Annotated in this window: 56 protein-coding genes (1 of these 56 only partly in view); 27 read left to right on the plus strand and 29 right to left on the minus strand. The window is 59.0% G+C overall.

Annotation, left to right across the window (positions count from 1 at the left end; genetic code table 11):
• The first annotated feature begins 194 nt into the window (after positions 1-194).
• From ACIP66_RS16275 to ACIP66_RS16285, 3 genes are all read left to right on the plus strand, one after another.
• On the plus strand, positions 195-1,706 hold the full coding sequence (locus tag ACIP66_RS16275; RefSeq protein WP_159814646.1) for a cytosine permease: 1,512 nt from the start codon (positions 195-197) through the stop codon (positions 1,704-1,706).
• Positions 1,707-1,858: 152 nt separating this feature from the next.
• Positions 1,859-3,238, plus strand: a complete 1,380-nt coding sequence (locus ACIP66_RS16280) for a sodium:solute symporter (protein WP_053118194.1) — start codon at positions 1,859-1,861, stop codon at positions 3,236-3,238.
• Between the two features lie 130 nt (positions 3,239-3,368).
• A complete protein-coding gene (locus ACIP66_RS16285) occupies positions 3,369-3,617 on the plus strand; it encodes an acyl carrier protein (protein WP_400649150.1) in 249 nt (82 codons plus the stop codon).
• A gap of 89 nt (positions 3,618-3,706) precedes the next feature.
• Here ACIP66_RS16285 and ACIP66_RS16290 read toward each other — a convergent pair whose 3' ends face one another.
• From ACIP66_RS16290 to ACIP66_RS16305, 4 genes are all read right to left on the minus strand, one after another.
• Positions 3,707-3,835 (minus strand): PA1414 family protein, encoded by a 129-nt coding sequence (locus tag ACIP66_RS16290; protein WP_003184145.1) that lies wholly within the window; start codon positions 3,833-3,835, stop codon positions 3,707-3,709.
• Positions 3,836-4,117: 282 nt separating this feature from the next.
• Entirely contained in the window at positions 4,118-5,047 is a 930-nt protein-coding gene (locus tag ACIP66_RS16295) for a DMT family transporter (RefSeq protein ID WP_400649152.1), read from the minus strand.
• A gap of 250 nt (positions 5,048-5,297) precedes the next feature.
• Positions 5,298-5,696, minus strand: a complete 399-nt coding sequence (locus ACIP66_RS16300) for a DUF2177 family protein (protein ID WP_159814648.1) — start codon at positions 5,694-5,696, stop codon at positions 5,298-5,300.
• A gap of 103 nt (positions 5,697-5,799) precedes the next feature.
• Positions 5,800-6,636 carry a S1 RNA-binding domain-containing protein gene (locus tag ACIP66_RS16305; RefSeq protein WP_053118186.1) on the minus strand — a complete coding sequence of 279 codons (837 nt, stop codon included), beginning with the start codon at positions 6,634-6,636 and terminating at the stop codon, positions 5,800-5,802.
• A gap of 340 nt (positions 6,637-6,976) precedes the next feature.
• On the opposite strand from ACIP66_RS16305, the gene ACIP66_RS16310 reads away from it, so the two are divergent.
• The 3 genes from ACIP66_RS16310 to ACIP66_RS16320 all read left to right on the plus strand — a co-directional run bounded on the left by ACIP66_RS16310 (position 6,977) and on the right by ACIP66_RS16320 (position 9,048).
• Positions 6,977-7,165, plus strand: coding sequence for a hypothetical protein (locus tag ACIP66_RS16310; RefSeq protein ID WP_016702300.1), 189 nt, complete (start codon positions 6,977-6,979; stop codon positions 7,163-7,165).
• 217 nt (positions 7,166-7,382) lie between these two features.
• Positions 7,383-8,099 (plus strand): TorF family putative porin, encoded by a 717-nt coding sequence (locus ACIP66_RS16315; protein WP_053118184.1) that lies wholly within the window; start codon positions 7,383-7,385, stop codon positions 8,097-8,099.
• Between the two features lie 76 nt (positions 8,100-8,175).
• The gene (locus tag ACIP66_RS16320) at positions 8,176-9,048 is read left to right on the plus strand and encodes a DUF6279 family lipoprotein (protein ID WP_400649155.1); all 873 of its coding nucleotides are present in this window, start codon (positions 8,176-8,178) and stop codon (positions 9,046-9,048) included.
• A gap of 103 nt (positions 9,049-9,151) precedes the next feature.
• On the opposite strand, the gene ACIP66_RS16325 is transcribed toward ACIP66_RS16320, so the two are convergent.
• The gene (locus tag ACIP66_RS16325) at positions 9,152-9,544 is read right to left on the minus strand and encodes a transcriptional regulator (RefSeq protein WP_400649156.1); all 393 of its coding nucleotides are present in this window, start codon (positions 9,542-9,544) and stop codon (positions 9,152-9,154) included.
• Between the two features lie 175 nt (positions 9,545-9,719).
• Between ACIP66_RS16325 and ACIP66_RS16330 the strand changes: the two genes are divergently transcribed.
• Positions 9,720-10,454: a DUF899 domain-containing protein gene (locus tag ACIP66_RS16330; protein ID WP_400649158.1), complete on the plus strand. Its 735-nt coding sequence runs from the start codon at positions 9,720-9,722 to the stop codon at positions 10,452-10,454.
• A 182-nt stretch (positions 10,455-10,636) separates the two neighbouring features.
• Positions 10,637-10,912: a hypothetical protein gene (locus ACIP66_RS16335; protein WP_053118177.1), complete on the plus strand. Its 276-nt coding sequence runs from the start codon at positions 10,637-10,639 to the stop codon at positions 10,910-10,912.
• Between the two features lie 90 nt (positions 10,913-11,002).
• Here ACIP66_RS16335 and ACIP66_RS16340 read toward each other — a convergent pair whose 3' ends face one another.
• Entirely contained in the window at positions 11,003-12,343 is a 1,341-nt protein-coding gene (locus tag ACIP66_RS16340) for a DEAD/DEAH box helicase (RefSeq protein ID WP_053118174.1), read from the minus strand.
• 191 nt (positions 12,344-12,534) lie between these two features.
• Between ACIP66_RS16340 and ACIP66_RS16345 the strand changes: the two genes are divergently transcribed.
• Entirely contained in the window at positions 12,535-13,833 is a 1,299-nt protein-coding gene (locus ACIP66_RS16345; RefSeq protein ID WP_053118172.1) for a mechanosensitive ion channel family protein, read from the plus strand.
• Between the two features lie 90 nt (positions 13,834-13,923).
• On the opposite strand, the gene ACIP66_RS16350 is transcribed toward ACIP66_RS16345, so the two are convergent.
• From ACIP66_RS16350 to ACIP66_RS16360, 3 genes are all read right to left on the minus strand, one after another.
• A complete protein-coding gene (locus ACIP66_RS16350) occupies positions 13,924-14,781 on the minus strand; it encodes a carboxylate/amino acid/amine transporter (protein WP_212550537.1) in 858 nt (285 codons plus the stop codon).
• Between the two features lie 322 nt (positions 14,782-15,103).
• The gene (locus ACIP66_RS16355) at positions 15,104-15,703 is read right to left on the minus strand and encodes an FMN-dependent NADH-azoreductase (protein ID WP_053118168.1); all 600 of its coding nucleotides are present in this window, start codon (positions 15,701-15,703) and stop codon (positions 15,104-15,106) included.
• A 229-nt stretch (positions 15,704-15,932) separates the two neighbouring features.
• Positions 15,933-16,247: a hypothetical protein gene (locus ACIP66_RS16360; protein WP_053118166.1), complete on the minus strand. Its 315-nt coding sequence runs from the start codon at positions 16,245-16,247 to the stop codon at positions 15,933-15,935.
• A gap of 49 nt (positions 16,248-16,296) precedes the next feature.
• Between ACIP66_RS16360 and ACIP66_RS16365 the strand changes: the two genes are divergently transcribed.
• From ACIP66_RS16365 to aqpZ, 5 genes are all read left to right on the plus strand, one after another.
• Positions 16,297-17,220, plus strand: coding sequence for a LysR family transcriptional regulator (locus ACIP66_RS16365; protein ID WP_008086429.1), 924 nt, complete (start codon positions 16,297-16,299; stop codon positions 17,218-17,220).
• 14 nt (positions 17,221-17,234) lie between these two features.
• A complete protein-coding gene (locus ACIP66_RS16370) occupies positions 17,235-18,038 on the plus strand; it encodes an alpha/beta fold hydrolase (RefSeq protein ID WP_400649161.1) in 804 nt (267 codons plus the stop codon).
• A gap of 3 nt (positions 18,039-18,041) precedes the next feature.
• Positions 18,042-18,605, plus strand: a complete 564-nt coding sequence (locus ACIP66_RS16375; protein ID WP_053118162.1) for a peptidylprolyl isomerase — start codon at positions 18,042-18,044, stop codon at positions 18,603-18,605.
• An 88-nt stretch (positions 18,606-18,693) separates the two neighbouring features.
• Positions 18,694-20,526 carry an ABC transporter ATP-binding protein gene (locus ACIP66_RS16380; protein WP_053118159.1) on the plus strand — a complete coding sequence of 611 codons (1,833 nt, stop codon included), beginning with the start codon at positions 18,694-18,696 and terminating at the stop codon, positions 20,524-20,526.
• A gap of 277 nt (positions 20,527-20,803) precedes the next feature.
• Complete coding sequence (gene aqpZ / locus ACIP66_RS16385) at positions 20,804-21,499, plus strand: aquaporin Z (RefSeq protein ID WP_400649164.1); 696 nt, start codon at positions 20,804-20,806, stop codon at positions 21,497-21,499.
• Positions 21,500-21,608: 109 nt separating this feature from the next.
• Here aqpZ and ACIP66_RS16390 read toward each other — a convergent pair whose 3' ends face one another.
• A complete protein-coding gene (locus tag ACIP66_RS16390; RefSeq protein ID WP_400649166.1) occupies positions 21,609-22,733 on the minus strand; it encodes a GNAT family N-acetyltransferase in 1,125 nt (374 codons plus the stop codon).
• 283 nt (positions 22,734-23,016) lie between these two features.
• Here ACIP66_RS16390 and ACIP66_RS16395 point away from each other — a divergent pair, with 283 nt between their 5' ends.
• Positions 23,017-24,339: a putative porin gene (locus tag ACIP66_RS16395; RefSeq protein ID WP_053118153.1), complete on the plus strand. Its 1,323-nt coding sequence runs from the start codon at positions 23,017-23,019 to the stop codon at positions 24,337-24,339.
• A gap of 149 nt (positions 24,340-24,488) precedes the next feature.
• Here the strand turns inward: ACIP66_RS16395 and ACIP66_RS16400 are convergent, their stop codons facing one another.
• The 5 genes from ACIP66_RS16400 to aceK all read right to left on the minus strand — a co-directional run bounded on the left by ACIP66_RS16400 (position 24,489) and on the right by aceK (position 32,676).
• On the minus strand, positions 24,489-24,722 hold the full coding sequence (locus ACIP66_RS16400) for an anti-sigma factor family protein (protein WP_400649168.1): 234 nt from the start codon (positions 24,720-24,722) through the stop codon (positions 24,489-24,491).
• A complete protein-coding gene (locus tag ACIP66_RS16405) occupies positions 24,716-25,330 on the minus strand; it encodes an RNA polymerase sigma factor (protein WP_053118150.1) in 615 nt (204 codons plus the stop codon). The genes ACIP66_RS16400 and ACIP66_RS16405 overlap by 7 nt, the downstream gene beginning before the upstream one ends.
• A 95-nt stretch (positions 25,331-25,425) precedes the next feature.
• Positions 25,426-26,547: a beta-ketoacyl-ACP synthase III gene (locus ACIP66_RS16410; protein ID WP_053118148.1), complete on the minus strand. Its 1,122-nt coding sequence runs from the start codon at positions 26,545-26,547 to the stop codon at positions 25,426-25,428.
• Between the two features lie 327 nt (positions 26,548-26,874).
• On the minus strand, positions 26,875-30,786 hold the full coding sequence (gene hrpA, locus ACIP66_RS16415; RefSeq protein WP_400649171.1) for an ATP-dependent RNA helicase HrpA: 3,912 nt from the start codon (positions 30,784-30,786) through the stop codon (positions 26,875-26,877).
• A 168-nt stretch (positions 30,787-30,954) separates the two neighbouring features.
• On the minus strand, positions 30,955-32,676 hold the full coding sequence (aceK, locus tag ACIP66_RS16420; protein ID WP_400649173.1) for a bifunctional isocitrate dehydrogenase kinase/phosphatase: 1,722 nt from the start codon (positions 32,674-32,676) through the stop codon (positions 30,955-30,957).
• 220 nt (positions 32,677-32,896) lie between these two features.
• Here aceK and ACIP66_RS16425 point away from each other — a divergent pair, with 220 nt between their 5' ends.
• Complete coding sequence (locus ACIP66_RS16425) at positions 32,897-33,805, plus strand: DMT family transporter (RefSeq protein WP_053118142.1); 909 nt, start codon at positions 32,897-32,899, stop codon at positions 33,803-33,805.
• Positions 33,806-33,926: 121 nt separating this feature from the next.
• On the opposite strand, the gene ACIP66_RS16430 is transcribed toward ACIP66_RS16425, so the two are convergent.
• Entirely contained in the window at positions 33,927-34,790 is an 864-nt protein-coding gene (locus ACIP66_RS16430; protein ID WP_400649174.1) for a DMT family transporter, read from the minus strand.
• Positions 34,791-35,236: 446 nt separating this feature from the next.
• On the opposite strand from ACIP66_RS16430, the gene ACIP66_RS16435 reads away from it, so the two are divergent.
• Positions 35,237-35,782 (plus strand): hypothetical protein, encoded by a 546-nt coding sequence (locus ACIP66_RS16435; protein ID WP_053118138.1) that lies wholly within the window; start codon positions 35,237-35,239, stop codon positions 35,780-35,782.
• Positions 35,783-36,038: 256 nt separating this feature from the next.
• Here the strand turns inward: ACIP66_RS16435 and ACIP66_RS16440 are convergent, their stop codons facing one another.
• On the minus strand, positions 36,039-36,977 hold the full coding sequence (locus tag ACIP66_RS16440) for an aspartyl/asparaginyl beta-hydroxylase domain-containing protein (RefSeq protein WP_053118136.1): 939 nt from the start codon (positions 36,975-36,977) through the stop codon (positions 36,039-36,041).
• Positions 36,978-37,160: 183 nt separating this feature from the next.
• On the minus strand, positions 37,161-38,135 hold the full coding sequence (cysK, locus tag ACIP66_RS16445) for a cysteine synthase A (protein ID WP_159814663.1): 975 nt from the start codon (positions 38,133-38,135) through the stop codon (positions 37,161-37,163).
• 128 nt (positions 38,136-38,263) lie between these two features.
• Between cysK and ACIP66_RS16450 the strand changes: the two genes are divergently transcribed.
• Positions 38,264-39,340 carry a DUF748 domain-containing protein gene (locus ACIP66_RS16450; protein ID WP_053118132.1) on the plus strand — a complete coding sequence of 359 codons (1,077 nt, stop codon included), beginning with the start codon at positions 38,264-38,266 and terminating at the stop codon, positions 39,338-39,340.
• A gap of 3 nt (positions 39,341-39,343) precedes the next feature.
• Here the strand turns inward: ACIP66_RS16450 and ACIP66_RS16455 are convergent, their stop codons facing one another.
• Positions 39,344-39,604: a DUF2442 domain-containing protein gene (locus ACIP66_RS16455; protein ID WP_400649177.1), complete on the minus strand. Its 261-nt coding sequence runs from the start codon at positions 39,602-39,604 to the stop codon at positions 39,344-39,346.
• A 302-nt stretch (positions 39,605-39,906) separates the two neighbouring features.
• On the opposite strand from ACIP66_RS16455, the gene ACIP66_RS16460 reads away from it, so the two are divergent.
• Together ACIP66_RS16460 and ACIP66_RS16465 are read left to right on the plus strand one after the other, a co-directional pair.
• Positions 39,907-40,752, plus strand: coding sequence for a MoxR family ATPase (locus ACIP66_RS16460; RefSeq protein WP_038358424.1), 846 nt, complete (start codon positions 39,907-39,909; stop codon positions 40,750-40,752).
• 12 nt (positions 40,753-40,764) lie between these two features.
• Positions 40,765-41,943: a VWA domain-containing protein gene (locus ACIP66_RS16465; protein ID WP_400649180.1), complete on the plus strand. Its 1,179-nt coding sequence runs from the start codon at positions 40,765-40,767 to the stop codon at positions 41,941-41,943.
• A gap of 159 nt (positions 41,944-42,102) precedes the next feature.
• Here ACIP66_RS16465 and ACIP66_RS16470 read toward each other — a convergent pair whose 3' ends face one another.
• The 4 genes from ACIP66_RS16470 to ACIP66_RS16485 all read right to left on the minus strand — a co-directional run bounded on the left by ACIP66_RS16470 (position 42,103) and on the right by ACIP66_RS16485 (position 45,819).
• Entirely contained in the window at positions 42,103-43,020 is a 918-nt protein-coding gene (locus ACIP66_RS16470) for a biotin-dependent carboxyltransferase family protein (RefSeq protein ID WP_400649182.1), read from the minus strand.
• Positions 43,017-43,721, minus strand: a complete 705-nt coding sequence (gene pxpB, locus ACIP66_RS16475; protein ID WP_400649184.1) for a 5-oxoprolinase subunit PxpB — start codon at positions 43,719-43,721, stop codon at positions 43,017-43,019. The genes ACIP66_RS16470 and pxpB overlap by 4 nt, the downstream gene beginning before the upstream one ends.
• The gene (locus tag ACIP66_RS16480; RefSeq protein WP_400649186.1) at positions 43,718-44,470 is read right to left on the minus strand and encodes a 5-oxoprolinase subunit PxpA; all 753 of its coding nucleotides are present in this window, start codon (positions 44,468-44,470) and stop codon (positions 43,718-43,720) included. Before ACIP66_RS16480 ends, pxpB begins: the two co-directional genes overlap by 4 nt.
• Positions 44,471-44,532: 62 nt before the next feature.
• Positions 44,533-45,819 (minus strand): MFS transporter, encoded by a 1,287-nt coding sequence (locus ACIP66_RS16485; protein WP_053118122.1) that lies wholly within the window; start codon positions 45,817-45,819, stop codon positions 44,533-44,535.
• 159 nt (positions 45,820-45,978) lie between these two features.
• On the opposite strand from ACIP66_RS16485, the gene ACIP66_RS16490 reads away from it, so the two are divergent.
• On the plus strand, positions 45,979-46,893 hold the full coding sequence (locus tag ACIP66_RS16490; protein WP_212550551.1) for a LysR family transcriptional regulator: 915 nt from the start codon (positions 45,979-45,981) through the stop codon (positions 46,891-46,893).
• Between the two features lie 142 nt (positions 46,894-47,035).
• On the opposite strand, the gene ACIP66_RS16495 is transcribed toward ACIP66_RS16490, so the two are convergent.
• From ACIP66_RS16495 to ACIP66_RS16505, 3 genes are read right to left on the minus strand one after another with little or no spacing between them, the layout of a single operon-like run.
• Complete coding sequence (locus tag ACIP66_RS16495) at positions 47,036-47,578, minus strand: DUF2937 family protein (protein WP_053118118.1); 543 nt, start codon at positions 47,576-47,578, stop codon at positions 47,036-47,038.
• A gap of 12 nt (positions 47,579-47,590) precedes the next feature.
• On the minus strand, positions 47,591-48,367 hold the full coding sequence (locus ACIP66_RS16500; RefSeq protein WP_053118116.1) for a class II glutamine amidotransferase: 777 nt from the start codon (positions 48,365-48,367) through the stop codon (positions 47,591-47,593).
• Between the two features lie 16 nt (positions 48,368-48,383).
• A complete protein-coding gene (locus tag ACIP66_RS16505) occupies positions 48,384-48,881 on the minus strand; it encodes a hypothetical protein (protein WP_053118114.1) in 498 nt (165 codons plus the stop codon).
• Between the two features lie 226 nt (positions 48,882-49,107).
• On the opposite strand from ACIP66_RS16505, the gene ACIP66_RS16510 reads away from it, so the two are divergent.
• Both ACIP66_RS16510 and ACIP66_RS16515 read left to right on the plus strand, forming a co-directional pair.
• A complete protein-coding gene (locus ACIP66_RS16510) occupies positions 49,108-51,162 on the plus strand; it encodes a S9 family peptidase (RefSeq protein ID WP_400649190.1) in 2,055 nt (684 codons plus the stop codon).
• A 201-nt stretch (positions 51,163-51,363) separates the two neighbouring features.
• Positions 51,364-51,837: a Crp/Fnr family transcriptional regulator gene (locus ACIP66_RS16515; protein WP_008085900.1), complete on the plus strand. Its 474-nt coding sequence runs from the start codon at positions 51,364-51,366 to the stop codon at positions 51,835-51,837.
• Here ACIP66_RS16515 and ACIP66_RS16520 read toward each other — a convergent pair.
• Positions 51,834-52,118, minus strand: a complete 285-nt coding sequence (locus ACIP66_RS16520; RefSeq protein WP_053118110.1) for a hypothetical protein — start codon at positions 52,116-52,118, stop codon at positions 51,834-51,836. The genes ACIP66_RS16515 and ACIP66_RS16520 overlap by 4 nt on opposite strands.
• A gap of 80 nt (positions 52,119-52,198) precedes the next feature.
• On the opposite strand from ACIP66_RS16520, the gene ACIP66_RS16525 reads away from it, so the two are divergent.
• From ACIP66_RS16525 to ACIP66_RS16540, 4 genes are all read left to right on the plus strand, one after another.
• On the plus strand, positions 52,199-52,885 hold the full coding sequence (locus ACIP66_RS16525; protein ID WP_007911335.1) for a spermidine synthase: 687 nt from the start codon (positions 52,199-52,201) through the stop codon (positions 52,883-52,885).
• A gap of 48 nt (positions 52,886-52,933) precedes the next feature.
• The gene (locus ACIP66_RS16530; protein WP_007911336.1) at positions 52,934-53,305 is read left to right on the plus strand and encodes a YajD family HNH nuclease; all 372 of its coding nucleotides are present in this window, start codon (positions 52,934-52,936) and stop codon (positions 53,303-53,305) included.
• A 133-nt stretch (positions 53,306-53,438) separates the two neighbouring features.
• Complete coding sequence (locus ACIP66_RS16535) at positions 53,439-53,909, plus strand: RNA methyltransferase (RefSeq protein WP_007911337.1); 471 nt, start codon at positions 53,439-53,441, stop codon at positions 53,907-53,909.
• Between the two features lie 81 nt (positions 53,910-53,990).
• Entirely contained in the window at positions 53,991-54,368 is a 378-nt protein-coding gene (locus tag ACIP66_RS16540) for a DUF2892 domain-containing protein (protein WP_008087099.1), read from the plus strand.
• An 86-nt stretch (positions 54,369-54,454) separates the two neighbouring features.
• On the opposite strand, the gene ACIP66_RS16545 is transcribed toward ACIP66_RS16540, so the two are convergent.
• A complete protein-coding gene (locus ACIP66_RS16545; protein WP_400649194.1) occupies positions 54,455-55,684 on the minus strand; it encodes a hypothetical protein in 1,230 nt (409 codons plus the stop codon).
• A gap of 86 nt (positions 55,685-55,770) precedes the next feature.
• Positions 55,771-55,950, minus strand: partial view of a YcgN family cysteine cluster protein gene (locus tag ACIP66_RS16550; RefSeq protein ID WP_400649197.1) — the final stretch only. 270 nt of this gene lie beyond the right edge of the window; only the last 180 of its 450 coding nucleotides appear in the window; its start codon lies beyond the right edge, outside the window; the stop codon is at positions 55,771-55,773.

Raw genomic sequence — 55,950 nt, forward strand, 5'->3', positions numbered from 1 at the left:
TTTGAGTCGTCGGGTCTGCGCCTCGACCACGCATTTTGCCGCGCTGAAGAAACAAGCGTCGAGCCTAGAACAACAAGGCCATTGGCTGGCCTGCCACGAACATTTGTCCGCGATGCCGGAAGGGCTGCCATCCCCTTAGCCAAAACAGGTGACGCTCACGAACGATGAGCGCGCCTTTGTGATCGGAGCAGATCATGAATAACAACAACAACGAAAAAAGCCTTAGCAGCATTGAAACAAACGGGGTCGAACAGATCCCGGATCATGAGCGCGACGCCCGACCCAGCGACCTGTTTCGCTTGATCTTCGGCGGCGCCAATACCTTCGCCACCGCCGTACTCGGCAGTTTCCCGGTGCTGTTCGGTCTGTCTTTTCAGGCCGGCGTCTGGGCGATCGTGCTGGGCGTGGTGGTCGGTGCGCTGATCCTTGCGCCGATGGGCCTGTTCGGCCCGCTCAACGGCACCAACAATGCCGTGTCATCGGGTGCGCATTTCGGTGTGCACGGGCGGATCGTCGGCTCGTTCCTGTCGTTGTTGACGGCGATCGCGTTCTTCTCACTGTCGGTGTGGAGTTCGGGTGACGCGCTGGTCGGTGGTGCCAAACGTCTGATCGGCCTGCCGGAAACCGACCTGACCCTGGGTCTGGCCTACGGCTTGTTCGCGTTGCTGGTGCTCACCGTGTGCATTTACGGCTTCCGCATCATGCTGTGGGTCAACCGCATTGCGGTGTGGGCCGCGAGTCTGTTGTTCCTGCTCGGCATTTTCGCCTTTGCCCCCGCCTTCGACAGCCAGTACGCCGGCAGCGTGGCCCTCGGTCAGGCAGGTTTCTGGGCGGCGTTTATCGGCGCCGCGCTGGTAGCGATGAGCAACCCGATTTCCTTCGGCGCCTTCCTCGGCGACTGGTCACGCTACATCCCGCGCACAACCCCGAAAGCCCGGATCATGCTGGCGGTGATCGCGGCACAGTTGGCAACCCTGATTCCGTTTTTGTTCGGCCTGACCACCGCGACCATCGTCGCGATCAAGGCGCCGGACTACATCGCGGCGAACAACTATGTCGGTGGTTTGCTGGCGGTGTCGCCGAGCTGGTTCTTCCTGCCGGTGTGCCTGATTGCCGTGATCGGCGGCATGTCCACCGGCACCACCTCGCTGTATGGCACCGGGCTGGACATGTCCAGCGTGTTCCCGCGCGTGCTGTCGCGGGTGAAAGCGACGCTGTTGATCGGCGTGCTGTCGATTGCCTTCATCTTCATCGGTCGCTTTGCGGCGAACCTGGTGCAGAGCGTGTCGACCTTCGCCGTGCTGATCATCACCTGCACCACGCCATGGATGGTGATCATGATCATCGGCCTGTTGGTACGTCGCGGTTTCTACTGCCCGGATGACCTGCAAGTGTTCACGCGCGGCGAACAGGGCGGACGCTACTGGTTCAACCACGGCTGGAACTGGCGCGGTCTGGGCGCATGGATCCCGAGCGCGGCGGTCGGCCTGTGCTTCGTCAACCTGCCGGGGCAGTTCGTTGGCCCGCTGGGCGAAATGGCCGGCGGCATCGACATCAGCTTGCCGGTGACCCTGGGCCTGGCTTCGGTGGTGTACCTGACGCTGCTGAGCCTGTTCCCGGAACCGCGGGAAGTGTTCGGCCCGAAGGATGCACGGAGCCAAGGCGCGGAGTCGCCGGTTAAAGCGGCAATGCGACAAGCCGCCTGATTTACGCATGAACCGTAGGAGCAAGGCTTGCCCGCGAAGAACGATAACGCGGTCAGCCTGCTTGACCCTGGCGCGCCCATCGCGGGCAAGCCTTGCTCCTACAGGTTTGGTTTTTGTTTCACCATAAAAAAGACAATCGGAGACACGCCATCATGGCTTTGGATTTATTCGTCGTCCTCATCTACGCAGCCGGCATGCTTTTGCTCGGCTATTTCGGCATGCGCAAGGCCAAAACCAACGAGGACTTTCTGGTCGCCGGTCGTAACCTCGGCCCAAGCCTGTACATGGGCACCATGGCCGCTACCGTGCTCGGTGGTGCGTCCACCGTCGGCACCGTTCGCCTTGGCTACGTGCATGGCATCTCCGGTTTCTGGCTGTGCGCCGCGCTGGGTTGCGGGATTCTCGCGCTGAACCTGTTTCTGGCCAAACCGCTGCTGAAGCTGAAGATCTACACCGTTACCCAAGTGCTGGAAAAGCGCTACAACCCGATGGCTCGCTCGGCCTCCGCGCTGATCATGCTGGCCTACGCATTGATGATCGGCGTGACCTCGATCCTCGCGATCGGCACCGTCCTGCAAGTGCTGTTTGACCTGCCATTCTGGGTTTCGGTACTCGTCGGTGGTGGCGTGGTGGTGATCTACTCGGCGATCGGCGGCATGTGGTCGCTGACCCTGACCGACATCGTCCAGTTCATCATCAAGACCGTCGGCCTGATGTTCATCCTGTTGCCGATCTGCCTGTACCGCGTTGGCGGTTGGGACGAGCTGGTACTGAAGTTGCCGGCTACCGCGTTCAACTTCACCACGATCGGTTGGGACACGATCATCACCTACTTCATGATCTACTTCTTCGGCATCCTGATCGGTCAGGACATCTGGCAACGGGTTTTCACCGTCAAAAACGAAAAAGTCGCCAAGTACGCCGGCAGCGCCGCCGGCATCTACTGCATCATCTACGGCCTGGCCTGCGCCCTGATCGGCATGGCGGCACACGTGCTGATTCCTGATCTGTCCAACGTCAACAACGCCTTCGCCGCCATCGTCAAACTGTCGCTGCCGGACGGCATCCGGGGTCTGGTGATCGCTGCCGCACTGGCCGCCATGATGTCTACCGCCAGCGCCGGCCTGCTCGCCGCTGCCACCACCATCACCGAAGACCTGCTGCCGAAACTGCGCGGCGGTAAACAGTCGAGCCTGGGCATCAACCGCCTGTTCACCCTGCTGACCGGTGTTGTGGTGCTGGGTATCGCTCTGGTGGTGAACGATGTGATCAGCGCGCTGACCCTCGCTTACAACCTGTTGGTCGGCGGCATGTTGATCCCGCTGATCGGGGCGATCTTCTGGAAACGCGCAACCACTGCCGGCGCGATTGCCAGTATGGGTCTGGGTTTCGCCACCGCCCTGTTGTTCATGATCAAGGACGGCCTCGATGCCAACACGCCGATCTACTACAGCCTGGCTGTGGGCCTGATCAGTTTCGTGGTGGTCAGCCTGGTCTCCCCTCGCCCGGCTACCGTGGCGAGCGCGATCTAAGCTTGATGTAACGACTTGATGCTTTCTTCGACGGGTGTGGCGTCGGTTGCCACACCCGTTTTTTTCGTCTGTAGAAAAGTGCTGATGAAGATGCTTCACTCAAGCAGAACAACGACTAGAAAATTCTGCCATGAGAAGAGCTGCCGTGCGTGCCGCCGTGCACCGGTTCATCCGCCGTTTGCTGGAGAACCGTGATTTCAACGACCACACCAGCCTTGTGCAATTGGGGTTGGAAAAAGCCGATATCGAGGATCTGATTTTTCATCTGGAAGATGAATTCGGACTGACGGCCTTCACCGCCGAAGAAGACCGCATGCTCAAGACCGCGAAGACTGCGAATGACTTGAGCCGGTTCTTGCTTGAAATTGGCCGGCATTGAAAGCAAAAGATCGCAGCCTGCGGCAGCTCCTACACTGATCCATGTAGGAGCTGCCGAAGGCTGCGATCTCTTGATCCTTAAAGAGGCACTTACCGCCGGCGCGGCTGGCGGCGACGCTGCTCGTCATCGGTGCGGATCGGGACAGGTTGCAGAGGCGGTTCGATCAAGCCGAGGGCAACACCCAAGTCGTGCAGCCAGTTTTGAATTTTCTCTTTCATCGTCATGCCCCCTTCAGGGTGGTGCTGAGCGGCCGGAATTCTGAGGCCGCTTCGCACTGATAATAGTCCGAAGTCCTACGCAATGCTCGGCGAAATCCGCAATGATCTGTTACTGAATGGAACAGAATCTGCAGCCATTGGTTCAAGCCGTTTCTCGCACATCCGCCGAAGCCGCGGGATAGACAGCCTGCAGCACTTCTATCCACGCATTCGGATCGGCCCCGACCCTGCCTTTGGCCCCATGAGCCATGTTGTCGCACCCCCTGAATGCTCGGCCAGCGGCTACTGACCCAGCGCTTTGCGCAAACGCCGACGCACCCACTGTTCGGCGCTGACGAAGGTGATGCCGAGTAACACCAGCACGGCGCCGATGATGAAGTTCAGGCTCAGCTCTTCGCCGAGCAGAATCACGCCGAAGGTCACGCCGAACAGCGGCGTCATAAACGAAAACACCGCCAGATTGGCCGCCAGATATCGACGCAACAGCCAGAACCACACCAGATAACTGAAGAACGACACCACCAGCCCTTGGAACAGCACACTGGCCACCGCCACCGTGGTCAGGTTGACGTGAGTGATCTGGCCGCTGAACAGCGCAATCAACAGCAGGCCGACGAAACCGACCATCAATTGATAGAACAGGGTCAACGTCACAGGCGCGTCAGACAGACGCGAGGCACGCACGACCACGGTGGTCGCGCCCCAGCAGGCACCGGCCAGAATCCCGAAGAAGTCACCGAGCAGCATGTTCCGGTCGAGGTTGTCCCACGACACGCCGCCGGCGAAGGCAATCGCGATGCCGAGAAACGCCAACAGAATCCCCAGCCACTGCAGCGGCCGCAAACGCTCGCTCGCCAGCAGAAAATGCACGCCCAACGCGGTGAAGATCGGCGCGGTGTAGAGGAATACCGACATGTGCGCGGCGGTGGTCAGTTGCAGGCCTTCGGAGATAAAAAAGAATTCCAGACCGAACAACGCACCGGCGAGCAAACCGCCGCGCCAGGTGTTGCCGACCTGATCCCAACCGCCCTTCCAGCAGATCAACAATCCTACAAGCAACGCAGAAATGCCTGACCGCCCCGCCGCCTGCATCACCGGCGCGATGTCGGGCGCGGCCCATTTGATCATGACTTGCTGCACGCCCCAGATCAGGCACAGGCCGATCATCACTTGCAGGGCAAACCGGTCGGCATTGCGCCGCTCGACACTCACCGCAACACCTCGAACACACACAACATGGCAGGCCATCCAATGGTCAGAAAACAGTGCTTGGGATTATCAATGAGTCGGGCGCAAAAAGCCGTCTGGAAAAGACATTTGTTTCTTCTGCAGCGTCAGCGGTGAATGGCCGTCGGCTGCGCCGCCCTTCGCGAGCAAGCCCGCTCCCACAATGGCAACGCATTCCAAATGTGGGAGCGAGCCCGCTCGCGAAGAGGCCGGCACTAACAACGCCCATTCAGGATCAGACCTGCCCAAACCGCCTCACCACCAAAAACCCAACCGCACAAGCCACAGCCGTCGCCACCATCCCCCATACCCAATCCATCAACGTCACCTGCACCGACCACCCACGCAACGTCGCCCAATTCGTCAGGTCATACGTCCCATACGCCACCAGCCCCAACAACGCCCCCCTCTTCACCGCCCACTGCCAACTCAGCGCGGGCAACACCACAAACACCACGCAGCCAAAAACATACAGGCAATAAAAAACCGCGGCCGGTAACAGCAGCGGTTTTTCCAGCATCAGCGAACCGAGCAGTTCGCGGTAGGTCGGCGCCATGAGCAGCCCGAGCCAGATGCCGTCGAGCAGAAGAAACGTCAGCAGCGTGGCGACGTAGGCAATCAGCGATCTTTTCATCACACCACCCTCAATGTAGGAGCTGCCGCAGGCTGCGATCTTTTGACCTTGAAGATCAACAGATCGCAGCCTGCGGCAGCTCCTACATGGGGCTAGCGTGGGCTCAGGTTAGTTCAATGCGATCGGCATGAATAACGATCTTGCCTTCCTTGTACAGCGAACCGATGGCCTTCTTGAAGTTGCCTTTGCTGACGCCGAACAGGCTGCTGATCAACGCCGGATCGCTCTTGTCGCTGACCGGCAGCGTGCCGTCGTTGTCGCGCAACTTGGCGAGGATCTTCGAGTTTAGGCTGCTCGCCGCTTCCTGACCCACCGGTTGCAGGCTCAGGGCGATCTTGCCATCGGCGCGCACTTCCTTGATGTAGCCCTTCTCGCTCATGCCGGCACGCATGAACTTGAAGATTTCGTTCTTGTGGATCAAACCCCAGTGCTTGTTGTTGATGATCGCCTTGAAGCCCATGTCGGTGGCTTCGGCAACCAGCAGATCAACTTCCTGGCCCTGGCTGTAATTGGCCGGGGTTTTGTCGAGGTAGCGATCCAGCCGCGCGGTGGCGGTAATGCGGCGGGTGTGCTTGTCGAGGTAGACGTGCACCACGCAGTACTCGCCGGCAGTCATCTGGCGCTTTTCTTCGGAATACGGCAGCAACAGATCCTTCGGCAGCCCCCAATCGAGGAACACACCGATGCTGTTGACTTCAACAACTTTCAGACTGGCAAATTCGCCGACCTGAACTTTTGGTTTCTCTGTGGTAGCGAGAAGTTTGTCTTCGCTGTCCAGATAAACAAAAACGTTGAGCCAATCTTCATCTTCGCTGGGAATATCTTTAGGGATATAACGGTTGGGCAAAAGAATCTCGCCGTCCGCACCGCCGTCCAGATATAAACCGAAGTTAGTGTGTTTAACCACTTGCAAACTGTTGTAACGCCCGACTAAAGCCATTTCCAGAACCCTCATTACGTGGGCGGCATTCTACCCGTTTTTGCCGTGAACGTTCGCCGGCAGATCCTCGGTTTCGGCTAAATCTGCGCCACGCCTTGATTTTCCTTGATCGCCGACGAGCGAGGTGCCGCTCGTCAGTCTGCCAGCGAGGGTTTCAGCCGCGACATAATGTCCCGTCAAACAGCAATGATCTTATTTAAAACAGCAGGTTAGCTGGATATTTCAATTAATTAGCCGCAAATAATGCAGCACCGCACTGGGTTATTGCCGGGGATATTTACCAAGCAATTGTCAAGTAATTACTGTACGATGCCTGGCCGAGTTACTTTTCTACAGGTTAATGGCCGCCATGCGTGTAAAAGCATCCAACAGCAAAGCAAAGCCAGCTCCAGCCGTTGAAACCAGCGAATCGATCAACGATCAAATCGCAGCGTTCCTCAAGTCCGGCGGCGAGATCCAGCAAATTGCCAAAGGCGTCAGTGGCCAGACGTTCGGCCCGTCCAAGCAGATCAGCCTGGGCAAGAAGTAACACCCGGTTTTACACCCGTCCAGAGGCGCTTTGAGCTTCGAAGCGCCTGGACTGGCACCGCGCAACACCCTCCCCGTTTTAAACATCCCAGATATCAAATATTCAGAAATCGACGAACGGCCTTCAATGCCGAGCATTCGCCGGTATCCTTGCACGCGTCTAGATCAAGCGTTTCAGCAGGCCCGCCGTCCTGCGCTCGCTGTTCATGGAGTGACGCATGCGCACATCTTCCTGTTTATTGCTTGTAGGCCTGCTCGCGGCTACGACTGCGCACGCGCAGATTTTCCAGCGTGAACTCGGTGATTTCGACCTCAAGCTCGGCACCACACCCAGCCGCAGCATGGCGCAGGGTCTGGTCAAACCGGCGGCGGTCGGTTCGTTCCACGGCGGTCTCGATCTGAGCCACGACAGTGGCCTCTACGTCGGTCAGTACGCGCCGAGCATGGGCATCTCGCCGGGCAAGAACCTCGAAATCGATTCCTACGTCGGCTTTAAACAACCATTCGATCAGTTGCTCGGCTACGAAGTCGGGATGATTCATTACAGCTATCCGAAGGTCGACACCCTCGACAGCCAGGAAGTGTTCGGTGGCCTGACCCTGCTCGGCAGCCGCTTCGGCATCGCGCTGAGCAACGACCCGGATAAACAGAACAACACCCTTTTCGCCGACCTTGGCGGCAATCAGCCGTTCGGCATCGGCGTCAGCATGAAATACACCACCCACCAGTTGAACTCGCCCGTGGCGGTGGACGGCGGCTACGTCAGTAGTTTTACCGATTGGTCGGTGAAGTTCTCCCGCCCGGTGATGGGCGTCGATCTCGATCTCATCTACAGCAACTCCAGCCTCAGCGGCAGCGATTGCTCGGCCTATTCCGGCCACAACAGCCAGTGCGACGGCCTCGTCACGCTCAAGGCCGAACGCGCCTTCTATTGATCGGCTGAACTGCCGGGCTCATTCTGCGTTCACATAAACATCAGACCCTCAGGCTGGCCATCGCAAGGATTCGCCCATGTCTCGCTGGTTCAAGCACATTGCCGCGCTATTGATGTTCACCCTCGCCCTCGGCGCCTGCAGCCGCGTCGGCCTGGCCTATCGCAACCTCGACGTGATCATTCCGTGGACGCTCGGCGACTACGTCGACATGAACGGCGAGCAGAAAGACTGGTTCAACGAGCGCCTCAAGGAACACCTCAACTGGCACTGCACCACGCAGTTGCCGGGTTACCTCGACTGGCTGGATCGCTTGCAAACCATGGTCGAGACCAATCAGGTCACCGACGCCGCCCTGCAGGCGCGCACCGCCGAAGCCAAGCAAGCCATCGCCGAAACAGCGAAAGAGATCACCCCGTCGGCCATCGAATTGCTGCAAGGTCTGGACGACAAGCAAGTGACGGAGATGAATGAAGCGTTCGCCAAGGACTTGCGCAAACGCCAGCAGGATTACGTCAATCCGCCGCTGGCCCAGCAGATCAAGGAACGTGGCGAGCGCATGACCAAACGCCTAAACGACTGGCTCGGCCCGCTCAGCCCTACGCAAGAACAGCGCGTAGTGGCCTGGACTAACGCTCTCGGCGATCAGAACACCCAGTGGATCGCCAACCGCGCGCATTGGCAAAAGCAGTTCAGTGCTGCCGTGGCGCAACGCAAGAGTGCAGAATTCCCACAGCGTATCGAGACGCTTCTGGTGAATCGCGAGAGCTTATGGACAGCGGATTACCGCAAGGCCTATGCCGACACCGAAGCGCAGGCGCGCTCGTTGTTCGTTGATTTGATGGCGGAGAGCACGCCGCAGCAGCGTCAGCGCTTATTGAAAAAAATCGAAGGCGTACGCAAAGACTTCAACGACCTCAAATGCTTGAAGGCCGCACAAAAGTCCTTGTAGGAGCAGAGCTTGCTCGCGAAAGCGGTCTGTCATTCAACAATAACGTTGGGGCTGACGACGCCTTCGCGAGCAAGCTCGGCTCCTACAGGATCGCGGTCAACTTTTAGGCGATCTGGGCTTTGGAGGCGACTTCATCAAACGTCGCTTCATCCAGCGCATCGGGCTGTTCATCCAGCACCTGACGCGGGTGGTCATTGCCGGGAATGCTGCTGTCGATCAGGCTCAGCAAGCTCGAACCGCGCGGGGTCAGAGAAAAATTGTTGCCGGTGCTGCCCTCCTCATCCGGACGCGGCTGGATAAAACCGCGCAAAAGCAACAGCCGTTCATAGTCGCAGGCCACCGTTTTCAGGTGATCCAGATTCTCGATCGGCTCGCCGGCGCTGGCTTTCTCCGCCGCGTAATCCTCAGCGTAGGCGCGAGGGGCGAAGCTGTGGCCGGCGCTGTTTTGCACTTCGTGCAGCAAGCGTTCAATCAAATCCCAGTTATAAGTCGTCATCCTGATTCAACCTCCGGTGCGCATGATTTGGGGCGCGTACCTAGGTTGTGACCGGAGGCTGGCGCAGCCGTTCAGCTGTATTTCCGTTGCCGACCGACCGGCGGTCTGTCGATTTCCCGGCGGGCTGAACGACTAGTCTGAAACAGACGGTTTCAACCCCGCAGGAGAAATCATCATGAACGTTGAGAACCATCCGGTGGTGTCGCGTGACGCATGGCTCGCCGCCCGCAAACAACATTTAGAACACGAAAAAGCCTTCACCAAAGAGCGCGATCGCCTCAGCGCTGAACGCCGCGCCTTGCCTTGGGTGAAAGTCGACAAGGACTACCACTTCCAGGGCTCGAACGGCGAATTGAAGCTGGCTGACCTGTTTGGCGACCACAGCCAATTGGTGATCTACCACTTCATGTTCGCCAAGGATTGGGAGGAAGGCTGCCAGGGTTGCTCGTTCCTCAGCGACCACATCGACGGCGCCAACCAGCATTTGGCCCACCACGATATCGCCGTGGTTGCGGTGTCCCACGCACCGTTTAACCAGTTTCAAGACTTCAAACAACGCATGGGCTGGAAGTTTGACTGGGTATCGTCAGAGGGCTGCGACTTCAACTATGACTTGGGCGTATGCGCCCGTGCCGAGGATGTTGCCGCCGGAAAGGCTACGTACAACTACGAAAAAACTGACAGCGCAGAGGAAGAAATGCCCGGGCTGAGCGTGTTTTACAAGGACATCGCCGGAAACATCTTCCACACCTATTCCACCTACGCCCGGGGTCTGGACATGCTGGTTGGCGCCTACAACTACCTCGACCTGACGCCGAAGGGCCGCAACGAAGACGAGATCATGGAATGGGTGCGGCATCATGATCGTTATGAAGGCGCGACAAAATCCAGCTGCTGCCACGGCAACTGATCGCCATTTGTTGGAGCGGGCTTGCTCGCGAAAGCGGTATGTCAGCCAATATTCATGGTGATTGACACGACGCTTTCGCGAGCAGGCTCGCTCCCACAGGTTCTGCCACAGTTTCTGAACTTTTCGCAGGCTTTGCCCCTCAACCGGTTAACCCGCCTTAACCGGAACTGAGGCCTGCCCCCATGAAAACCCTGATCAAGCTCACCCTCGCCGCCACGCTTGCCTGCGCCCTGCCCGTATGGGCCTGCACGCCTGAGGAGGCGACCGCCAAACGTGAACAACTGGCCAAAGAGGTCACCAAGCTCACTGAACAGAATCCGGCCAAGGCCAAAGAGATCAACGCCGAGTTGCAGAAAATGGATCTGGGCACGGCCAGCGCGGATCTGCCGGACAAATGCCAGTTGATTGATCAGCGCTTGAAAGAGTTGGGTACGGCGGAGAAGAAGGCGGAAGGCTAAAGCGAAGATCGCAGCCTTCGGCAGCTCCTACAGAGGGGCGAAAAAAAAACCCGGACATTGTCCGGGTTTTTTTATCCAGCCTGAAACGACTTACTCAGCCGCTGGCTCTGCCGGCTTGCGGCGCTTGAGCGGGGCCATGCCGTCGCTGCTCACCAACGAGTCTGGCTTCGGACGGTTGGCGCTCTTGCGCTTGGTCGGCGTCTTGGCGGCGGTTTTCTTCTTGTCGCCCTTGGCATCGGTCTTTTTCTTCTTCACGCCAACGGCTTTGCCCGAGGCCTTGACCTTTTTCGGCCCGCCGTAGGTGCCTTTGACTTCCTTGACGGTGCGGCGCTCGAAGCTTTGCTTCAGGTAGCGCTCGATGCTCGACATCAGGTTCCAGTCGCCATGGCAGATCAGCGAGATCGCCAGGCCGTCGTTACCGGCACGACCAGTGCGACCGATACGGTGCACGTACTCGTCGCCGCTGCGGGGCATGTCGAAGTTGATCACCATGTCCAGACCATCAACGTCCAGACCACGGGCCGCGACGTCGGTGGCCACGAGGATCTTCACGCCGCCCTGCTTCAGACGGTCGATCGCCAGTTTGCGATCCTTCTGGTCTTTCTCGCCGTGCAGCACGAACGCTTTGTATTCCTGAGCCACGAGGCGGCCGTAGATGCGGTCGGCCATGGCGCGGGTGTTGGTGAAGATGATCGCCTTCTGATAGGTCTCGTTGGCCAGCAGCCAGTTCACAATCTGCTCTTTGTGCTGATTGTGGTCGGCGGTGATGATTTGCTGACGAGTGGTCGAGTTCAGCTGGCTGACCGCGTTGAGCTGCAAGTGCTCAGGGTTATTCAGCACTTTGGCGATCATCTCGCGCAGGCCGGAACCACCGGTGGTGGCCGAGAACAGCATGGTTTGCTGACGGTTCGTGCATTCGTCGACCAGACGCTGAACGTCTTCGGAGAAGCCCATGTCGAGCATGCGGTCGGCTTCGTCGAGCACCAGCACTTCGACTTCTTTCAAATCGAGGTTGCCGGCGTTGAGTTGCTCGATCATGCGGCCCGGGGTGCCGATGAGGATGTCCGGCACTTTGCGCAGCATCGCCGCTTGTACCTTGAAGTCTTCACCGCCAGTGATCAGGCCGGATTTGATGAAGGTGAACTGCGAGAAACGCTCAACTTCCTTCAGGGTTTGCTGGGCCAGCTCGCGGGTCGGCAGCAGGATCAGCGTCTTGATGCTGACGCGAACCTTGGCCGGGCCGATCAGGCGATTGAGGATTGGCAGAACGAAAGCGGCGGTTTTGCCGCTACCGGTTTGCGCAGTCACCCGCAGATCACGCCCTTGGAGCGCCAGCGGGATGGCCGCGGCTTGCACAGGCGTTGGCTCGACAAATTTCAGCTCGGCCACAGCTTTAAGCAGGCGTTCGTGCAGGGCGAATTGGGAAAACACGGGTGCTACCTCGAAGATATGCAAAAAAACAGCTGCATAGGTTACCGGTTTCGAGCGCTCAGGCCGAGTTTCTTTATGCAAACGGCAGCAATCAGTGGTTTTTTTGTTGCCTGATTTGTCTCCAAACGTAATACCTGGCGTCTTAAATGCTCTAATCGGCCATCGCGTCTTACAGAAGAATCGTTTCACTTATGGATATCAAACAGCTCTGGCTCAACGCCCAAGACCTCTGGGGCACCCTCGAACAGCATCCGATCCTGCAAGCCAGCCTGGCGCTGATGCTGCTGTTGGTGATCGCGCTGGTACTCGGACGAGTGGCGCGCTACCTGATCCTGCACGCCAGCCGCATGCTCGGTCGTCAGCCGGCGTTTCACTGGATCAACGATTTACGCCACAACAAAGTGTTTCAGCGCCTGGCGCAGATCACCCCGTCGCTGGTGATCCAGTTCGGCCTGCACCTGGTGCCGGAACTGAGCAAAACCGCGATGAATTTCCTCGGCAACGTCGCGCTGGCGTTCACCATCCTGTTTTTGCTGCTGACCATCAGCGCGCTGCTCAATGCCCTGCTCGACATCTATGCGCGCACCGAACACGCCCGTACGCGCTCGATCAAAGGCTACGTGCAACTGGCGAAAATGGTTTTGTACGTGTTTGGCGGGATCATCATCGTCGCCACTCTGATCGACCGTTCGCCACTGTTGCTGCTCTCCGGTCTCGGTGCGATGTCGGCGGTGATTCTGTTGGTCTACAAAGACACGCTGCTGTCGTTCGTCGCCAGCGTGCAGTTGACCAGCAACGACATGCTGCGGGTTGGCGACTGGATCGAAATGCCGCAAGTCGGCGCCGATGGCGATGTGGTCGACATCACCCTGCACACGGTCAAGGTGCAGAATTTCGATAAGACCATTGTGTCGATCCCGACGTGGCGCTTGATGTCCGAGTCGTTCAAGAACTGGCGTGGCATGCAGCAATCCGGCGGACGGCGGATCAAACGCAGCCTGTTCATCGACGCCAGCGGCGTGCGTTTCATCCGCGATGACGAGGAAGAAAAACTCTCACAGGTGCACTTGCTGACCGACTACATGAGCCGCAAGAAAGCCGAGCTCAAGGCGTGGAATGAGGCGCAGGGCAATGTCGCGGCGATGTCGGCAAACCGCCGCCGGATGACCAATATCGGCACGTTCCGCGCGTATGCGCTGGCGTATCTGAAGAGTCATCCGGAGATTCAACCGAACATGACCTGCATGGTGCGGCAGATGCAGACCACGGCGCAGGGCATTCCGCTGGAGATCTACTGCTTCACCCGCACCACGGCGTGGGCGGATTACGAGCGGATTCAGGGGGATATTTTTGATTATCTGCTGGCGGTGTTGCCGGAGTTTGGGTTGAGTCTGTATCAGCAGCCGAGTGGCGGGGATTTGCGCTCTGGCCTGCTGCCAGCGGTGCTCGGCTCGGCAAGCATTCCCGAGCCACAAAAACACCTTATGTAACCCAAAATCTCCCTGTAGGAGCTGCCGCAGGCTGCGATCTTTTGACCTTGAAGATCAAAAGATCGCAGCCTGCGGCAGCTCCTACGGGAGTTATGCGGTACGTCGGATGCCGAGGCGGCTAATCCACACAGCAGCAAGGATGACGCTACCCCCCAGGAACAACCGCCCCAATTCCTCATGCTGATTCCAGATCAGCAAATTCAGCAGCAACCCCACCGGCACATGCAGGTTGTTCATCACTGCCAACGTGCCGCCGTTGACCATGCACGCGCCCTTGTTCCACCAGTACATGCCCAGCGCGGTCGAGACCAGTCCGAGAAACAGCAGCACGCCCCACTGCAGCGGCGCTTCCGGCAGAAAATTCGCTTTGCCGAACAGCAAGAACGCCGGCAGCACCACCGCCAGCGCGCCGACGTAGAAGAAGCCGAAACGTCGGTAATGCGGCAAATCACTCGGGTGCTTGGCCACTAGATGTTTGTACATCACCTGCCCGGCGGCGTAGGTGAAGTTGGCCAATTGCAGCAGCAGGAAGCCCATGAAGAAGTCCGGGCTGATGCTGTCGAAACGAATCACCGCCGCCCCACTCACCGCCACCAGTGCGGCGATCAGCGCCCACGGGTTGAAGCGGCGGTTCAGCGCGTCTTCGATCAACGTCACGTGCAACGGCGTGAGGATGGTGAACAGCAACACTTCCGGCACCGTCAGCACGCGGAAGCTCAGGTACAGACAGACGTAGGTCACACCGAACTGCAACGCACCGATCATCAGCATGCCGCGCATGAACGACGGTTCGACCGAGCGCCAGCGGGTCAGCGGGATGAACACCAGCCCGGCCAGCACCACGCGCACCAGCACCGCGAAGTAACTGTCGACATGACCGGCCAGATACTCGCCAATCAGACTGAAGGAAAACGCCTGGATCAGCGTGACAAAAAGTAGATAGCCCATGCTCGCCTCGGTTTTGAATGGCGGCGACGATAGCGGTTTTCGATTCTGCAACCAACACAAATCCCCCGTAGGAGCTGCCGCAGGCTGCGATCTTTTGATCCTGTTTTTTTAGAATCAAGATCAAAAGATCGCAGCCTTCGGCAGCTCCTACACGGGGGATAGGTGAATTCCGGGCAAAAAAAAGCCCGATCTCGCCTATGCGTTCAATCGGGCTACAGCACTCAGGAGCAACAAGTGCAAAGGGAGGTTCGATGCGCGTGGAACCTTGAAGGGGTTGCGCCAGGTCACTAGACCATCCGGAGATTATCTGGCGATTAACCTGTCAAGCGACCTGGGACAGTTTGGCGTTGGCCTGATTCAAGCCCTTCTCCTGGAAGTCGCCGCCAAGGTTCATGCCTTCGGCGTGGATAAAGGTCACGTCGTTGATACCGATGAAACCCATGACCTGACGCAGGTACGGTTCCTGATGATCCGCCGGGCCGCCGGCGTAGATGCCGCCGCGAGCGGTCAGCACGTAAGCACGCTTGCCGCTGAGCAGGCCTTGCGGGCCGGTTTCGGTGTACTTAAAAGTCACGCCGGCACGCAGCACGTGGTCGAGCCAAGCTTTGAGGGTGCTCGGGATGGCGAAGTTGTACATCGGCGCGGCCATGACCAGCACGTCGGCGGCGAGCAGTTCATCAGTCAATTCATTGGAGCGATCCAGCGATGATTGTTCGCTGGCGTTGCGCTGTTCGGCAGGCTTCATCCAGCCACCCAACAGGTTGGCGTCCAGATGCGGTACCGGGTTCACGGCGAGGTCACGCACGGTGATCTGATCGGCAGGGTGTGCAGCTTTCCACTGACTGATGAAGGTCTGGGTCAGTTGACGGGACACCGAGTCTTGCTGGCGGGCGCTGCTTTCAATGATCAGAACGCGGGACATGTTGTGTAGCCTCCATCCGAGAATGTTGTAAGTCGATGGAGTAAAAGTTAAACAGAGTTGAATCGATGAAAAAGCGCAAATAATTGCTGCAAAGTATCGAATAATTCGTTTAGATGCTGACACCTACCCTGTAGGAGTGAGCCTGCTCGCGATGGCGTAGTGTCAGGCACCATTAATTTATCTGACACACCGCTATCGCGAGCAGGCTCACTCCTACAAGGGATTCGGGTTATTTCGGGACGCAGGTCAGTTTGATGCGCAACTTGATGATCGAGCGGGTGAACTTGGCCGTGGCGTTTTTATGTTTGCCGGCCGGAACATCGATGCTGCGGGTGCGCGGCGCCTCGGGGCCGTTGCTGAAGACGGCCTTGCACGTCGCATCGACATCGCCGTAGTTGGCGACCCGGATGGAGCCGATGTCGTTGTCGGTGTCATAGGTTTCGTAGTCGATCTTCAAACCGTTGAGATCCTTTTCCACGTCAATCGGGTACGCGAACGCCGTCAGCGGCAGCAGCGCCAGCAACACACAACAGAATTTTTTCATTCGGCAGTCTCCATGAGGGACCGCCAGCTTAGGACAAGAGGAGCTATTGATGAAAGCGCCCCGCGTGACCCTGGATCAATGGCGAACATTGCAGGCCGTGGTCGACCATGGCGGATTTGCCCAGGCCGCCGAGGCCCTGCACCGCTCGCAATCGTCGGTGAGCTACACCGTCGCGCGCATGCAGGATCAGCTCGGCGTGCCGCTGTTGCGCATCGATGGGCGTAAAGCCGTGCTCACCGAAGCCGGAGGCGTGTTGCTGCGTCGTTCGCGGCAACTGGTGAAACAGGCCAGTCAGCTCGAAGACCTTGCCCATCACATGGAACAAGGCTGGGAAGCGGAAGTGCGGCTGGTGGTCGACGCCGCTTACCCGAGTGCGCGCATCGTCCGCGCGCTCACCGCGTTCATGCCGCAAAGCCGTGGCTGCCGCGTGCGTCTGCGTGAAGAAGTGTTGTCGGGTGTGGAAGAAGTCCTGCTCGAAGGCGTGGCCGATCTGGCCATCACCGGCCTGAGCATTCCCGGCCACCTCGGGGCGGAATTGAGCGACGTCGAGTTCATCGCCGTCGCCCACCCCGATCACCCGCTGCACCGGCTCAATCGCGAACTGAGTTTTCAGGATCTCGAAACGCAAATGCAAGTGGTGATCCGCGACTCCGGCCGCCAGCAACCCCGCGATGTCGGCTGGCTCGGCGCCGAACAGCGTTGGACGGTCGGCAGCCTCGCCACCGCCGCGACATTTGTCAGCAGCGGTCTGGGTTTTGCCTGGTTGCCTCGACACATGATTGAACGAGAACTCAAGGATGGCTCGCTCAAGCTGCTACCGTTGGACAGGGGCGGCACCCGCAACTCCAGCTTCTATCTGTATTCGAACAAAGACAAACCCCTGGGCCCGGCGACGCAAATCCTCATCGAACTGCTGCGCACCTTCGATACGTTGCCTTTGGATGCGCCGTACGCCGCCCCTGAACAAGCCTGACACGGAGTCCACCGATGGCGTATTTCGAGCACGAAGGCTGCAACCTGCACTACGAGGAATATGGCCACGGTACGCCGTTGCTGCTGGTTCACGGGCTCGGTTCGAGCACGCTGGACTGGGAAATGCAGATCCCGACACTCGCCGCGCACTACCGGGTGATCGTTCCGGATGTTCGCGGCCACGGCCGCTCGGACAAACCCCGTGAGCGCTACAGCATCGCTGGTTTCAGCGCCGACCTCCTCGCGCTGATCGAACATTTGAACCTCGGCCCGGTGCATTACGCCGGGCTGTCCATGGGCGGCATGATCGGTTTTCAGTTCGCCGTCGATCAACCGCAGCTGCTCAAGAGTCTGACCATCGTCAACAGCGCGCCCGAGGTCAAACTGCGCAGCCGTGATGACTACTGGCAGTGGTTCAAACGCTGGAGCCTGATGCGCGTGCTCAGCCTCGAAACCATCGGCAAAGCCCTCGGCGGCAAACTTTTTCCCAAGCCGGAACAGGCCGATCTGCGGCAGAAAATGGCCGAACGCTGGGCAAAAAACGACAAACGTGCTTATCTCGCCAGCTTCGATGCGATTGTCGGTTGGGGCGTTCAGGAACGACTTTCCCGCGTGACCTGTCCAACCCTCATCGTCAGCGCCGACCGCGACTACACACCCGTCGCGCTGAAAGAAACCTATGTAAAACTGCTGCCTGATGCACGGCTGGTGGTGATCGACGATTCGCGCCACGCCACCCCGCTAGACCAACCGCAACGCTTCAATCAAACGCTGCTGGAGTTTCTCGCCACAGCCGACCTTCAATCTCAGGATCACTGACCCATGCTGAAAAAACTCGCCCTCGCCGCCGGTACCGTTCTGTTTGCCGCCAACCTGATGGCAGCGACGCCAGCCAAGGCGCCACACGTGCTGCTGGACACCACCAACGGCCAGATCGAAATCGAGCTGGATCCGGTCAAGGCGCCGATCAGTACCAAGAACTTCCTTGAGTACGTCGACAGCGGCTTCTATACCAACACCATTTTCCACCGCGTGATTCCGGGCTTCATGGCTCAGGGCGGCGGTTTCACCCAACAAATGCAACAGAAAGACACCAAGGCGCCGATCAAGAACGAAGCCAGCAATGGCCTGCACAACGTTCGCGGCACGCTGTCGATGGCGCGCACTTCCAACCCGGATTCGGCCACCAGCCAGTTCTTCATCAACGTGGCCGACAACGCCTTCCTCGATCCGGGCCGTGACGCCGGTTACGCGGTATTCGCCAAAGTGGTCAAGGGCATGGACGTGGTCGACATCATCGTCAACTCGCAGACCACCACTAAAAGCGGCATGCAAAACGTGCCTGTCGACCCTGTGATCATCAAGTCGGCCAAGCGCATCGACTAAGTTCTGCAGGGCATATCGAGCGGCGCCGGGCTGATCCCGCGCCGCTCACACTGATAAAAGGAGAGCCCGCATTCCGGGCGTTTATCTGATGCTCTATCGCCGTTTCGAACAACTGATCGACATATTCCGCGACGCCCCCACGGCGTCCCCTCCAGACCGTGTCTGGCCCTTCTATGTTTACTACCTCAAACAGGTCTGGCCGAGTTTCGCCGCCCTGCTCGTCGTTGGCCTGTTTGCCGCGCTGATCGAAGTGGCGCTGTTCAGTTACCTGAGCCGCATCATCGACCTGGCCCAAGGCACGCCGAACCCGAATTTCTTCAGCGACCACGCCCTCGAACTGACGTGGATGGTGGTGGTTGCCCTTGTGTTGCGGCCGATCTTTTTCGGCCTGCACGACCTGCTGGTGCATCAGACGCTGAGCCCCGGCATGACCAGCATGATCCGCTGGCAGAACCACAGCTATGTGCTCAAGCAGAGCCTGAATTTCTTCCAGAATGACTTCGCCGGGCGCATCGCCCAACGCATCATGCAGACCGGCAACTCGCTGCGTGATTCTGCGGTACAAGCGGTGGATGCGCTGTGGCACGTGGTGATTTACGCGATCAGCTCGCTGGTGCTGTTTGCCGAAGCTGACTGGCGCCTGATGATCCCGCTGCTGCTGTGGATCGCCGCCTACATCGGCGCGCTCTACTACTTTGTGCCACGGGTCAAACAACGCTCGGTGGAAGCCTCCGACGCGCGCTCGAAACTGATGGGGCGCATCGTCGACGGCTACACCAACATCGCCACGCTGAAGCTGTTCGCCCACACCAATTTCGAACAGCACTACGCCAAGGAAGCCATCGAAGAACAGACCGTCAAAGCGCAACTGGCCGGTCGCGTGGTCACCAGCATGGACGTGGCGATCACCACCATGAACGGCTTGCTGATCGTCGGCACTACCGCGTTGGCCCTGTGGTTGTGGACGCAATCGTTGATCACTGTCGGCGCGATTGCTTTGGCGACCGGCCTGGTGATTCGCATCGTCAACATGTCCGGTTGGATCATGTGGGTGGTCACCGGCATTTTCGAAAACATCGGCATGGTGCAGGACGGTTTGCAAACCATCGCACAACCGGTCAGCGTCACCGATCGCGAAGACGCCAAACCGCTGCAAGTGGCCCGTGGCGAAGTGCGTTTCGAGCACGTCGATTTTCACTACGGCAAGAAGCGCGGGATCATCGGCGACCTCAACCTGAACATCAAACCGGGTGAGAAAATCGGTTTGATCGGGCCGTCCGGCGCCGGTAAATCGACCTTGGTCAACCTGCTGCTGCGCCTGTACGACGTCGAGGGCGGGCGCATTCTGATCGACGGGCAGAACATCGCCGACGTCGGTCAGGAAAGCCTGCGTGCGCGCATCGGCATGATCACCCAGGACACTTCGTTGCTGCACCGTTCGATCCGCGACAACTTGTTGTACGGCAAACCGGACGCGACCGATGCCGAGTTGTGGGACGCGGTGCACAAGGCGCGCGCCGATGAGTTTATTCCGCTGCTGTCGGACGCCGAGGGCCGTACCGGTTTCGATGCGCATGTCGGTGAGCGTGGGGTGAAATTGTCCGGTGGTCAGCGTCAGCGCATTGCGATAGCGCGAGTGCTGCTCAAGGACGCGCCGATCCTGATCATGGACGAAGCCACCTCGGCGCTGGACTCGGAAGTCGAAGCGGCGATTCAGGAAAGTCTGGAAACGCTGATGCAAGGCAAAACCGTGATCGCGATTGCGCACCGGCTCTCGACCATTGCGCGGATGGATCGGCTGGTGGTGTTGGAGAACGGCAAGATTGCCGAGAGCGGTACTCACGCAGAATTGCTCGCCCACCGTGGCCTGTATTCGCGGCTGTGGGCGCACCAGACCGGGGGGTTCGTCGGTATCGACTGATGCACTGAATGATCGTTCCCACGCTCCGCGTGGGAACGCAGCCCGTGACGCTCCGCGTCACTGGACGCGGAGCGTCCCTTGAGGCATTCCCACGCAGAGCGTGGGAACAATCACTGTAGGAGCTGCCGCAGGCTGCGATCTTTGCTTTTTGCCCTGCTGGAAATCCGTAAAAACCCTGCTGTACTCAGCCAAGGCTTCGGAACGGAGCCTGTCGTAAGTCTGCAAGGACGCACAACTCGATGCAGTCTCGATAGCAGCGCTATCAAGGACTCTTCTCATGTCTCTGTTGAAACGTTCAGCTACGGAGTTGTTGGGTACGTTCTGGTTGGTGTTGGGTGGTTGCGGCAGTGCGGTGATCGCCGCGTCTTCGCCGCTGGGTATCGGCGTGCTGGGGGTGGCCCTGGCGTTTGGTCTGACGGTGCTGACCATGGCGTTCGCCATCGGCCACATCAGCGGATGTCACCTCAACCCGGCCGTGTCGGTCGGTCTGGTCGTCGGCGGTCGATTCCCCGCCAAAGAGTTGCCTGCTTACATCATTGCCCAAGTGCTCGGCGCGATCCTCGCGGCGGCGTTGATCGCTCATATCGCCAGCGGCAAGGAAGGTTTCGATATTGCCTCCGGCCTCGCGTCCAACGGTTATGGCGAGCATTCTCCCGGCAAGTATTCGATGGCGGCAGGGTTTGTCACTGAGCTGGTGATGACCGCGATGTTCGTGATCATCATCCTCGGCGCGACCGACAGACGCGCGCCACCGGGACTGGCACCGATTGCGATTGGTCTGGCCCTGACGCTGATCCACTTGATCTCGATTCCGGTCACCAACACCTCGGTCAACCCGGCGCGCAGTACCGGGCCGGCGCTGATGGTGGGCGGCTGGGCGATTGCGCAGTTGTGGATGTTCTGGGTCGCGCCGCTGATAGGCGCAGTGGTCGGCGGCGGGATCTACCGCTGGCTGGGCAAAGAAGAAACCTGAGCCCAACACAATTCCCGTGTAGGAGCTGCCGAAGGCTGCGATCTTTTGATCTTGGTTTTTAAAAGGCCAGATCAAAAAATCGCAGCCTTCGGCAGCTCCTGCATGGGTTCTAGGTTTGGCGGTAGGGCAAGGCTGTTCGGGCTTCTTCGGCGTAGGCGAGAACGCCGGCGCGCTCTTGCTCGAGGAAGTCTTTGACCGCCGCTTTCAGCCCCGGATGACGCAAGTAATGCCAAGAATGCGTGATCACCGGCTCAAACCCGCGAATCAATTTGTGCTCCCCCTGAGCACCCGCATCAAACCGCTGAAAGCCATTGGCAATCGCGTAATCCATGCCCTGATAAAAACACGTTTCGAAATGCAGCCGATCATACTCCGCCAAGCAGCCCCAATAACGGCCGTAGAAACTGTCGCCGCCGACCAGACTGAAGGCCATCGCCACCGGCCGTGAACCCTGTTTTGCCAACACCACACGAATGGCTTCGGGCATGCGCTCAGCGAGCAAACTGAAAAACTCCCGCGTCAGATAAGGCGCTTGTCGGCGCACCGCGTAGGTATTGGCATAGCAGGCATAGACGAAATCCCACTGCGCCTCATCCAGCTCACGCCCCTCCAGCCATTCAAACTCAAAGCCCTGCCCCGCCACTTGCTCGCGCTCTTTGCGCATCTGCTTGCGCTTGCGCGAAGCGAGCACGTCGAGGAAGTCTTGAAAGTCGCGATAACCCCGATTTTGCCAGTGATACTGACAGCCGATGCGCTGCAGCCAACCAGGTTGCTCGGCCAGCGCTGCATCGGTAAACGGGTCAGTGAAATTGATGTGCGCGCTGGAAAGCTCTTCGATTTCCAGATACCCCGGCAGACTTTTCAGCAGTTCGAAACCGTCCTCGACATTCGCCGCCAATAAGCGCGGGCCGCTGACCGGGCTGAACGGCACAGCGATCAACAGTTTGGGGTAATAGTCGATACCGGCGCGGGCACAGGCGTCGGCCCAGCCATGATCGAACACGTACTCACCGTAGGAATGCCACTTGCGGTAAGTGGGCAACGCGGCGATCAGTCGATCATCTTCGATGTGCAGCAAATGCTCCGGCAGCCAACCGGTGTGCGGGCCAACGCTGCCGCTGTCTTCCAGCGCACTGAGAAAGGCATGCCGCAGAAACGGCTGATTCTCGGGCACCAATGCGTCCCAGCTTGCGGGGGCGACTTCTGACAGGTTTTGCAGGCGTTGCAACGGCATCAACGGGCTCTCCACATCGGGGCTTCAAAGCCCGGCGAGTATCGCTTATCGACGTGCTTTGCACACGCTCCTTCGGCCGACACCGCTCTAAATCAATCGTTCCGGCCAAACACCCATCGTCATCATCCTGCCATCACTGTGCCACTGCACTGTCATAAACCATCGCGATACTGGCGCCTGTTTTTAGAGCGTCGGGTTATAGCCCGGCCACTGTTTTCCGACCTTCAACCGTCGGTTGTGTCCAGGATGGTTCAGCCATCCCCTTTCATCTTCGGAGATTGCTATGCGTCTTGCTTCCACGAAAACTGCGGCGGCCCTGTGTGGCGGCCTGTTGCTGGCCATGAGTGTTCCGGCCAGCGCCGCAGTCGACGCCAAACTGCTCGACATGCTTAAAGCCAACGGCTCGATTTCCCAGGCGCAGTACATCGAACTGCAAACCGAACTGGCCAAGGATCAAAAGGCTCAGCAAATCGCGCAGCAGGCGCAGCAAGAGACCAATGAACAAGTCGCGGCTGTCGCGAAGAAGACCAACGAACAAAGCGCTTTCGATCAGAAACTGGCGTGGGCAGCGAAGACTCAATTCAAGGGTGATGTACGCATCCGTCAGGAGACCGTCAAGATCGACGGCGAATCCAACAACGGCGGTCGCGACAAGGATCGCCAGCGTATCCGTGCCCGCCTCGGCGCCTACACCGAGATCAACCCGCAAGTCGACACCGGCATCCGCATCGCCACTGGCGGCGGCGACGACGCTCGTTCGACCAACCAGGATCTGGACAACTATTTCGACAAGAAGCAGATCTGGCTCGACCTGGGCTACATCGATTACCACCCCGATCAGATCAAGAACCTGCACGTGATCGGCGGCAAGATGCTGCAACCGTGGGTGAGCATGGGCGATGTGATCTGGGATGGCGACATCAACCCGGAAGGTCTGGCCGTTACTTACAAATACCCACTGGGCAGCACCGCCGAACTGTTCGGCAGCCTGGGCAACTACACCCTCAAGGACAACGTCGATGGCGAAGGCGTGCAGTTCCGTCACGACCTGCGTCTGACCGCCGGCCAGTTGGGTAGCCGTCTGGCGATCACCGACAACCTGAAATTGACCGTCGGCGGCAGCGTTTACGCCTACCAGAACGACGAAGACAGCCGCTGCACCGGCACCTCGACACCGTGCGCGCTGTCGGTCAACGGCAACTCGGCGAACAACGAATTCCGTTTGTATGAAGGGTTCAGCCAACTCGACATCGGCGGTCTGGCAATGCCTCTGTCGTTCTACGGTCAGTACGTGAAAAACAACGACGCCGTGACCGACGCAGACACCGCCTGGCTGATCGGCGCCAAGTCGAAAGTCTTCGGTTTCAACCTCGATTACAACTACCGTGATGTGCAGCGCGACGCCGTGGTGGGGGCCTTCACCGACTCCGACTTTGCCAACGGCACCACCGGCTCGCGTGGCCACAAGTTCAAGGTCGGTTACGACATCGACAAGAACTTCGCCATCGGTGCCACGTACTTCCTGACCAAGGCCGACTTCGCCAGCCGTACTCAGCGTGACGCGGACACCAACACCCTGCAACTGGATGCCGAAGCGAAGTTCTAACAGCGTCAATTTAGCCCGGTGCGGGCGGGACGATCCCCATCATCCGTTCGTTTCACCCGCACTGTGCTACTCCCTTGTAGGAGCTGCAGAAGGCTGCGATCTTTTGATCTTGTTTATCAAGGTCAAAAGATCGCAGCCTTCGGCAGCTCCTACAGGTCTTTGCGGCGTTGTTCGGCGAGTCGTTCGGCCAAGGCGTCCACGCCCTCTTCAGGTTTTTCCGGCATCGCCTTCAACGTCGCCTGCATCAAGCGCATCTGGCGCATGAAACGGCGGCAATTGGGGCAGAACATCAGGTGATGACGCACCATCAGTTTCTCGCGGAAGCTCAACTGGCCATCGAGATAATCGCTGGAGCGCGCCACTTGTTCTTTACAGGTCAGCATTCCCCGGTCTCCTCAAAATGCTCCACCGTGGCGAAGACTTTCAGCCGCGCCCGATGCAGCAGCACACGGACATTGGAGAGCGAGATCTCCAGAAGATTACAGATCTCTTCCAGCTCCAGACCCTGCCGTTCGCGCAGCAGCAAAACACTGCTTTGCAGCTCCGACAGACTGAGCAACGTGTGCTCGAGACAGTCGCGCAATTCACCTTCGGTAAGCAGTGCTTCGGGGGTGTCCTGGTGCCAGGCGAACGGGGCGATCAACCAATGGCCGTCGCCGGGGGAGAAGCGGTCGTCGTCGATGCTGCCGTGGGGTGACGGCAAGTCATCCATCAGCACTTCGCGGCGATTTTGCTTGTAGCGGCTTTTGGCGGAGTTGGCGGTGATGGTCAGTAGCCAGGTTTTCAGGCTGGAACGACCTTCGAAGGTGCCGATGTGGCGAACCACGGAGAGCCAGGCATCCTGCACCACTTCTTCGACGTGACGCTGACCGACGATGGCATAGGCCACGGCGCGCATCGCGCTTTGATAGGTGCTGACCAGTTCCTTGAAAGCCTTCTGCTCACCGGCCAGCAGGCGTTCGAGCAGTTGAGTGTCGTCCGTTGCGGCCATGCATTACCTCTCTGAAAGCAAAAGATCGCAGCCTGCGGCAGCTCCTACGGGGATCAGTGCAGGAGCTGCCGCAGGCGGCGATCTTTAAGGCGCGATCAACGTTTACGCAGGATCACACTGCCGATTGAGTAACCGGCACCGAACGAGCTCAGCACGGCCAGCGAACCGGCGGCGAGATCGTCCTGATATTTGTGGAACGCGATGACCGAACCCGCCGAGCTGGTGTTGGCGTAGGTGTCGAGAATCACCGGTGCTTCTTCTTCGGTGGCTTCGCGACCGAGCAACTTGCGCACGATCAGGTGGTTCATGCTCAGGTTGGCCTGGTGCAGCCAGAAGCGCTTCACGTCGCCAACGTTGAGTTGGTTCTCCTGCAGATGCTCACCGATCAACTCGGCAACCATCGGGCAGACATCCTTGAACACCTTGCGGCCTTCCTGCACGAACAGCTTGTCGCGGGCACCGACGCCCTCTTCTGCTGCGCGGTTAAGGAAGCCGAAATTGTTGCGGATGTTGTTGGAGAACTTGGTCAGCAGTTTGGTGCTGACCACGTCGAACTGGTGCTTTGAGGTGGCGGTGTCCGCACGTTCGATGATCACCGCAGTCGCGGCGTCGCCGAAGATGAAGTGGCTGTCGCGGTCACGGAAGTTCAGGTGACCGGTGCAGACTTCCGGGTTGACCATCAGGATCGCCCGGGCCTGGCCCAGTTGCACGCTGTTGGCGGCGGCCTGAATGCCGAAGGTCGCCGAGGAGCAAGCGACGTTCATGTCGAAACCGAAGCCTTGAATGCCCAGCGCTTCCTGGACTTCGATGGCGATGGCCGGGTAGGCGCGTTGCAGGTTGGAGCAGGCGACGATCACGCCGTCGATGTCAGCGGCGGTTTTGCCGGCGCGTTGCAGGGCCTGTTCGGCTGCGCCGATGGCCATCTGGCAGAGCACCGACCATTCGTCGTTGGAACGCTCGGGCAGGCGCGGGGCCATGCGCTGCGGGTCAAGGATGCCGTCCTTGTCCATGACAAAGCGGCTCTTGATGCCCGAAGCTTTTTCGATGAAGGCTGCGCTGGATTCGGTCAGGGCCTGGACTTCGCCGTTGGCAATGGCCTCGGCGTTGTCGGCGTTGAACTGCGCGACGTAAGTATTGAAAGACTGCACCAGCTCTTCGTTGGAGATGCTGTTGGCCGGGGTGTACAGGCCGGTGCCGCTGATGACGACGTTATGCATGGTCGTTTCTCTAATCTGTTCAGGCAGAAAGTGCTGGAACCGTCGTACCAACACACAAAGGGTCTATTCCCATCCGGGGGACGCAAACCTGGCATCGTTTTATTCCGCCACGCGACACGGCCGAAGGCTCTGGGTCGCGAAACCGGCGTTTATGGTCGCGAAGTTTGCCATAAACGCAGGGATTTGGCGCCTTTCTCAAGATCAACACGAATGATCGTTCCCACGCTCCTGCGTGGGAATGCAGCCCGTGATGCTCCGCGTTACTGGACGCGGAGCGTCCCCAGAGGCGTTCCCACGCAGAGCGTGGGAACGATCAGCGGTGGGGGCTCAGGGTTCGACCTGGCTCCACTGTTTGCTCAGGCGTTTGTCGGAGATTGGGGTTTTCGTGCCCAACTGCTGGGCGAACAGGGAAACCCGGTATTCCTCCAGCCACCAGCGGTACAGCTCAAGTTGCGGATCGCGTTTGCCTTCCTGTGCATGCTTGGCGGCGCGAGCCTGATATTGCGCCCAGAGACCGGCCAGTTCGCCGCTCCAGACGCGATCCTTCTGCACTTGCGCGCCAAGTTTCTCGAAACGCTGCTCTACCGCTTTCAGGTAACGCGGGATTTCTTTCAGCCACTGCATCGGCGTCTCGCGCACGAACCCCGGATACACCAGGTTACTAATCTGCTGCTTGATGTCGTTCAGCGCCACGGCCTGGGCCAGATCAATCTTGCCCTTGAAGCGTTTCTGCAAACCGTGCCACAGCTTGAGAATCTCCAGGGTCAACCGCGCCACACGTTCAGCGTGCTCCGTCCAACCGCCGCGCTTGCGCTCAGCCAGTGCCGCCAGACCGGCGCCGTCACGCGGCAATGGGTCTTCGCCTTCGAGAATGCAGCTGTCGAGGCTGGCCAGCAGAATGTCTTCGACCAGCGCATCGACCCGGCCTAAATCGCGATAGAGCAAGCCCAACTCAGTCTGCCCCGGCAACTTGCTGCGCAGAAACTTCGCCGGCTCGGCCAGTTGCTGCATCAACAAACGCTGCAACGCACGACGATGCTGGAATTCGGCTTCGGCCGGGGTCGAGAAACGCCCCTCCTTGACCGTGCCGCCCTCTTCGACCAGCGCCGGATACACCGTCATCGACAGCCCGGCAATCTTTTGCTGAGTCTTTTCCGCAACCGGTGCGAAGACTTTCGCCTCTACCGGTTGCTGACTTTTCGCACTCTGCGGCACCGCTAACGCGGCCTGACTGGCCTCGGCAAAACGCGCGGTCAGCTCGGCCAGATCACGTCCTTCACCGAGGAATTTGCCTTGGCCGTCGACGATTTCCAGGTTCATCCGCAGATGCCCTTCGACGCTTTGCTCAGCCTCCGCCCACGCTTCATCGCTGACCCGCGCGCCGGTCATGCGCAACAGCTCACGGCCCAGCGCTTGCGGCAACGAACCCTCGGCGAAAGTCATGCGTTGCAACGCAGCCTTGATGAAGTCCGGCACCGGCACGAAATTCTTGCGCAAGGCTTTCGGCAAGTTACGCACGAGGGCGATGCACTTGGCCTCGATCAGCCCCGGCACCAGCCACTCCAGACGCTCCGGCGGCAGCATCGGCAACAGCGGCGCCGGCACACGCAAGGTCACGCCGTCGCGCGGGTGATTCGGTTCGAAGTGATAAGTCAGCGCCAGTTCCAGATCGCCGATGTGCAGCGTGTCCGGGTAATGCATCGCGGTGACTTCACTGGCCTCGCGGGCCAGCACGTCTTCTTCGCGCATGATCAACAGCTGCGGATCTTTCTGGCTATTGATGCGATACCAACTGTCGAAGGTCGCGGTCTGGTGAATCTCCGCTGGCAAGCGTGCGTCGTAGAAGGCGTAGAGGGTTTCTTCGTCGGCAAGAATGTCGCGGCGACGTGCCTTCGCTTCGAGTTCGTCGAGTTGTTCCAGCAGTTGTTTGTTCGCGGTCAGGCACTTGGCTTTCGACTGAATCTCGCCGCGCACCAAACCTTCGCGGATAAACAGCTCACGCGAAACCACTGGATCCACCGGGCCGTAATGCACCGGGCGACGACCGACCACGATCAATCCAAACAGGGTGATCTGTTCAAACGCCACGACCTGGCCGCGCTTCTTCTCCCAGTGCGGTTCGAAGTGGTTTTTCTTGATCAAGTGCCCGGCCAGCGGCTCGATCCAGTCGGCGTCGATCTTGGCGACCATGCGCGCGTATAGCTTGGTGGTTTCCACCAGTTCGGCGGTCATCAACCATTGCGGACGCTTCTTGCCGATGCCCGATGACGGATGAATCCAGAAACGTCGCTGCCGCGCGCCGAGGTAATCGCCGTCCTCGGTTTTTTGACCGATCTGGCTGAGCAGACCGACCAGCACAGCTTTGTGCAGCTTCGGATAATCCGCCGGCTCTTTATTCAGGCTCAACTGCATGTCGCGGCAGATCAGGCTTAACTGGCGATGGGAATCACGCCACTCGCGCAGACGCAGGTAGTTGAGGAAGTTCTTCCGGCACCAGTTGCGCAGCGGACTCGCGGTCAGGGCCTGGCGCTGTTCTTCGAAGCCACGCCAAAGATTCACCAATCCGGCGAAATCCGAGTCGATGTCTTTCCACTGCGCGTGGGCTTGATCTGCCGCTTGCTGACGCTCCGGCGGGCGCTCGCGCGGATCCTGAATCGACATGGCACTGGCGACGATCAGTACTTCCTGCAGGCTGCCGAGCTTGGCCGCTTCAAGCAGCATGCGACCCATGCGCGGGTCGACCGGCAGACGCGCCAATTGGCGACCCAGCGGGGTCAACTGGCTGTTGCGATCCACCGCCGAGAGTTCTTGCAGGAGGTTGAAACCGTCGCTGATCGCCTTGCCGTCCGGCGGCTCGATAAACGGGAACGCGGTGATTTCGCCGAGGCGCAGATGCAGCATCTGCAAAATGACCGCGGCGAGGTTGGTGCGCAGAATTTCCGGATCGGTAAATTCCGGACGCCCGAGGAAATCTTCTTCGCTGTACAACCGAATGCAGATACCCGGCTCGACCCGGCCGCAACGGCCCTTACGCTGGTTGGCGCTGGCCTGGGAAATCGCCTCGATCGGCAGACGCTGCACCTTGGCGCGGTAGCTGTAACGGCTGATGCGCGCGGTGCCGCTGTCGATCACGTAACGGATGCCCGGTACGGTCAGCGACGTCTCGGCGACGTTGGTCGCGAGCACCACGCGACGGCCCGGGTGCGACTGGAAAATCCGCTGCTGCTCAGCCGGCGACAGGCGCGCGTACAGCGGCAGAATTTCAGTGTGTTTGAGTTGGGCTTTGCGCAGCATGTCGGCAGCGTCACGAATCTCGCGCTCGCCGGGCAGGAACACCAGCACATCGCCGGGACTGCGGCGTTCGCTGCGTTCGTAAGCGGCGATTTCATCGAGGGTGGCGAGGATCGCCTGATCCACCGTCAGGTCATCCTCGACACGGTTGCCCTCTTCGTCCTGCTCGAGCGTCAGCGGGCGATACCAGGTGTCGACCGGGAAGGTACGGCCGGAGACTTCAACAATCGGCGCGTCGTCGAAGTGCTTGGAGAAACGCTCGAGATCGATGGTCGCCGAGGTGATGATGACTTTCAGATCCGGGCGGCGCGGCAGCAGGGTTTTCAGGTAACCGAGCAGGAAGTCGATGTTGAGGCTGCGCTCGTGGGCTTCGTCGACGATGATCGTGTCGTAGCGTTCGAGGTAGCGATCATTCTGGGTTTCCGCGAGCAGGATGCCGTCGGTCATCAACTTGATCAGGGTGTTGGCATCGCTCTGATCTTCGAAGCGCACCTGATAGCCGACCAAGGAACCGAGCGGCGTGCCGAGCTCTTCGGCAACCCGACTGGCCACACTGCGTGCTGCAATCCGGCGCGGCTGGGTGTGGCCGATCAAGCCGTGCTGACCGCGACCGATCTCCAGACAGATTTTCGGTAATTGCGTGGTTTTACCCGAACCGGTTTCGCCGGCGATGATCAAGACCTGGTGCTTTTCCAGCGCTTTCTTGATCTCGTCGCGCTTGGCGGCGATCGGCAAACTGTCGTCGTAACGAATCACCGGCAGGCTGGCCTTGCGCGCCAGCACCTGATCACAGGACGCCTGCATGCGCGCCACCCACTGGGCCAGTTTGGCCTCATCAGGTTTCTTGCGCAGCTCAAGCAACTGCCGCCGCAGCCGGTGACGGTCGGCGAGCATGGCGTGGTCGAGGTTTTTCAGCAGTTTGTCGATGGAGGGCGATTCGTCGGTCATCGGGTACGCAATTCGGTCGTCTATTTGTGCAGGGGGCCGATTGTCGCAGATTTGCCTTCGATTGGCCTGCTTCCCCTGTAGGAGCTGCCGAAGGCTGCGATCTTTTGATCTTGTTTTTTTAAAAGCAAAATCAAAAGATCGCAGCCTTCGGCAGCTCCTACAGAGGAGTTATTCGTTGTCCAGGCCTTTGCGGCGGTACGGGAAGACGTCGATGATTTTGCCGGCGCGAATCGCCTCCTGCAGGCTCTTCCAGTAATCCGCGTTATACAACTCGCCATGCAACTGATCGAACAACTTGCGTTGCCCCGAATCAGCGAACAAAAACGGCGGAAATTCTTCCGGAAACACATCCAGCGGCCCGATCGAGTACCACGGTTCAGAGGCCATTTCGTCCTCCGGCGTGCGCGGCGCAGGAATGTGACGGAAGTTGGCTTCGGTCAGGAAACAGATCTCGTCATAGTCGTAAAACACCACACGCCCGTGACGGGTAACGCCAAAGTTCTTCAACAGCATGTCGCCGGGAAAGATGTTCGCCGCCGCCAGTTGTTTGATCGCCAGCCCGTAATCCTCCAGCGCCTCGCGCACTTGCGCGTCATTGGCGTTTTCCAGATAGAGGTTAAGCGGGGTCATTCGCCGCTCGGTCCAGCAGTGGCGGATCAGCACGGTGTCGCCCTCAACCGATACCGTCGACGCTGCCACTTCGAGCAATTCCTCAAGACACGCCGGATCAAACTTGGTCAGCGGAAAACGGAAATCAGCGAACTCCTGGGTATCGGCCATCCGCCCTACCCGGTCGACACTTTTCACCAGTCGGTACTTCTCGATCACCGTCGCACGGTCGACGTTTTTCGAGGGCGAAAAGCGGTCCTTGATGATCTTGAACACGGTGTTGAAGCCCGGCAGGGTGAACACGCTCATGACCATGCCGCGCACGCCGGGGGCCATGATGAATTGATCGTCGGTGTTGGCCAGGTGATTGATCAGCGCCCGGTAAAACTCGGATTTGCCGTGTTTGTAAAAGCCGATCGAGGTGTACAGCTCGGCAATGTGTTTGCCCGGCAGGATGCGCCGCAGGAAGCCGATGAACTCCGCCGGCACCGGCACATCAACCATGAAGTACGAGCGGGTGAAGGAGAAGATGATCGACACGTCGGCTTCGTCAGTGATCAACGCATCGATCTGGATCCCGCGCCCTTCTCGGTGCAGCAGCGGAATCACCAGCGGCCATTGCTCGTCGCGGGTGTAGATGCGCCCGACCAGGTACGCGCCCTTGTTGCGGTACAGCACCGAGGAAAACAGCTCGACGCTAAGCTCCGGATCCTTGCACACCCAGTCCGGCAGGTTCTCACGCAGTTGCGCTTCGAGGCGCTGCAGGTCACCCGGTAAATCGGCGTAGTCTTCGCTGAAACGGTAATCGGCAAAAATGCTCGCGAGCATCCCCGATAACTGCCCTTGCGGTTTATAGGTACGGGTTTGCGCGGCGCGGGCACGGCGCAGGCTCGGGCGCGTGGTGTGAATGAACATGCAGCCATCGCTGATCAGGTCATGGCTGAACAGCCCGCAGAAAATCGAGTTGTACCAGGTCTCGGACAGTTCATCGTCGAAGCGCAGGTCGATAACGCTGATGTAGGCGCTTTTCACCAGCGGCCAGCAGCTGACGTTCATCAGCGTGTCGTCGTCGAAATGTTCGCGCAAGCGGGCGATGGTCTCTCCGACCTTTTCCTCGTAGAGGTTGATCCGCGCCGCCGATGCCGTTTGCGTCTCTTGCCAGCGTGCTTGCTCGAAACGCTCGCGCGCGCCGTCAGTGATCCGCCGGAAATGCTCGCGATAATCGTCAAAGCCATCGAGGATCATGCGGGCGATGTCGGTGGCTGGCCATTGCTGCGGCATAAATGAGACCTCGGCGTACGTTTGGAAATCTGTGCCTGAGCTTAGCCACGGTTGCGGGCACAGGTGAAGTGCAATTTCGGCCAAATGCCGTTCCGGTTGTTACCGCGTGTGGTTTTCTGTGTGTAAGCGGCGACTGCGGGAAATTAAATGTCCGATTAGCGGTTGCCTTGATCCGGGGCCTCGGCAACACTCTCGTCCCGATCAAGGAAGGAGCCCCGCCGTGAGCCCTGTCGATATTTTCCGTATGTTGTCGCTGGCAGCCATCTGGGGCGCGAGTTTCCTGTTCATGCGCGTGATTGCGCCCGTGATCGGGACCATTCCGACTGCGTTTTTTCGCGTGTCGATCGCGGCCGTCGGTCTGCTGGTGATCCTCGGTTTGATGCGCATCAGTTGGGATTTCAAAGGCAAACTGAAAACCGTGATGCTGCTCGGCGTGATCAACTCGGGGATTCCGGCGACGCTGTATTCGGTTGCCGCGCAAGTGCTGCCGGCCGGTTACTCGGCGATTTTCAACGCCACCACGCCGTTGATGGGCGTGTTGATTGGCGGATTGTTCTTCAGTGAAAGATTGACCGTCGCCAAATTGAGCGGCGTCTTCCTCGGACTGTTCGGGGTTGGCGTGCTGACGCGCGCAGGGCCGGTGGCATTCGATCTGCAATTGTTGATGGGCGCCGTCGCCTGCCTGCTGGCGACCACCTGTTATGGCTTTGCCGGGTTTCTTGCGCGGCGCTGGCTGGATCAGGCTGGCGGGCTGGACAGTCGGTTATCGGCACTGGGCAGCATGCTCGGCGCGACATTGTTCCTGCTGCCGCTGTTTGGCTACAGCGTGGCAACCCAGCCACCCGTGAGTTGGGGCGGCTGGCATGTCTGGCTGTCGCTGCTCGGTCTGGGTCTGGGCTGCACGGCGTTTGCGTACATCATTTATTTCCGCCTGCTTAGCTCGATCGGCCCGGTGAAATCGATGACCGTGACCTTCATGATTCCGCCGTTTGGCGTGTTGTGGGGGGCGTTGCTGCTGGATGAGCCGCTGTCGATGGCGCACATTTATGGCGGCGTGCTGATTGCGGCGGCGTTGTGGCTGGTGCTGAAGCCTGCGGTGGTAAAGCCGGCGGAGGTACCGGCCCGGTAGATTTGTGCTGGTGCAGAAAAGGCTATCGCGAGCAGGCTCACTCCTACAATTGGAATGCATCCCCCTGTAGGAGTGAGCCTGCTCGCGATTGGCGGCCGAACAGCCGCCACCTGACTCTCTGTTACCCCGTTTTACGAAACACAAACGCCAACCCAACAATGATCAGCAGCATCCCCAGCACACTCAACGCCGCCAGCCGATTACCGAAAATCAGGTAATCCATCACCGCCGTCACCGCCGGCACCAGATAAAACAGGCTGGTGACGTTCACCAGATTGCCCTGCGCAATCAGCCGATACAGCAACAGCGTCGCCAGCACCGACACCACCAACCCCATCCACAACACCGGCAGGAAAAACCCTGCGCTGTGTTCAAAATGAAACGGCTGGAACGGCACAAAAATCCCGCAGAGCAACAGCCCGGCAAGGTACTGCACCGGTAGCGTGCCGAGGGGATTGTCGGTGATGCGCTTCTGCATGATCGAACCGAGCGTCATGCTCGCGAGCGCCAGCAACCCGAAGAGCATTCCCGCCCAGGACATGCCGGCCAGACCGATACCCTGATAGACCACCATGATCAGCCCGGCCAGCCCCAGCGCCAGGCCGAACAAGCGGCTCGCTGAGCGCTGTCGTTCCATCAGCACCACCGTAAGAATCGGTTGCACGCCCATGATCGTGGCCATCACGCCGGGTGTGACTTTGGTGTTCAGGGCCAGCAGATAGAAAATCTGATAAGCCCCCAGCAACACCACGCCCGTGGCAATCGCATACAGCATCGGCTTGCCGCCCTTGGGCAACTTCAACTTGAGCAACGGCGCCAGCAGTACCAGCCCGCACAAGGCAATCGCAAAACGTATCAGCAGAAAGGCAAAGGGGGTCGCGTGCGCCAGCCCCCATTTGGAGAAGATCGCCCCGCTGCTCCACAGCAGAACGAACAGGCTCGTGGACGCCGCCGCGAGCGCGGATTTTTTCGAAAGGACAAACATGAATACCACCTGTAGTCAGGCAAATAGCCAACTCAGCCGAGGCTGAAATTCAGTAGGTTTTTTCAGGCGGGCATAGGGGGCAGCAAAAACGCTGATCAGCCCGAAACGCCAACGCCCGGCGGTGATACGACTGCGAACACCGGCGTGCTACTGACAGGTGGGGGGTAATGACTGATCTGCCTTGGCTGCTGATTCCCGCACGGCAGGACGCCAGCGTTGACCGCTGAATCGACTACCGCGTTGATGAGGGATGCAGGCATTGGGGCTGATCTTTTTGAATGGATACGTAAGTCGGTTGGCTCACGTGGGGCTGAATATAACCAGCGTAGGACATGGATTGCAATGACTTGGGCGAATGGCCGCTAGCGACAGGTGGATTGGAGACGCTTAGGCTGAATTGCAATGGCAGCACCCATCCATGGAGGACAAGGAATGCACGGAATCACATGCCAAAGGAACGGACATCTTTGCGATATCAGTTGTATCGATCACAAGCCAGAAAGCAGGCCGCTATCGTCACCGCCCGGTTACAGCTTCAACCGGCGCAAAATGAATCGACTCTCATAGATTTATCAAAAGTTCGTTTCGAACCGATCAATCAGCAAGCAGTGGAAGCGTCACGACTTTGGAAAGATCAGCACTTCGCGTGGTGTGAAGTCGTTGAATGGAAAGCCCGGGAACCCTTGTCTCTCGACATAGCGATCTGGCACGAAGAGCAGCTTTGCGGACTGTGCTTTGCAAATCCAAACGCCAGCAGGAAAAGAATACGAATTGTGCGTCTGGAAGGACGCCCTAGAGAAAAACATCCGTTGAAAAACCGTATCGGTGCATTGGCGTTGATCGCAATCGAACAATATGCCCAATTCCTTGGAAGCAATATTCTCGAAATCCAGGAGCCTTTGAAGGGTGCGGTTTCACATTATCAAAAACTCGGCTTTGACTTCGATTCTCAGGGCCGCCTTGTAAAAAACCTAGAGAACCGAGTATCGTGAAAACTGTTCAAATAACGATCAATAGTGGTGGAAACATGAGCAAATCCGAGAAAAAGGCTCCCACTAGAAAGGGATCTCTTGCCCGCAGCAGAAAATCTGGAGAGGTGCTTCTGACTGCAAGCCAAAACCGGCTTCTGAAATTACTGGAAACCGGTACTGACACAGAAGAGCCGAGTGTACTCGCAGCAGGTCGCCTGTAAGTTTCCCAATAAAAAACCGCTCCCAAAGAGCGGTTTTTTCATTTCAATATCCAGCCTCAGCCAAACAACCAATACCCCAACAACGTCAACACCACCACCGCCAATACTGGTCGTGCCACGCGGTAGGCCTTGGGATTACGGCGCTTCCACTGTTTCACAACGCCGCTGAATTTGTCGCTGAAGTTCTTGCTCCACGCGTAAGCCTGGTTGATCCCGCCCACGCGCTCGTCGTCAAGATTCTGCGGCGCAGTGGCGCGGCCGAGCCAGGCGCTGATCGAACGGTTAATGCGAGTCATGAAGCGGTTTTTCAGCGGACGTTCGACGTCGCAGAACAGAATGACGCGGGTTTGCTCGGTTTCGTTTTTAACCCAGTGCACGTAGGTCTCATCGAACATCACGTCTTCACCGTCGCGCCAGGCGTAAACCTGACCGTCGACGAAGATCCGGCAATCGTCAGAGTTAGGCGTCGACAAGCCGAGGTGATAACGCAGAGAGCCGGCAAACGGATCGCGGTGCGGGTTGAGGTGACTACCGCCCGGTAGCAACGCAAACATCGCGCCTTTTACATTCGGGATCGCACTGACCAGCGCCACGGTTTTCGGACACAGGGTTTCGGCTGAAGGCAGCGGTTTGTCGTACCACTTGAGGTAGAAACGCTTCCAGCCTTTCTTGAAGAACGAACCGAAACCGGCGTCGTTGTTCTTCTCGGCGGCGCGAATATAGCCCTCGTCGAACAGGTGCATGGCTTCGTCGCGGATGGTTTGCCAGTTGTCGCGCAACACGTCCAGCTCTGGAAACTTGCTGCGATCCAGATAAGGCTTCGACGGCACGCCAGAGAACATGTACATCAAGGCGTTGTACGGAGCGAACAGCGCCGAATGGTTGACGAACTGACGCAGTACCGGCAAACGCGCCTTGCCGCGCAAATGCACATAGAGCGTGCTGCCGAGAAACAGCAACAGCACAAACGCCTTGGCGGCAAACGAAACGGTCATCCACAACTCCTTGATAAAAAACGACGCTGCGATGCCATTTACCCGGCATGGCAGCCGGCCATGATAAACACTACCGGCGTCGGGAAAAACCCGTACATTCCAAGATTCAGTGTTAAGCAATGCGCAATAAAGCGCTTATTAACATAACGATCCTGAACCTTGGCTGACCTGAATCAATCCAGATTACTGCTGATTCTCCTGCTCGGTGAACAGGTCGCTGAACAACATGCTCGACAGATAACGCTCACCCGAGTCCGGCAGGATCACGACGATGGTCTTGCCCTGCATTTCCGGGGTCTCCGCCAGACGCACGGCAACCGCCATCGCTGCACCGCAGGAGATCCCGCACAAGATTCCTTCTTCCTGCATCAAACGCAGGGCCATGGCTTTCGATTCTTCGTCAGTCACCAACTCAACCCGGTCTACCATCGACAGATCGAGGTTTTTCGGCACAAAACCTGCGCCGATACCCTGAATCTTGTGCGGGCTCGGCTTGATCTCTTCACCGGCCAGCGCTTGCGTGATCACCGGTGAGGACACCGGCTCCACGGCCACGGAGAGAATCGGTTTGCCCTGGGTATTCTTGATATACCGCGAAACACCGGTGATGGTTCCGCCGGTTCCGACGCCGGCCACCAATACGTCGACAGCGCCGTCGGTGTCGTTCCAGATTTCCGGGCCGGTGGTTTTTTCATGAATGGCCGGGTTGGCCGGGTTATCGAACTGCGCTGGCATGAAATATTTGTCGGCATCACTGGCCACGATTTCAGCGGCTTTTTCGATCGCGCCTTTCATGCCCTTGGCCGGTTCGGTCAACACCAGTTCAGCGCCCAGTGCTTTGAGCACCTTACGGCGCTCGATGCTCATCGAGGCCGGCATGGTCAGCATCAATTTGTAACCGCGAGCGGCGGCGACGAAGGCCAGGCCTATGCCAGTGTTGCCCGAGGTCGGCTCGACGATGGTCATGCCGGGCTTGAGTTTGCCGCTGCTTTCGGCGTCCCAGATCATGTTGGCGCCGATCCGGCATTTCACCGAATAACCGGGGTTGCGCCCCTCGATCTTGGCCAGAATGGTCACGCCACGCGGCGCAATACGGTTGATCTGCACCAGCGGCGTGTTGCCGATGGAATGGGCATTGTCAGCAAAAATACGGCTCATGGCTGGGTCCTTATGCAGCATTGAATTCAGCGCTCCAAGGTATGCCTGTTGCCCATCACAGTCCAGTCGAGGCGAACGTCTGCAACACGCAGTAGTCAATCGCTTTACATCGTTCGGGAATTGTCACCATGAAACGTCGCTACAGCTGGCCCTTGTGGACTTTTGCGGGAATCGTCGTGCTGCTGATTGCGCTGCACATCGCCCTGCCCTACGTGGTGCGCGATTACCTGAATGACAAATTGGCCAACATGGGCGATTACCGTGGTCAGATCACCGACGTTGACCTGGCGTGGTGGCGCGGCGCCTACAAAATCAACGGTCTGAAGATTGTCAAAGTCGACGGCAAAGTGCCGGTGCCGTTCGTTAACGCACCGTTGATCGACCTTTCAGTCAGTTGGCACTCGCTGTGGTACGACCATGCCGTCGTCGCTCAAGTGAAGTTCTTCAAACCTGAAATCAACTTCGTCGACGGTGGCGCCAACAAACAGAATTCCCAAACCGGTCAAGGCACCGACTGGCGTGAGCAGTTGGGCAAGTTGTTGCCCATCACCCTCGACGAAGTGCAGATCAACGACGGTCGCATCAGTTTCCGCAACTTCAACTCCAAACCGCCGGTGAACATGAATGCCACTGACGTCAACGCGAGCATCTACAACCTGACCAACGTGGTCGATAAGGACGGTAAACGCGACGCCCGTTTCGAAGGCAAAGCCTTGCTACTCGGCCACGCACCGCTGGAAACCACCGCCACCTTCGATCCGTTGAGCAATTTTGAAGACTTCGAATTCCGCCTGCGCGCCAAAGATATCGAACTCAAGAGCATGAACGACTTCGCTTCGGCCTACGGCAAGTTCGACTTCAATGCCGGTCACGGCGATGTAGTGATTGAGGCCAAAGCCAAAAAGGCGCAAGTAAACGGCTACATCAAACCCCTGCTGCGTGACGTCGAAGTGTTCAACTGGCAGCAGGACGTGGAAAACAAGAACAAGAGCATCTTCCGCTCCGTCTGGGAAGCGCTGGTCGGCGGCACGGAAACCGTGCTGAAGAACCAGGCGAAAAACCAGTTTGCGACCAAGGTTGAGCTGAGCGGCAATGTGCACCAGCAAAATATCAGCGCGTTTGAAGCGTTTTTGCAGATTTTGCGTAATGGCTTTGTTCAGGCCTTCAATGCGCGGTATGAACGGCCCAAGCCGGATGCGGGTTAGGATTTACGGGCGAAATGCATCCCGATAAAAGGTATCTGCGCCGATCTGGATATCTGCGGCCAACCATTCAACAGTCCAGCCATTATCTGCCAGACGAGCAGTTGCAAAGACTATCGGATCGATTAATGGGGCGAGTCCTGGATATGTTTGGATATCGCAACTCAAATCGACTGTTACTTGCCGGCTATCGCAAAAGGTCAGTGCGAGTCGGCGGTCTGTAAGCGCTACGGCAGCGGACAAGCGTGGTCTTTTTATGCTCGACATGTATTAAAAGCCTCCGAGTGAACGGGATGGGGCTGCTTCGCAGCCCAGCGGGAGCAAGCTCCCTCGCCACAGAAAGCCCTTTTGCCGCAAGTCATGCGGTGTGTTCAGAGGCTATCGCCGAATCAACCGGGTAAAAATACTGGCCATGCGCCGAGAATGAGTCAACATGTGACGCCCCATTCAGAGACTGAATAAGCCGTCTGCGTTCACAGTCGACCGGCCTGCGCGTTATAGTCGGGCATCCGATTATTTCGCCCCCGCCCTGCCCGTTCAGGTCGGCGTTACCGTTCGAGGATTAGCCGATGAAGTTCGAAGGCACCCAGGCCTACGTCGCCACCGATGACCTGAAGCTGGCGGTCAACGCCGCCATCACCCTGGAGCGGCCGCTGCTGGTCAAGGGCGAGCCGGGCACCGGCAAGACCATGCTCGCCGAGCAGCTGGCCGAATCGTTCAATGCCAAGCTGATCACCTGGCACATCAAATCCACCACCAAGGCCCATCAGGGCTTGTACGAGTACGATGCGGTCAGCCGTCTGCGCGACTCGCAGCTGGGCACTGAAAAAGTCCACGACGTGCGCAACTACCTGAAGAAAGGCAAGCTCTGGGAGGCTTTCGAGTCCGAAGAGCGGGTCATTTTGCTGATCGACGAGATCGACAAGGCCGATATCGAGTTCCCCAACGACCTGCTGCAAGAACTCGACAAGATGGAGTTCTACGTTTACGAGATCGACGAGACCATCAAGGCCAAGAAGCGCCCGATCATTATCATTACTTCGAACAACGAGAAAGAGCTGCCGGACGCTTTCCTGCGCCGCTGCTTCTTCCACTACATCGCTTTCCCGGATCGCCCGACCCTGCAGAAAATCGTCGACGTGCATTACCCGGACATCAAGAAGGATCTGGTCAGCGAAGCGCTGGACGTGTTCTTCGACGTGCGCAAAGTGCCGGGCCTGAAGAAGAAGCCGTCGACCTCCGAGCTGGTCGATTGGCTGAAGCTGCTGATGGCCGACAATATTGGCGAAGCGGTGCTGCGCGAACGCGATCCGACCAAGGCGATTCCGCCGCTGGCCGGTGCTTTAGTGAAGAACGAACAGGACGTGCAACTGCTTGAGCGTCTGGCGTTCATGAGCCGTCGCGGCACCCGCTAAGAGGCTGATGCCATGTTGCTCAACCTGTTCAATGAAATGCGTGCCGCCAAGGTGCCGGTGTCGGTGCGCGAACTGCTCGACCTGATCAACGCGCTGAAACAGCGCGTGACCTTCGCCGACATGGACGAGTTCTATTACTTGTCGCGGGCGATTCTGGTGAAGGACGAGCGCCATTTCGACAAGTTCGACCGTGCGTTCGGCGCCTACTTCAATGGCCTCGAAAAGCTCGACGATCACTTACAGGCGCTGATTCCCGAAGAGTGGCTGCGCAAGGAGTTCGAGCGCTCGCTGAGCGACGAGGAACGCGCGCAGATCCAGTCCCTCGGCGGCCTGGACAAGCTGATCGAAGAATTCAAAAAACGTCTGGAAGAACAGAAGGAACGCCACGCCGGCGGCAACAAATGGATTGGCACCGGCGGCACCAGCCCGTTTGGCTCCGGCGGCTTCAACCCGGAAGGCATTCGGGTGGGCGATGCCGGCAAGCGTCAGGGCAAAGCGGTAAAAGTCTGGGATCAGCGCGAATACAAGAATCTCGACGACTCGGTGGAACTGGGCACGCGCAACATCAAGGTTGCCCTGCGTCGTCTGCGTAAATTCGCTCGCCAGGGCGCGGCGGAAGAACTTGATATCGTCGGCACCATCGATCACACCGCCAAAGACGCGGGCCTGCTGAACATTCAGATGCGCCCGGAGCGGCGCAATACGGTGAAGCTGTTGTTGCTGTTCGACATCGGCGGTTCGATGGACGCGCACGTGAAGATCTGTGAGGAGTTGTTCTCGGCCTGTAAGACCGAGTTCAAGCATCTGGAGTACTTCTACTTCCACAACTTCGTTTACGAATCGGTGTGGAAGAACAACATGCGCCGCACTTCCGAGCGCACCTCTACCCAGGATCTTCTGCACAAGTACGGCGCTGACTATAAGGTAATTTTCATTGGCGACGCGGCGATGGCGCCTTATGAAATCACCCAGGCCGGGGGCAGTGTCGAGCACTGGAACGAAGAGCCGGGTTATGTGTGGATGCAGCGGTTTATGGAGAAGTACAAGAAGCTCATCTGGATCAATCCGTATCCGAAAGATACCTGGGGGTATACCTCGTCGACCAATATCGTCAGGGATTTGATCGAGGATCAGATGTATCCGTTGACGTTGCGTGGGCTTGAGGAAGGGATGCGGTTTTTGTCCAAATGACGACCAGATCGTTCCCACGCTCTGCGTGGGAACGCATCCAGTGACGCTCTGCGTCACAGGGACGCGGAGCGTCCCGGGCGGCATTCCCACGCGGAGCGTGGGAACGATCAAATTCGCGTTCCCCTGTAGGAGCTGCCGCAGGCTGCGATCTTCTGATCTTCAGCCAAATCTCTGCAAATACTCGATATGTTCGCGATGTGCGACATCCTGCACCACCGGCCGCAACCGCACCTGCGTCCCCGGCAAACACTGCGCCAACCGCGCCAACGCCAGCGGCGTTAACGCGCCCAACCGTGGATACCCACCAATCGTCTGCCGATCATTGAGCAACACAATCGGCTGGCCATCCGGCGGCACCTGCACCGCGCCCAACGGAATCCCCTCGGAAATCATCGGTTGGCCTTGATATTCCAACGCCTTGCCGAGCAAACGAATGCCCATGCGATCCGCGCGACTGTCCAGCGTCCACGCACTGTTAAACACATCAAACAGACTCTGCCCGCTGAACTGGCCGATCTGTGCGCCGAGCACCAGATCCAGCGGCGCATTCGATTTCAGATCCGGCCGTAAAGCCACAGGCACTTCGCGAACACACAGCGATTCCCCGTGGTAACTCAGCGTCAAACCCTTGGCCAATGGCAAGCCCAAACCATCCAGCCCGCCGAGTTCTTCGCGCACCACCGTCGCGCTGCTGCCCAACACTTTCGGCGCGTCAAAGCCACCGGGCGCCGCAAGATACGCCCGGGCACCGAGCAACGGTTGCGTGAACTGCAATTTCTGCCCTTTGCCCAATTTGAAACTGCGCCACGGCGCCAACGGCTGACCATCAACCTGCGCGCCAAGATCCGCCCCGGCCAGCGCCAGCAAGCAATCCTCTTCCGCCACCACCGCAAACCCGCCGAGAGTGATTTCGATCACCGCTACATCCAGCCCATTGCCCAGCAGCCAATTGGCCCAACTCATGGAATTCCAATCCGCCGCGCCGCCCTGAGTCACGCCCAGATGCCGCACACCAAATCGCCCGGCGTCCTGCAACAGGCACAGCGGCGTACTCGCCTCAATCGTCAATCGGCTCATGCCTGCGCCTCCAGTGGCGTGTCGTCGCCGCCCAGATTGATGAACTCGGCATGGCTCACGGCTTCGAAACGCACGGTGTCGCCGGGTTGCATCAGGCTGTAGCCATCGCGATGACGGTCAAACAGTTTCGCCGGCGTACGACCGATCAGATTCCAGCCACCGGGCGAGACCACGGGATAGGCTGCGGTTTGCCGCTCAGCGATACCGACGCTGCCAGCGGCGACTTTCTTGCGCGGCGTGTTCAAACGTGGCGCCGCGAGGATTTCTTCGACCAAACCCATAAAGGCAAAACCCGGCGCGAAGCCGAGAGCGAATACCTGATATTCGCGGCCGCTATGGCGACGAATCACCTCCTCCAGCGCCAGCCCACTGCGCGCAGCCAGCAAGCTCAATTCAGGCCCGACGCTCAAGTCATACCACACCGGCAGCACATGACACTGACCGGCAGATCGTGAGTTCGGCGACAAATCAATCAGCGCCTCAGCGATCAATTCCCGCGCCTGATTCGGGCTCAAAACCGTCAAATCGTAATGCACCATCAGCGTCGTGTACGACGGCACCAGATCGATCAATTGCGCGCCGAACACCGAACGCAAACGCTCACTGGCAGCGAGCATCCACGGCATGTTGGCCTCAGCGATTTCATCGAACAGACGCAGCATCAGGCAATCCAGTGCCACCACTTCAATCCTTGGGTTCATTGCGCGTCCTGCTGATTCAAGGCCTCGCGAATGCGCTGCACGGCGGCCACCGAACTGGCGTTGTCGCCGTGCACGCAGAGGGTGTTGGCGTGCAGGCGCAACGCACTGCCATCGCTGGCGGTGAGATTGTCGCCACGGGCGATGGTCAGCGCTTGCTCGATGATTTTTTCAGGGTCGTGATGCACCGCCCCCGGCAGTTGTCGCGAAACCAGTTTGCCAGCGCTGTCATAGGCGCGGTCGGCGAACGCTTCGAACCACAACGTCACGCCATATTCATCACCGATCTGCTGCGCGGCCGAGTTGTCGCGAGTGGCCATCAACATCAGCGGCAGGCTGCTGTCGTAAGCGGCCACGGCCTGAATCACCGCACGCAATTGCGCCGGGTTGGTCATCATGTCGTTGTACATCGCGCCGTGCGGTTTGACGTAACTGACCTCGCCTCCCTGCGCCTTGCAGATGCCGTCGAGGGCGCCTATCTGGTAATGCAGGATGTCTTGCAGCTCTTGCGCCGAATACGCCATGGAACGGCGGCCGAAACCTACCAGATCCTGATAAGCCGGATGCGCGCCGATTTTTACGCCGTGGCTCATCGCCAGGCGGACGGTTTTACGCATGATGCTCGGGTCGCCGGCATGGAAACCGCAGGCGATGTTGGCGCAATCGATGAAGGGCATGACCTCGGCGTCCAGACCCATGGTCCAGCTGCCGAAGCTCTCGCCAATGTCGCAATTCAATAGCAGGCGGCTCACGGTGAACACTCCTGTAGGGGCTTGTCTTTTTATCTGTAGGACTGTGCCTGGCAGGTTATCAGTTACTGCGCATCGAGTTGCTTGCCACGGGTTTCCGGCAGGCTCAATGCCGCGATAATCACCACGCCGTAAGACACCGCCGCGAAAGCACCAATGCCGACACTCAATGGCACGGTCTGACTAAGCAAACCGATCAGCAGCGGAAACAATGCCGCCAGCGCCCGCCCGATGTTGTAGCAAAAACCCTGCCCCGAACCGCGAATCCGCGTCGGAAACAACTCAGTGAGAAACGCGCCCATGCCGCTGAAAATCCCTGAGGCGAAGAAGCCCAGCGGGAAGCCCAGCCACAGCATTACGCCGTTGCTTACCGGCAATTGCGTATAGAGCAAAACGATGGTGAACGAGCCGACCGCGAACAGAATGAAATTCTTTTTGCGGCCAAGCAGATCGGTCAGATAGGCGCTGATCACGTAACCGACGTAAGAGCCGACAATCACCATCGCCAGATAACCGCCAGTACCGAGTACGCTCAAACCGCGTTCGTTCTTGAGGAAGGTCGGCAGCCAGGAAGTGATCGCGTAATAACCGCCCAGCGCACCGGTGGTCAGCAGCGAAGCGCGGAACGTGGTGAAGAGCATGCCCGGCGCGAAGATCTCGTAAAATTTCGATTGATTCTCCGGCGTTTGCCGGGCCTTGGCTTCGCGATAGATCTCCGGATCCTTGACCAGACGGCGGACGAAAATCACAAAAATCGCCGGTACGATGCCGAGGATGAACAGCGCGCGCCAGGCGTCTTCCGGTGGCAACACCGAGAACAGCAGCGCGTACAGAATCGCCGTCAGCCCCCAGCCCAGCGCCCACCCGGATTGCACCATGCCCACCGCTTTGCCGCGATCCTTGGCGCGGATCACCTCACCGATCAGCACCGCGCCTGCCGTCCATTCGCCGCCGAAACCGAAGCCCATCAAGGTGCGGGCGATCAGCAGTTGTTCGTAGTTTTGCGCGAAACCGCAGAGAAATGTGAAGAAGGCGAACCACAGCACCGTCAGTTGCAGGGTGCGCACGCGGCCGATGCGGTCGGAGAGAATCCCGGCGACCCACCCGCCAATCGCCGAAGCAATCAAGGTGCTGGTGTGAATCAGCCCGGCCTCGCCGGTGGTGATGCCCCACATTGCAATCAGCGTCGGCACGACGAAGCTGAGCATCTGCGTGTCCATGCCGTCCAGACCGTAGCCGATCTTGCAGCTCCAGAAGGTGCGGCGCTCCTGCTGGTTGATGTTGCGATACCAGTCGAATGGCCCCGGACGCGCCGGTGCCGGGGATGCTTCTAGGGTGTCGGGAGCACTCATGGCTTATCTCCGCAGGTTTTTTATTGGTCTTGTTCGTAGCCCCGACGACGCCTATCGTGGGAACCGGATGCGCCGATTTTTCGTCGCCCGGGCGTGCTGCGTCCAACGAATAAAACCCCGCCTTAGGCATAAGAAAAATTTGTCACCCGAGCCTTGCCCATGAACCTGAAGTTTCTCGAGACCTTTGTCTGGGTCGCCCGCCTGAAGAGTTTTCGCCTGACCGCCGACAAGCTGTTCACCACCCAGGCATCGATTTCCAGCCGCATTGCGGTGCTGGAGGGCGAGCTGGGGGTGAAGCTGTTTCTGCGTGATTCGCGCGGTGTCAGCCTGACGCCCGAGGGCCTGAAAGTGCTCGACTATGCCGAGCAGATGCTCGACACCATGTCAGCGCTGAAGCAGTCGATCGAGACTCGCTCAAGCAAGGTCGGCCGCGTGCGCATCGGCGTGATGGACACGGTGATCCACACGTGGCTGAGCCCGTTGGTGGCGCAGATGACCGATCTGTACCCGCGCGTGGAAATCGAGCTGGTGGCGGATACCTCGCTGAACCTCTGCGATCAGCTGCAAAAAGGTTTTCTCGATATCGTTCTGCAAACCGATCTGGTGCGCCACGAAAGTGTGCGCAGCCTGGAACTGGCCAGCCATCCGCTGGGCTGGATCGTCGCCAGTAATTCGATCTACAACCGCGACTACGCCGACCTCGCTGAACTGGCGCAGGAACGCATCATCACCTACTCGAAAAACTCCCGACCACATCAGGATCTACTGGCGTTGATGCAGGCGAACGGCGTGATGGCGCCGCGTTTGAATTGCGTGAATTCGGTGTCGGCGATCACGCGATTGTTGCGCGATGGATTCGGAATTGGCGTGCTGCCGCCGGTGTTGGTGGCGGAGGAACTGGCGCGGGGGGAATTGACCTTGCTGAACATCGATCAGCGGCCACCGGATTTGCAGGTGGTGGTGTCGTGGCGGGTGGGGGTTGAGTGGGTCGAGGAGATTGTGACGTTGTGTCAGCAGGTGTTGGCGGGGTATGCGCAGAAGGTTGGTGATGGGTATGTGGTTTTGACTCCTTAACAGCAAAAGATCGCAGCCTTCGGCAGCTCCTACATGATCGTTCCCACGCTCCGCGTGGGAATGCCTCAATGGACGCTCCGCGTCCGCTTTGGGACGCGGAGCGTCCCGGGCTGCATTCCCACGCAGAGCGTGGGAACGATCATCAGAGGCCGCGCACGTCGCGGTCTTCGATCGGGCGGCTTTGGCGCAAACGTCGGCCGCCGAGCACGACCCAGTCAATCAGACGGAACACGCATTCGATCCCGAACGACAGCAACAGCGCGCCGCTCATGCCCCAGATCATCGCTTCCGGCGTCAGCAGAATCTGATAGCTGTAGCCATTCCAGGTTTCCTTGCGAATGTCCGGATCCGCCGCCAGCACCACTTGCAGGAAGCGGATGTACCAAGGGCCCTGCATCGCCTGGAACTGCTTGTCCAACGCCACCTGACGGGTGAGCAAAGTGTTCAGGCTATCCGCATCGCTACGGAATATCGGATCTTCACTGGCGCGATAATGCGCGACCAGCGCCTGCATATCGCCTTTGAAAAACTGATCAGCCGTGCCCTGAAAACCGCGCAAACCGGTCTGCGCTTCAATCAGATGCGCTTCGACGCGTTTTGCGTAATCGTTGATGAAGCCCGGCACCTGGACACCGATCAACAGGCCCGCCGCGAACAACACCAGCCGTAGATAACTGAGCAACATGGCGCGCAATCCTTATTCGGTCTTACCCTGGCTGACGCATTCGCCGCGTCGCCACAGGCTCCATTGGCCCGGTTCGTAGCGGGTCCAGGTTTCGTTTTCGGTCAACGGTTCGGTGGCAATCACGGTGACCACGTCGTTGGGCGTGGTTTCCGCCTGGAAATCGACGATCACATCGACATCCTTCAAGCGCGCCGGGCCGAACGGTGCGCGTCGAGTAATTTGTGCCAGTTTGGTCGAGCAATAGCAGAACAGCCAGTCGCCATCGCTGAGCAGGCAGTTGAACACGCCTTTGCTGCGGTATTCGGCGCAGGCGGCGACCAGATCCGGCAACAGTTCTTCTATATCGACCGGTTCCGGAAAGGCTGCACGCACGCGGTTGAGCAAATCGCAGAACGCCGCCTCGCTGTCGGTATCGCCGACCGGGCGGTAGAAACTTTTGATCGGGGTGAAATCGGCGAGTTGACCGTTGTGCGCGAAGCACCAGTTGCGGCCCCACAGTTCGCGGACGAACGGGTGAGTGTTGGAGAGGCAGACTTTGCCGACGTTGGCCTGGCGAATGTGGCCGATGACCACTTCGCTTTTGATCGGATAGCGCTGCACCAGATTGGCGACTTCCGACTCGCTGCTGGCCGCCGGATCCTGAAACAGGCGCAAGCCGCGACCTTCGTAAAACGCGATGCCCCAGCCGTCGCGGTGCGGGCCGGTACGCCCGCCACGCTGCATCAGGCCGGTGAAGCTGAACACGATATCGGTCGGCACGTTGGCACTCATGCCCAGTAATTCACACATGTGCGGACTCTCGGGATTACAGGCGCGGCTCGACCCGCGTGCGCTGCGGATTGCTCGGGACGGGCGGACGACCGTAGCGGTCATCGCCGACGCCGCCGAACGGTTGATCGTCATCGCGATCATCGGCACGGGCGGCAGCTTTGGCGGCTTCTGCCTGCTCGCGGCGAGCACGGGACGCGCGTTCGATTGGCAGACGGATCAACACGAAGATCAGGTAAATACCGAGGGCGATCATGCTGTACATGAACAGATCGGAGATCGCTCGCCACGCGTTGTTGCCGACCTTGAACGCCAGATCCAGCGCGGTAATGGCGATAGACGGCGCAACTTTGGCTTTCACCGGGTCAATGATGGTCGGGCTGAACAGCAACACCGCCATCAGCACCCGCAGCGGCTCGCGCAGGTAGCGCCACATCCAGGTGGTCAGGCGCATCCATACCAACAGGCAGCCTACGGCGGCAAAGGCGTAGAGGCCCCAGGCGATCAGATAGTCGTTCTCGGTCATGGTGTCCATGGCAAGGCAGGCAAAGAGGCGCTTATAGTAACGACTTTTCGCCCGTCCGGCTTGTCCCAATAGACACAAGACCTGTAGGAGTGAGCCTGCTCGCGATGACGGACTGCCAGTCGACATTGATGTTGAAGCTGCCGGCCTCATCGCGAGCAGGCTCACTCCTACAGAGGTTGCAGTGTTTCCAGGATTTGCGAAAACCCCTATTCCGTACATTGTTCGAGAGCCTTCCATGCCCCAATCCGCCAACGTCAGCAGTGCTCCGATTGCCCACAAGGCGCCCGGCGCCGACCCGTATGCCTGGCTGCAGGAACGCGACACCGACGCAGTACTCGATTACCTCAAAGCCGAAAACGCCTGGCAGGAAGCGCAAACCGCCGATCAAGCCGAATTGCGCGAGACCCTGTTCGCAGAGATCAAGGGCCGGATTCTCGAGACCGACCTGTCCCTGCCCTCGCCGTGGGGCCCGTACCTGTATTACACGCGCACCACCGCTGGCGACGAATACGCGCGGCACTACCGCTGCCCGCGTCCGGCCGACGACAGCCTGACCCTTGATGAAAGTCGCGAACAGCTGTTGCTCGACCCGAACGTGCTGGCCAATGGCGGTTTCTTTTCGCTGGGCGCGTTCAGCATCAGCCCCGATCATCAGCGTCTGGCCTACAGCGTCGACGCCACGGGCGATGAGATTTACACGCTGTTCGTCAAAGAACTGTCCAACGACAAGGTCAGTGAGCTGGAATTCGAAGACTGCGACGGCAGCATGACCTGGGCCAACGACAGCCTGACCCTGTTCTTCGGCGAACTCGATGACACCCACCGCCCGCACAAACTGTTGCGCTATCGCCTCGATGGCACCGCCGCTGAAGAAGTCTTCAATGAGCCGGACGGTCGCTTTTTCCTGCATTGCTACCGTTCCAGTTCCGAGCAGCAATTGCTGCTGTCGCTGGGCAGCAAGACCACCAGCGAAGTCTGGGTGCTCGATGCCAATCAGCCGCACTTGCCGTTCACCTGCCTGGCGCCACGGGTCGAAGATCACGAGTACGACGTCGATCACGGCCTGCTCGATGGCACGTGGACATGGTTTATCCGCACCAACCGCGACGGCATCAACTACGCGCTGTATCAGGCGCCGGACACCGGCATTGCGCCGACTGAAGCCGAGTGGCAGAACTTGATCCCGCACAGCGACACGGTGATGCTCGACGGCGTCAGCCTCAACACCGAAGCCATGACCCTGAGCCTGCGCGAAGGTGGTCTGCCGATCATCGAAGTTCACCCACAAGGCCTGGCGCCTTATCGTGTGCAATTACCAGACGCGGCCTACAGCCTCTATGTGCAAAACAGCCTGGAATTCGAGAGCGATCGTATTCGTCTGCGCTACGAAGCGTTGAATCGCCCGGCTCAGGTACGCCAGTTGATCCTCGCCACTGGCGAACAAACCGTGCTGAAAGAAACTCCGGTACTCGGCCCGTTTGACGCCGACGCTTACGTCAGCCAGCGCCTGTGGGCCACCGCGCCGGACGGCACGCAGGTGCCGATTAGCCTGGTGATGAAGCGCGAAATGCTCGGCAAACCGGTGCCGCTGTATCTGTACGGTTATGGCGCTTACGGTTCGAGCCTGGATCCATGGTTTTCCCACGCGCGTTTGAGTCTGCTCGATCGCGGCATGGCCTTCGCCATCGCCCACGTGCGCGGCGGTGGTGAGCTGGGGGAAGCGTGGTATCGCGCCGGCAAGCAGGAACACAAACAGAACACCTTCAGCGACTTCATCGCCTGCGCCGAATTCTTGATCCTCAACGGCATTACCACGGCCGAAAAACTGGCGATCAGCGGCGGCAGCGCCGGCGGTCTGTTGATTGGCGCCGTATTGAATCAGCGTCCGGATCTGTTCGGCGTGGCGATTGCCGAAGTGCCGTTCGTCGACGTGCTCAACACCATGCTCGACCCGGAGCTGCCGCTGACCGTCACTGAATATGACGAGTGGGGCAATCCTGAAGAGCCGGAAGTTTACGAGCGGATCAAGGCGTACGCGCCGTACGAAAATGTCAGTGCACAGGCATATCCCGCGACACTGGTGATCGCCGGCTACAACGACAGCCGCGTGCAATATTGGGAAGCAGCCAAGTGGGTGGCGAAACTGCGCGCGAGCAAGACCGACGACAATTTGCTGCTGCTCAAGACTGAGCTGGGCGCCGGGCATGGCGGGATGAGCGGGCGTTATCAGGGATTACGTGACGTAGCGCTCGAATATGCATTTGTCTTCAAGGTTTTGGGCCTGGCCTGAGGAACTCCGTCGGTCACTTGGGTCTTAATTCCAGACCCAAGAGGCCGATACCCCACTGATCCCTGTAGGAGCTGCCGAAGGCTGCGATCTTTTGATCTTGATTTTTTGAGGGGCAAGATCAAAAGATCGCAGCCTTCGGCAGCTCCTACAGGGGACTGTGTAGAGCCTGATACTGAGACAACAGAATAAGACCGCACCGACATGTCAGAACCGACCTTCCTGAACAATGAAATCCGCGACTGGCTGATGGACTGTGGCCTGTTCGATCAATTGCAACTGGCCGACTTCGCCGCCGCCTCGGGCTACTTCAGCATCAGCACTGTGGCGGAAGGCGAGGCGATTTTCCGCGAGGGCGATGCCGGCAGTTTCATGTGCATCCTCCACACCGGCCAGGTCGCCGTGCAGAAAACCGGGCCCGACGGCCAGGTCATCACCATGGCCACCCTGCGCAGCGGCCGCGCCTTCGGTGAAATGGCCGTGCTCGACGGCGAACGGCGCTCAGCCACCTGCATCGCTGCGAGCAACTGCCAACTGTTGAACCTCGGCAAGGACTCGCTGGAAAAAATGCTCAACGACGCGCCGAAGATCGCCGCGAAAATCATCCGCGCCCTCGCCGTCTCGCTGTCGAAACGCCTGCGCATGGCCGACGGCCAGCTGGCGGCGCAACAGGTCTAACCGCCAGGCGATTTGGCCTTGCTGCCGCTCGGTTCAATGCCCGGGACTGGCTGATCCTTGCTTGGCGGCGTAGGCATTTCAATCGGCACCAGCGGCGGGCTGCCACTGCCGGCGCCTGACTTGGGAATGTTGATCGGCGTGATCTGCGGATACGGTGTCGGCGTTGCGGTACCGGGTGCGCCGGGCTGCGGCGTCGGGCTGACCGGAATGGTCTGCTGCGCCTGCACTGCAGTAATCGAGAGCGCGGCCAGGGCAATGACCGTTAGAATGGTGCGCTTCATCAAGGGCTCCGTTTGGCCTCTAGTCTGCGCTCAGGCTACTCCCAACGGGCCCGCTTGCCTTCCCCCTTGTAGAGATTTCCATGAAACGTTTCGTTCTGCTCGACACCACCCCGATTCCCGAAAGCGGCGGTGCCCTGTGCCTGTTCGAGTATGGCGAGGACTTCGTCATCAAGATTCAGGGCGGCGACGGCGGGCAATTGATGAACACGCGCATGCACGGCTCCGAAGATGCGTTGGCCGAGATTCCTTGCCGCAAAGTCGCCGGGCGGCCGGATTCGCGGGTGCTGATCGGCGGTCTGGGCATGGGCTTCACCCTCGCCTCCGCGCTCAAGCATCTGGGCAAGACCGCCGAAGTGGTGGTCGCCGAATTGGTGCCCGGCGTGGTCGAGTGGAACCGTGGCCCGCTCGGCGAGAAGTCCGGTCGTCCGCTGCTGGATCCGCGCACCGTCATCCGTCAGGAAGACGTGGCCAAAGTGCTGCAAAGCGAGCCGAATGGTTTCGACGCGATCATGCTCGACGTCGACAACGGCCCCGAAGGTCTGACGCAGAAGGCCAACAGCTGGCTGTACTCGGCCGCTGGTCTGAATGCCTGCGCCAAGGCCCTACGCCCGAAAGGCGTGTTGGCGGTGTGGTCGGCCAGCGCTGATCGGCTGTTTTCCGACAAATTGAAGAAGGCCGGTTTCAAGGCCGAAGAAGTTCAGGTCTTCGCCCACGGCAACAAGGGCACGCGCCACACAATCTGGATTGCCGAGAAGCTCAAGGGCTGAGCTAAACTCTGCCCATAACCGTCATTAGTCTTTTACAAAGGTGAACCCATGAGTTCGTCCACCCCAACCAACACGTCGAAGCTGGATCGCATCCTCGCCGACAACCAGCGCGACAAGGAAATGGGCTACCGCGACAAAGCCCTGAAGATGTACCCGCACGTCTGTGGCCGCTGCACCCGAGAGTTTTCCGGCAAACGCCTGAGCGAACTGACCGTGCACCACCGCGACCACAACCACGACAACAACCCGCAGGACGGCTCGAACTGGGAGCTGTTGTGCCTGTACTGCCACGATAACGAGCACTCGCGCTATACCGATCAGCAGTACTTCAGCGAAGGCTCGCTGAGCACGCCGAAGATCGCCAAGGCCACGCACAACCCGTTTGCCGCCCTTGCCGGGTTGATGAAGAAAGAAGATTAAAAAGCAAAAGATCGCAGCCTTCGGCAGCTCCTACAGGGTGTACGCCATCCAAATGTAGGAGCTGCCGAAGGCTGCGATCTTTTGATCTTATCCCCGTATAATCGCGCTCTTTTTTCCCGAAGGCACCCCGCTCGTGGCAGACAAACGGTACAGCTGCATTGGTTTGTATAACCCCAAGTCACCGGAGAACGTCGGTTCGGTGATGCGCGCCGCAGGCTGCTATGGCGTGGCCTCGGTGTTCTACACCGGCAAGCGTTATGAACGCGCCGCCGACTTCGTCACCGACACCAAACGCGTGCACTACGACATCCCGCTGATCGGCATCGATGATCTGAAAAAGATCCTCCCGCTCAACTGCGTGCCCGTCGCCGTGGAACTGGTCGAGGGCGCCCGCCCGCTGCCGGAATACACTCATCCGGATCGCGCCCTGTACATCTTCGGCCCGGAAGACGGTTCGCTGGATAAAGAAATCCGCGACTGGTGCGAAGACGTCGTGTACATCCCGACCACCGGCTGCATGAACCTCGCCGCCACGGTCAACGTCGTGCTCTACGACCGCATGGCCAAAGGCCTGAACACCCGCTCCGGGCCAAAATTCCGCTGAAGCGTCGCACATCCGATGGAACAAGCTGACCGCTCGCGCAGTCAGCTTATTTATCCATTACTCATAGCCTGGAGAAAGATCATGACCGAGCTCAAACGCGTCGAACGTATCGAATCCACCCCGTTTCAGAGCCGTTCCGAGCAGAACGTCGAAGGCTGGGAGCGCATCGGCTCGCTGGCCGGTGGCGTGATCATGGTCGGCAAGGGCCTGCGCCGTGGCGGTGTGTTCGGTTTGATTCAGGTGGCGATTGGCGGCGTGGCCATGGCGCGCGGTATTACCGGGCACAGCTCGGTGAAAAGCCTGATCGAGAAAAGCCGTCAGGACATGAACAACGTGCGGGCGAAAATCGAACGTGCCGGGGAAGAGTTGAGCAAGCTGAAGGCGAATGCCGAAGCGGCGACCAGCTCGGCGACAGTGACCGGGAATGATTCGGTGAAATCGCCGAAAGCCGGGGTTTAAAAGCAAAAGATCGCAGCCTGCGGCAGCTCCTACATTTGGAATACGTTTCCCCTGTAGGAGCTGCCGCAGGCTGCGATCTTTTGATCTTATTGCAGTAAGTCGTTCTTAAGGACTTTGGAAGACTCGCCAAGAACACTCTCAGCCAGTTGCACAAACTCTTTAGTACTTACCGTCCCCAAATGCATCGCCCCGCGCAACACATCATCCAGCGAACGTTTATTGCGGGTCTTCAAACGAATCTCGCGATCCAGTTCCTGCAACACAATCACCGCTTTTGCCACCTGCGCCGGGCTGATCTGCTCACCGCGCAGCGTCGTGACTTTCTGGCTGTCCCTGGCCAGTTTCGCCTGCAAACTCTGATAGCGCTCATCGCTCATGCCACCGGCGCGGCGCAGCAGTTCGATCGCGTAATACTCGGCAAAGCCTTCGCTGATCCAGTCGCTGCGCTGCTCGTCGTTGATCCGCCCAAACACCTGCGCCAGTTCACGCATCAGCGCACTGCTGCCGCTTTCACTGACCAGCGGCAAGCGCGTGTTCACGTAGATCGATTCATGCGCACCGAGGCTGCCGCGCCACATCGGGTCGTTGGCACCGACGATCAGCAGCTTGGCCGGATGACGCGGATAAACCGCCTGCACCTGCGGCCAGACGAAGGTCAGCAACGTCAGTACGTCCATGCGCCTCATGCCCTGCCCTTGCGGTGAGGCGACGGTGACTTCGGTTTCGCCCAGACGCGTGCGACGGCTGCCGAGCTTGCCGGCGAGCATCCAGCCGGTGGGGCGGTCGAACAGGCGTGAAGGGTTGTCGATGCGGAATTTGTTTTTGCCGATTCTTGGCCAAGCGGTTTCGACGCTTTTCCAGCCATCGGGCAATTCGAATTGCAGGCGCGAGACCAGTTCCGTGCCGTCCTGCTGATCGAGTTTGGCCGGCGGCACCAGTTCATCACCGCGCAGCAGCGCCCAGCTCGGCGTCATGCGGGTGTCGAAGCTGCCGTTTTTGCGGCCGTGGCTGATGCGCACGCGGTAGGTCAGGCTGGCCTTGGCACTGGTCGGGCGCCAGACGCCGCGCGCGTGTTTGCCGGGAGTCAGCAGCCATTGGCCATCGGCTTTGAAGTCGCTGTAATGGCTGCCGTCGCCAAGGTCGAAATCGAGGCTGCGCACGGCTTCGCCTTTGGCCAGGGTCAGGCGCACTTCGGCCTGATCGCTCTGTGGCAACAGGCGTATGTGGTAATCGAGATCGACTTTTTTTGCTGCCCAGACGGGCGCACTGAACATCAGCAGGCCGATCAGCAACGCTCGCAGCAAACCCGCAGCCATACCCACTCCTTGTGGCAGTCAGAATTATTGTGTGAGTGCTGCGCACTCAATATCGGGAGCAAGCTCCCTCGCTACAGGTTATCCCGTTAGCCAGCGCGGAAAATCAGGTGATCTTCCCAGTCGTCTTCCGGCACGCTGCCTTCGGCGAGCATACGCCCAGATTGTGAAATTCGTTCGTGGTGCACCGCATCGCGATCACCACTCACCAAGTGATGCCACGACGGCAGATCCTTGCCCTCGCTGACCAGTCGATAACCGCAGGTCGG

It is taken from the genome of Pseudomonas sp. NPDC088429 (genome assembly GCF_044753305.1).
GTDB classification, from domain to species: Bacteria; Pseudomonadota; Gammaproteobacteria; order Pseudomonadales; family Pseudomonadaceae; genus Aquipseudomonas; species Aquipseudomonas rustica.

Bases quoted from the DNA above. Each gene is read 5' to 3' on its own strand.
- ACIP66_RS16545 (WP_400649194.1), bottom strand. From the start codon at position 55,684: ATGGCTGCGGGTTTGCTGCGAGCGTTGCTGATCGGCCTGCTGATGTTC.
- ACIP66_RS16320 (WP_400649155.1), top strand. From the start codon at position 8,176: ATGTCTCGCTGGTTCAAGCACATTGCCGCGCTATTGATGTTCACCCTC.
- ACIP66_RS16310 (WP_016702300.1), top strand. From the start codon at position 6,977: ATGGCCGCCATGCGTGTAAAAGCATCCAACAGCAAAGCAAAGCCAGCT.
- ACIP66_RS16505 (WP_053118114.1), bottom strand. From the start codon at position 48,881: ATGGACACCATGACCGAGAACGACTATCTGATCGCCTGGGGCCTCTAC.
- ACIP66_RS16375 (WP_053118162.1), top strand. From the start codon at position 18,042: ATGCTGAAAAAACTCGCCCTCGCCGCCGGTACCGTTCTGTTTGCCGCC.
- ACIP66_RS16530 (WP_007911336.1), top strand. From the start codon at position 52,934: ATGAGTTCGTCCACCCCAACCAACACGTCGAAGCTGGATCGCATCCTC.
- ACIP66_RS16540 (WP_008087099.1), top strand. From the start codon at position 53,991: ATGACCGAGCTCAAACGCGTCGAACGTATCGAATCCACCCCGTTTCAG.
- ACIP66_RS16345 (WP_053118172.1), top strand. From the start codon at position 12,535: ATGGATATCAAACAGCTCTGGCTCAACGCCCAAGACCTCTGGGGCACC.
- ACIP66_RS16405 (WP_053118150.1), bottom strand. From the start codon at position 25,330: ATGGCCGCAACGGACGACACTCAACTGCTCGAACGCCTGCTGGCCGGT.
- ACIP66_RS16360 (WP_053118166.1), bottom strand. From the start codon at position 16,247: ATGAAAAAATTCTGTTGTGTGTTGCTGGCGCTGCTGCCGCTGACGGCG.
- ACIP66_RS16395 (WP_053118153.1), top strand. From the start codon at position 23,017: ATGCGTCTTGCTTCCACGAAAACTGCGGCGGCCCTGTGTGGCGGCCTG.
- ACIP66_RS16350 (WP_212550537.1), bottom strand. From the start codon at position 14,781: ATGGGCTATCTACTTTTTGTCACGCTGATCCAGGCGTTTTCCTTCAGT.
- ACIP66_RS16510 (WP_400649190.1), top strand. From the start codon at position 49,108: ATGCCCCAATCCGCCAACGTCAGCAGTGCTCCGATTGCCCACAAGGCG.
- ACIP66_RS16290 (WP_003184145.1), bottom strand. From the start codon at position 3,835: ATGAAAGAGAAAATTCAAAACTGGCTGCACGACTTGGGTGTTGCCCTC.
- ACIP66_RS16315 (WP_053118184.1), top strand. From the start codon at position 7,383: ATGCGCACATCTTCCTGTTTATTGCTTGTAGGCCTGCTCGCGGCTACG.
- ACIP66_RS16500 (WP_053118116.1), bottom strand. From the start codon at position 48,367: ATGTGTGAATTACTGGGCATGAGTGCCAACGTGCCGACCGATATCGTG.
- ACIP66_RS16455 (WP_400649177.1), bottom strand. From the start codon at position 39,604: ATGTCGAGCATAAAAAGACCACGCTTGTCCGCTGCCGTAGCGCTTACA.
- ACIP66_RS16450 (WP_053118132.1), top strand. From the start codon at position 38,264: ATGAAACGTCGCTACAGCTGGCCCTTGTGGACTTTTGCGGGAATCGTC.
- ACIP66_RS16495 (WP_053118118.1), bottom strand. From the start codon at position 47,578: ATGTTGCTCAGTTATCTACGGCTGGTGTTGTTCGCGGCGGGCCTGTTG.
- ACIP66_RS16400 (WP_400649168.1), bottom strand. From the start codon at position 24,722: ATGCTGACCTGTAAAGAACAAGTGGCGCGCTCCAGCGATTATCTCGAT.
- ACIP66_RS16275 (WP_159814646.1), top strand. From the start codon at position 195: ATGAATAACAACAACAACGAAAAAAGCCTTAGCAGCATTGAAACAAAC.
- ACIP66_RS16470 (WP_400649182.1), bottom strand. From the start codon at position 43,020: ATGAGCCGATTGACGATTGAGGCGAGTACGCCGCTGTGCCTGTTGCAG.
- ACIP66_RS16490 (WP_212550551.1), top strand. From the start codon at position 45,979: ATGAACCTGAAGTTTCTCGAGACCTTTGTCTGGGTCGCCCGCCTGAAG.
- ACIP66_RS16325 (WP_400649156.1), bottom strand. From the start codon at position 9,544: ATGACGACTTATAACTGGGATTTGATTGAACGCTTGCTGCACGAAGTG.
- ACIP66_RS16430 (WP_400649174.1), bottom strand. From the start codon at position 34,790: ATGTTTGTCCTTTCGAAAAAATCCGCGCTCGCGGCGGCGTCCACGAGC.
- ACIP66_RS16390 (WP_400649166.1), bottom strand. From the start codon at position 22,733: ATGCCGTTGCAACGCCTGCAAAACCTGTCAGAAGTCGCCCCCGCAAGC.
- ACIP66_RS16440 (WP_053118136.1), bottom strand. From the start codon at position 36,977: ATGACCGTTTCGTTTGCCGCCAAGGCGTTTGTGCTGTTGCTGTTTCTC.
- ACIP66_RS16435 (WP_053118138.1), top strand. From the start codon at position 35,237: ATGCCAAAGGAACGGACATCTTTGCGATATCAGTTGTATCGATCACAA.
- ACIP66_RS16460 (WP_038358424.1), top strand. From the start codon at position 39,907: ATGAAGTTCGAAGGCACCCAGGCCTACGTCGCCACCGATGACCTGAAG.
- ACIP66_RS16305 (WP_053118186.1), bottom strand. From the start codon at position 6,636: ATGGCTTTAGTCGGGCGTTACAACAGTTTGCAAGTGGTTAAACACACT.
- ACIP66_RS16380 (WP_053118159.1), top strand. From the start codon at position 18,694: ATGCTCTATCGCCGTTTCGAACAACTGATCGACATATTCCGCGACGCC.
- ACIP66_RS16410 (WP_053118148.1), bottom strand. From the start codon at position 26,547: ATGCATAACGTCGTCATCAGCGGCACCGGCCTGTACACCCCGGCCAAC.
- ACIP66_RS16285 (WP_400649150.1), top strand. From the start codon at position 3,369: ATGAGAAGAGCTGCCGTGCGTGCCGCCGTGCACCGGTTCATCCGCCGT.
- cysK (WP_159814663.1), bottom strand. From the start codon at position 38,135: ATGAGCCGTATTTTTGCTGACAATGCCCATTCCATCGGCAACACGCCG.
- ACIP66_RS16525 (WP_007911335.1), top strand. From the start codon at position 52,199: ATGAAACGTTTCGTTCTGCTCGACACCACCCCGATTCCCGAAAGCGGC.
- ACIP66_RS16300 (WP_159814648.1), bottom strand. From the start codon at position 5,696: ATGAAAAGATCGCTGATTGCCTACGTCGCCACGCTGCTGACGTTTCTT.
- ACIP66_RS16335 (WP_053118177.1), top strand. From the start codon at position 10,637: ATGAAAACCCTGATCAAGCTCACCCTCGCCGCCACGCTTGCCTGCGCC.
- ACIP66_RS16280 (WP_053118194.1), top strand. From the start codon at position 1,859: ATGGCTTTGGATTTATTCGTCGTCCTCATCTACGCAGCCGGCATGCTT.
- ACIP66_RS16520 (WP_053118110.1), bottom strand. From the start codon at position 52,118: ATGAAGCGCACCATTCTAACGGTCATTGCCCTGGCCGCGCTCTCGATT.
- pxpB (WP_400649184.1), bottom strand. From the start codon at position 43,721: ATGAACCCAAGGATTGAAGTGGTGGCACTGGATTGCCTGATGCTGCGT.
- ACIP66_RS16370 (WP_400649161.1), top strand. From the start codon at position 17,235: ATGGCGTATTTCGAGCACGAAGGCTGCAACCTGCACTACGAGGAATAT.
- ACIP66_RS16355 (WP_053118168.1), bottom strand. From the start codon at position 15,703: ATGTCCCGCGTTCTGATCATTGAAAGCAGCGCCCGCCAGCAAGACTCG.
- ACIP66_RS16330 (WP_400649158.1), top strand. From the start codon at position 9,720: ATGAACGTTGAGAACCATCCGGTGGTGTCGCGTGACGCATGGCTCGCC.
- ACIP66_RS16485 (WP_053118122.1), bottom strand. From the start codon at position 45,819: ATGAGTGCTCCCGACACCCTAGAAGCATCCCCGGCACCGGCGCGTCCG.
- ACIP66_RS16465 (WP_400649180.1), top strand. From the start codon at position 40,765: ATGTTGCTCAACCTGTTCAATGAAATGCGTGCCGCCAAGGTGCCGGTG.
- ACIP66_RS16515 (WP_008085900.1), top strand. From the start codon at position 51,364: ATGTCAGAACCGACCTTCCTGAACAATGAAATCCGCGACTGGCTGATG.
- hrpA (WP_400649171.1), bottom strand. From the start codon at position 30,786: ATGACCGACGAATCGCCCTCCATCGACAAACTGCTGAAAAACCTCGAC.
- aceK (WP_400649173.1), bottom strand. From the start codon at position 32,676: ATGCCGCAGCAATGGCCAGCCACCGACATCGCCCGCATGATCCTCGAT.
- aqpZ (WP_400649164.1), top strand. From the start codon at position 20,804: ATGTCTCTGTTGAAACGTTCAGCTACGGAGTTGTTGGGTACGTTCTGG.
- ACIP66_RS16365 (WP_008086429.1), top strand. From the start codon at position 16,297: ATGAAAGCGCCCCGCGTGACCCTGGATCAATGGCGAACATTGCAGGCC.